At 57.0% G+C, this 57,671-nt stretch carries 51 protein-coding genes and 1 tRNA gene (2 of these 52 running past the window's edge); 13 read left to right on the top strand and 39 right to left on the bottom strand.

Annotation, left to right across the window (positions count from 1 at the left end; translation table 11 throughout):
* A protein-coding gene (locus OIS53_RS10115) for a glycosyltransferase family 4 protein (protein ID WP_264678451.1) crosses the window boundary here: on the top strand, positions 1–884 show its 3' portion. 394 nt of this gene lie to the left of the window's left edge; the window shows 884 of its 1,278 coding nt (coding positions 395–1,278); the start codon falls outside the window, past its left edge; the stop codon is at positions 882–884.
* A 303-nt stretch (positions 885–1,187) separates the two neighbouring features.
* Positions 1,188–2,483, top strand: a complete 1,296-nt coding sequence (locus OIS53_RS10120) for an acyltransferase family protein (protein WP_264678452.1) — start codon at positions 1,188–1,190, stop codon at positions 2,481–2,483.
* Positions 2,484–2,839: 356 nt separating this feature from the next.
* Here the strand turns inward: OIS53_RS10120 and OIS53_RS10125 are convergent, their stop codons facing one another.
* The 19 genes from OIS53_RS10125 to asnB all read right to left on the bottom strand — a co-directional run bounded on the left by OIS53_RS10125 (position 2,840) and on the right by asnB (position 21,534).
* Complete coding sequence (locus OIS53_RS10125; protein WP_264678453.1) at positions 2,840–3,253, bottom strand: hypothetical protein; 414 nt, start codon at positions 3,251–3,253, stop codon at positions 2,840–2,842.
* Positions 3,254–3,321: 68 nt separating this feature from the next.
* The gene (locus OIS53_RS20485; RefSeq protein ID WP_413775157.1) at positions 3,322–3,924 is read right to left on the bottom strand and encodes a helix-turn-helix domain-containing protein; all 603 of its coding nucleotides are present in this window, start codon (positions 3,922–3,924) and stop codon (positions 3,322–3,324) included.
* 59 nt (positions 3,925–3,983) lie between these two features.
* On the bottom strand, positions 3,984–4,430 hold the full coding sequence (locus OIS53_RS20490; protein WP_413775194.1) for an IS1 family transposase: 447 nt from the start codon (positions 4,428–4,430) through the stop codon (positions 3,984–3,986).
* Positions 4,381–4,692 (bottom strand): IS1/IS1595 family N-terminal zinc-binding domain-containing protein, encoded by a 312-nt coding sequence (locus OIS53_RS10130; protein ID WP_264678454.1) that lies wholly within the window; start codon positions 4,690–4,692, stop codon positions 4,381–4,383. Before OIS53_RS10130 ends, OIS53_RS20490 begins: the two co-directional genes overlap by 50 nt.
* Before the next feature lie 377 nt (positions 4,693–5,069).
* Positions 5,070–6,227 (bottom strand): glycosyltransferase family 4 protein, encoded by a 1,158-nt coding sequence (locus OIS53_RS10135; protein WP_264678455.1) that lies wholly within the window; start codon positions 6,225–6,227, stop codon positions 5,070–5,072.
* A 59-nt stretch (positions 6,228–6,286) separates the two neighbouring features.
* Entirely contained in the window at positions 6,287–7,171 is an 885-nt protein-coding gene (locus tag OIS53_RS10140; RefSeq protein WP_264678456.1) for a glycosyltransferase family protein, read from the bottom strand.
* A complete protein-coding gene (locus OIS53_RS10145) occupies positions 7,171–8,187 on the bottom strand; it encodes a glycosyltransferase (protein ID WP_264678457.1) in 1,017 nt (338 codons plus the stop codon). The genes OIS53_RS10140 and OIS53_RS10145 overlap by 1 nt, the downstream gene beginning before the upstream one ends.
* A gap of 18 nt (positions 8,188–8,205) precedes the next feature.
* Entirely contained in the window at positions 8,206–9,363 is a 1,158-nt protein-coding gene (locus OIS53_RS10150; RefSeq protein WP_264678458.1) for a glycosyltransferase family 4 protein, read from the bottom strand.
* Between the two features lie 50 nt (positions 9,364–9,413).
* A complete protein-coding gene (locus OIS53_RS10155; RefSeq protein ID WP_264678459.1) occupies positions 9,414–10,424 on the bottom strand; it encodes a glycosyltransferase family 2 protein in 1,011 nt (336 codons plus the stop codon).
* 1 nt (position 10,425) lies between these two features.
* The gene (locus tag OIS53_RS10160) at positions 10,426–11,277 is read right to left on the bottom strand and encodes a class I SAM-dependent methyltransferase (RefSeq protein ID WP_264678460.1); all 852 of its coding nucleotides are present in this window, start codon (positions 11,275–11,277) and stop codon (positions 10,426–10,428) included.
* A gap of 11 nt (positions 11,278–11,288) precedes the next feature.
* The gene (locus tag OIS53_RS10165) at positions 11,289–12,557 is read right to left on the bottom strand and encodes an ABC transporter ATP-binding protein (RefSeq protein ID WP_264678461.1); all 1,269 of its coding nucleotides are present in this window, start codon (positions 12,555–12,557) and stop codon (positions 11,289–11,291) included.
* A gap of 52 nt (positions 12,558–12,609) precedes the next feature.
* Positions 12,610–13,515: an ABC transporter permease gene (locus OIS53_RS10170; RefSeq protein ID WP_319805452.1), complete on the bottom strand. Its 906-nt coding sequence runs from the start codon at positions 13,513–13,515 to the stop codon at positions 12,610–12,612.
* A 163-nt stretch (positions 13,516–13,678) separates the two neighbouring features.
* Complete coding sequence (locus OIS53_RS10175) at positions 13,679–14,797, bottom strand: DegT/DnrJ/EryC1/StrS family aminotransferase (protein WP_319805453.1); 1,119 nt, start codon at positions 14,795–14,797, stop codon at positions 13,679–13,681.
* Positions 14,798–14,808: 11 nt separating this feature from the next.
* Positions 14,809–15,756, bottom strand: coding sequence for a glycosyltransferase family 2 protein (locus OIS53_RS10180; RefSeq protein WP_264678462.1), 948 nt, complete (start codon positions 15,754–15,756; stop codon positions 14,809–14,811).
* Between the two features lie 72 nt (positions 15,757–15,828).
* The gene (locus tag OIS53_RS10185) at positions 15,829–16,755 is read right to left on the bottom strand and encodes a hypothetical protein (RefSeq protein WP_264678463.1); all 927 of its coding nucleotides are present in this window, start codon (positions 16,753–16,755) and stop codon (positions 15,829–15,831) included.
* Entirely contained in the window at positions 16,734–17,147 is a 414-nt protein-coding gene (locus OIS53_RS10190; RefSeq protein ID WP_264678464.1) for a sugar 3,4-ketoisomerase, read from the bottom strand. Before OIS53_RS10190 ends, OIS53_RS10185 begins: the two co-directional genes overlap by 22 nt.
* A 6-nt stretch (positions 17,148–17,153) precedes the next feature.
* A complete protein-coding gene (locus OIS53_RS10195) occupies positions 17,154–18,098 on the bottom strand; it encodes a UDP-glucuronic acid decarboxylase family protein (RefSeq protein WP_264678465.1) in 945 nt (314 codons plus the stop codon).
* Between the two features lie 54 nt (positions 18,099–18,152).
* The gene (locus tag OIS53_RS10200) at positions 18,153–19,526 is read right to left on the bottom strand and encodes a UDP-glucose dehydrogenase family protein (RefSeq protein WP_264678466.1); all 1,374 of its coding nucleotides are present in this window, start codon (positions 19,524–19,526) and stop codon (positions 18,153–18,155) included.
* Between the two features lie 103 nt (positions 19,527–19,629).
* Entirely contained in the window at positions 19,630–21,534 is a 1,905-nt protein-coding gene (gene asnB / locus OIS53_RS10205; protein ID WP_264678467.1) for an asparagine synthase (glutamine-hydrolyzing), read from the bottom strand.
* A 128-nt stretch (positions 21,535–21,662) separates the two neighbouring features.
* On the opposite strand from asnB, the gene OIS53_RS10210 reads away from it, so the two are divergent.
* Positions 21,663–22,193, top strand: a complete 531-nt coding sequence (locus OIS53_RS10210) for an acyl-CoA-binding protein (RefSeq protein WP_264678468.1) — start codon at positions 21,663–21,665, stop codon at positions 22,191–22,193.
* A 175-nt stretch (positions 22,194–22,368) separates the two neighbouring features.
* On the opposite strand, the gene OIS53_RS10215 is transcribed toward OIS53_RS10210, so the two are convergent.
* The gene (locus tag OIS53_RS10215; RefSeq protein WP_264678469.1) at positions 22,369–23,778 is read right to left on the bottom strand and encodes an FAD-binding oxidoreductase; all 1,410 of its coding nucleotides are present in this window, start codon (positions 23,776–23,778) and stop codon (positions 22,369–22,371) included.
* Between the two features lie 201 nt (positions 23,779–23,979).
* Here OIS53_RS10215 and OIS53_RS10220 point away from each other — a divergent pair, with 201 nt between their 5' ends.
* From OIS53_RS10220 to OIS53_RS10230, 3 genes are all read left to right on the top strand, one after another.
* Positions 23,980–24,504, top strand: a complete 525-nt coding sequence (locus OIS53_RS10220; protein WP_264678470.1) for a C40 family peptidase — start codon at positions 23,980–23,982, stop codon at positions 24,502–24,504.
* 150 nt (positions 24,505–24,654) lie between these two features.
* The gene (locus OIS53_RS10225; protein ID WP_264678471.1) at positions 24,655–28,146 is read left to right on the top strand and encodes a TonB-dependent receptor; all 3,492 of its coding nucleotides are present in this window, start codon (positions 24,655–24,657) and stop codon (positions 28,144–28,146) included.
* A 169-nt stretch (positions 28,147–28,315) separates the two neighbouring features.
* Positions 28,316–28,389 (top strand) — tRNA-Ala (locus OIS53_RS10230).
* A 204-nt stretch (positions 28,390–28,593) separates the two neighbouring features.
* Here OIS53_RS10230 and cysK read toward each other — a convergent pair.
* Both cysK and OIS53_RS10240 read right to left on the bottom strand, forming a co-directional pair.
* Entirely contained in the window at positions 28,594–29,514 is a 921-nt protein-coding gene (gene cysK / locus OIS53_RS10235) for a cysteine synthase A (protein WP_264678472.1), read from the bottom strand.
* A 114-nt stretch (positions 29,515–29,628) separates the two neighbouring features.
* Positions 29,629–30,459 carry a serine O-acetyltransferase gene (locus OIS53_RS10240; protein WP_264678473.1) on the bottom strand — a complete coding sequence of 277 codons (831 nt, stop codon included), beginning with the start codon at positions 30,457–30,459 and terminating at the stop codon, positions 29,629–29,631.
* 184 nt (positions 30,460–30,643) lie between these two features.
* Between OIS53_RS10240 and OIS53_RS10245 the strand changes: the two genes are divergently transcribed.
* Entirely contained in the window at positions 30,644–30,985 is a 342-nt protein-coding gene (locus tag OIS53_RS10245) for a cupin domain-containing protein (protein ID WP_264678474.1), read from the top strand.
* A 64-nt stretch (positions 30,986–31,049) separates the two neighbouring features.
* Here the strand turns inward: OIS53_RS10245 and OIS53_RS10250 are convergent, their stop codons facing one another.
* The 3 genes from OIS53_RS10250 to OIS53_RS10260 all read right to left on the bottom strand — a co-directional run bounded on the left by OIS53_RS10250 (position 31,050) and on the right by OIS53_RS10260 (position 35,572).
* A complete protein-coding gene (locus OIS53_RS10250) occupies positions 31,050–33,035 on the bottom strand; it encodes a peptidylprolyl isomerase (RefSeq protein WP_264678475.1) in 1,986 nt (661 codons plus the stop codon).
* A gap of 233 nt (positions 33,036–33,268) precedes the next feature.
* Positions 33,269–34,324, bottom strand: coding sequence for an MJ1255/VC2487 family glycosyltransferase (locus OIS53_RS10255; protein ID WP_264678476.1), 1,056 nt, complete (start codon positions 34,322–34,324; stop codon positions 33,269–33,271).
* A gap of 309 nt (positions 34,325–34,633) precedes the next feature.
* Entirely contained in the window at positions 34,634–35,572 is a 939-nt protein-coding gene (locus tag OIS53_RS10260; RefSeq protein WP_264678477.1) for a hypothetical protein, read from the bottom strand.
* Positions 35,573–35,876: 304 nt separating this feature from the next.
* Here OIS53_RS10260 and OIS53_RS10265 point away from each other — a divergent pair, with 304 nt between their 5' ends.
* The gene (locus OIS53_RS10265) at positions 35,877–36,386 is read left to right on the top strand and encodes a redoxin domain-containing protein (RefSeq protein WP_264678478.1); all 510 of its coding nucleotides are present in this window, start codon (positions 35,877–35,879) and stop codon (positions 36,384–36,386) included.
* A 56-nt stretch (positions 36,387–36,442) separates the two neighbouring features.
* On the opposite strand, the gene OIS53_RS10270 is transcribed toward OIS53_RS10265, so the two are convergent.
* The 5 genes from OIS53_RS10270 to OIS53_RS10290 form a co-directional block, all read right to left on the bottom strand.
* Positions 36,443–37,051 carry a DUF4136 domain-containing protein gene (locus OIS53_RS10270; RefSeq protein ID WP_264678479.1) on the bottom strand — a complete coding sequence of 203 codons (609 nt, stop codon included), beginning with the start codon at positions 37,049–37,051 and terminating at the stop codon, positions 36,443–36,445.
* 199 nt (positions 37,052–37,250) lie between these two features.
* Positions 37,251–37,727 (bottom strand): GNAT family N-acetyltransferase, encoded by a 477-nt coding sequence (locus tag OIS53_RS10275; RefSeq protein ID WP_264678480.1) that lies wholly within the window; start codon positions 37,725–37,727, stop codon positions 37,251–37,253.
* Between the two features lie 31 nt (positions 37,728–37,758).
* The gene (locus OIS53_RS10280) at positions 37,759–38,112 is read right to left on the bottom strand and encodes a DUF5615 family PIN-like protein (RefSeq protein WP_264678481.1); all 354 of its coding nucleotides are present in this window, start codon (positions 38,110–38,112) and stop codon (positions 37,759–37,761) included.
* The gene (locus OIS53_RS10285; RefSeq protein WP_264678482.1) at positions 38,109–38,336 is read right to left on the bottom strand and encodes a DUF433 domain-containing protein; all 228 of its coding nucleotides are present in this window, start codon (positions 38,334–38,336) and stop codon (positions 38,109–38,111) included. The genes OIS53_RS10280 and OIS53_RS10285 overlap by 4 nt, the downstream gene beginning before the upstream one ends.
* A gap of 38 nt (positions 38,337–38,374) precedes the next feature.
* A complete protein-coding gene (locus tag OIS53_RS10290; RefSeq protein ID WP_264678483.1) occupies positions 38,375–40,255 on the bottom strand; it encodes an ABC transporter ATP-binding protein in 1,881 nt (626 codons plus the stop codon).
* A gap of 426 nt (positions 40,256–40,681) precedes the next feature.
* On the opposite strand from OIS53_RS10290, the gene OIS53_RS10295 reads away from it, so the two are divergent.
* Positions 40,682–42,220, top strand: a complete 1,539-nt coding sequence (locus OIS53_RS10295) for a hypothetical protein (RefSeq protein ID WP_264678484.1) — start codon at positions 40,682–40,684, stop codon at positions 42,218–42,220.
* 108 nt (positions 42,221–42,328) lie between these two features.
* Here the strand turns inward: OIS53_RS10295 and OIS53_RS10300 are convergent, their stop codons facing one another.
* The 4 genes from OIS53_RS10300 to OIS53_RS10315 all read right to left on the bottom strand — a co-directional run bounded on the left by OIS53_RS10300 (position 42,329) and on the right by OIS53_RS10315 (position 46,218).
* Positions 42,329–43,558: a PQQ-dependent sugar dehydrogenase gene (locus OIS53_RS10300; protein WP_264678485.1), complete on the bottom strand. Its 1,230-nt coding sequence runs from the start codon at positions 43,556–43,558 to the stop codon at positions 42,329–42,331.
* 145 nt (positions 43,559–43,703) lie between these two features.
* Positions 43,704–43,964: a hypothetical protein gene (locus OIS53_RS10305; protein WP_264678486.1), complete on the bottom strand. Its 261-nt coding sequence runs from the start codon at positions 43,962–43,964 to the stop codon at positions 43,704–43,706.
* Between the two features lie 60 nt (positions 43,965–44,024).
* Positions 44,025–44,261: an oxidoreductase gene (locus tag OIS53_RS10310; RefSeq protein ID WP_264678487.1), complete on the bottom strand. Its 237-nt coding sequence runs from the start codon at positions 44,259–44,261 to the stop codon at positions 44,025–44,027.
* Positions 44,262–44,463: 202 nt separating this feature from the next.
* Positions 44,464–46,218 carry a catalase gene (locus OIS53_RS10315; RefSeq protein ID WP_264678488.1) on the bottom strand — a complete coding sequence of 585 codons (1,755 nt, stop codon included), beginning with the start codon at positions 46,216–46,218 and terminating at the stop codon, positions 44,464–44,466.
* A 276-nt stretch (positions 46,219–46,494) separates the two neighbouring features.
* Here OIS53_RS10315 and OIS53_RS10320 point away from each other — a divergent pair, with 276 nt between their 5' ends.
* Complete coding sequence (locus OIS53_RS10320) at positions 46,495–47,688, top strand: MFS transporter (protein ID WP_264678489.1); 1,194 nt, start codon at positions 46,495–46,497, stop codon at positions 47,686–47,688.
* 293 nt (positions 47,689–47,981) lie between these two features.
* On the opposite strand, the gene OIS53_RS10325 is transcribed toward OIS53_RS10320, so the two are convergent.
* The 5 genes from OIS53_RS10325 to tssD all read right to left on the bottom strand — a co-directional run bounded on the left by OIS53_RS10325 (position 47,982) and on the right by tssD (position 51,853).
* On the bottom strand, positions 47,982–48,473 hold the full coding sequence (locus tag OIS53_RS10325; protein ID WP_264678490.1) for a hypothetical protein: 492 nt from the start codon (positions 48,471–48,473) through the stop codon (positions 47,982–47,984).
* Between the two features lie 503 nt (positions 48,474–48,976).
* Positions 48,977–49,471 carry a hypothetical protein gene (locus tag OIS53_RS10330; protein WP_264678491.1) on the bottom strand — a complete coding sequence of 165 codons (495 nt, stop codon included), beginning with the start codon at positions 49,469–49,471 and terminating at the stop codon, positions 48,977–48,979.
* A gap of 5 nt (positions 49,472–49,476) precedes the next feature.
* Positions 49,477–50,223, bottom strand: coding sequence for a hypothetical protein (locus tag OIS53_RS10335; RefSeq protein ID WP_264678492.1), 747 nt, complete (start codon positions 50,221–50,223; stop codon positions 49,477–49,479).
* On the bottom strand, positions 50,223–50,714 hold the full coding sequence (locus OIS53_RS10340) for an SMI1/KNR4 family protein (RefSeq protein ID WP_264678493.1): 492 nt from the start codon (positions 50,712–50,714) through the stop codon (positions 50,223–50,225). Before OIS53_RS10340 ends, OIS53_RS10335 begins: the two co-directional genes overlap by 1 nt.
* 5 nt (positions 50,715–50,719) lie before the next feature.
* Positions 50,720–51,853 carry a type VI secretion system tube protein TssD gene (tssD, locus tag OIS53_RS10345; protein ID WP_264678494.1) on the bottom strand — a complete coding sequence of 378 codons (1,134 nt, stop codon included), beginning with the start codon at positions 51,851–51,853 and terminating at the stop codon, positions 50,720–50,722.
* Between the two features lie 143 nt (positions 51,854–51,996).
* On the opposite strand from tssD, the gene OIS53_RS10350 reads away from it, so the two are divergent.
* The 3 genes from OIS53_RS10350 to OIS53_RS10360 form a co-directional block, all read left to right on the top strand.
* Positions 51,997–54,051: a DUF3857 and transglutaminase domain-containing protein gene (locus tag OIS53_RS10350; RefSeq protein ID WP_264678495.1), complete on the top strand. Its 2,055-nt coding sequence runs from the start codon at positions 51,997–51,999 to the stop codon at positions 54,049–54,051.
* Positions 54,048–55,994, top strand: a complete 1,947-nt coding sequence (locus tag OIS53_RS10355; protein WP_264678496.1) for a DUF3857 domain-containing protein — start codon at positions 54,048–54,050, stop codon at positions 55,992–55,994. Before OIS53_RS10350 ends, OIS53_RS10355 begins: the two co-directional genes overlap by 4 nt.
* Positions 55,995–56,525: 531 nt before the next feature.
* Positions 56,526–57,671, top strand: partial view of a reprolysin-like metallopeptidase gene (locus OIS53_RS10360; RefSeq protein ID WP_264678497.1) — the 5' portion only. The gene runs 2,349 nt beyond the window's last position; the window shows 1,146 of its 3,495 coding nt (coding positions 1–1,146); its start codon is at positions 56,526–56,528; the stop codon falls past the right edge of the window.

Consider the following 57,671-nt stretch of genomic DNA (forward strand, 5'->3'; position numbering starts at 1 on the left):
CAATGCACGGAACACATGAAGGTTTTCTATATAATTATATACACAATACCGGCTGGATCATTCCAAACTACGTTGAAAAATTAAATAAATGCTTGGATGGGCTAGATAGTATTATCTATTCGACTGACAGAAATATAGCATTTTTGAAAGAACCGATAATTAATAAATACTTGTCTGATCATATCATCACAGAGAGAATATATAATGGTTTCACTCAACACGCTGTTCGTCATACCATTACGCGAAGCTCACTGGGTATTCAAGATTCTGATATCGTATTTGGATTTGCTGCCAGAGGTGTTCCAGCTAAAGGATGGCCTGTTGTATTAGAGGCCTTCAAAAAGATTTCCTCTACCGGCGCACATCTTATTCTTATTGGTGATAGTCCTTACGTTCAGGAGCTTAAAGCAGAATACAGTCAGCACTCCAATATTCATTTTGTTGGGTTTCAGATTGAGCTCAACGAATGGATTGCTATTACTAATGTCGGCTTATTACCTTCCACTTTTGGTGAGAGCCTACCTACTGTTATTATGGAGTTTTTAGCTCAGAGCAAGCCAATGATTGTTTCTGATGTAGCCGAGTGCGCCAACATGATTGAAACAGAGGGTGAATATGCGGGCTATGTAATTAACGTACCAAAAAACATTGACGGTTTCGTAGATGAAAAGTATAGAATTGATGTCAATGAATTAGCGCATTACATGCAATCTTATATTACTAGCAGTAATACTCTTGCCAGTCATAGTTCTTTAGCGCTCAAAGCATTTCAAAAGTTCTCTATGCAAACCTGCGTTGACCTTCACCTAAAAGTTTATAAGCAAGCTATAGCGCATTCAATGACAACTCATCAACATGATAAAAGTGTTTTAGAAACCTTTTAAGTGCATCAAACAAAGCGAGTGTAGTAGAAAAGTGCGAAGAAACTGATAAAAAAGCTAGTAAGTTGTTGCTCGGGTCGTTGGACTTTCACTGGCATGTGTATGATGTATCTGTAGCCTCTTTTGACTTACGCTGACAAGCTATAACATCAAATGGCACAACCCGCCTTGCGCACGTGACTTAGCAACTGACCGAATTTGAGTTTTAAGCATGCCTTCGCTTAGCCTTGTATAATTTTAGATGTTAATCTGCATTAGCTCGAAACCTAGCAATTAACTTGGTTCCATTATTAATTCAATCCAGCTTTGCAGCTCATTAAGCTATTGCCTCGATCGAACGGCAAGACCAGCTTACCATCCGAGAAAGCTACGGTTAGATCTAGGTTTAACCCCAACCTTGAAGCCTTGCGGGCAGTGGCGGCCCTGGTGGTGGTGTGGCACCATGCCATTATTCATGAATTCCAGCTTGATCCAGCTTATAAACCTAATGGCATAGCAGGATTTAATCCTCCTGGCCACTTCTCGGTACTTATCTTCTTTGTGCTTTCGGGCTATGTAATTAGCCTAGCTCACAAAAAAGCTCTTACTTGGGCTACAGTTGGTACGTACCTACGCAAACGCTTTACGCGCATCTATCCAATATACGTATTGAGCTTGTCTGGTGCCCTTATTGTCGCAGGTTTCGCGTATTCATTGTATACTGTTATTGCACACCTCTTATTTGGTCAGATGGTGCTGGCTCCTCTCATATCTGAGAACAACCCCCTTTGGTCTTTGCAGTATGAGATATTTTTTTATCTGCTTTTTGTGCCGTTATCCATGCTACGCGTTCAACCTATCATGGTGGCTATCGTGACAACTCTGCTTTCCTTCGTAGCACTATATTTAGGAACTAAAGGAATTGGAGGAAGTACTTACTCGTACTTGATTGGCTTTTCCTTTTGGGCTTTGGGCTGGAGCTTTGGCTCGCTTCGAAATACCCGCGCGGTAAACTACACCTTGCTGCTGAGTACGATTTTCTTCCTTTTAGCTATTGATGCACGTTTCAATGTTTTGCAGATCATTTATAACCGATTACTCAAATTTGCTACCAGCGACTCAACATTAGGTATAGATCTTGTCTACTGGCCAGAAGCATTTATTTACCACGTTGACTTTGCTTCTTTGCCGTTTGCCGCATTTATTATTTTGCAGTTTATCGGCTATGACCACAAAAATTGGAAATGGATTAGCTTATTATTTCAGATTCTACCAGCTTATACGCTGGTATACATAGCACGCCACTATTCTGAAGGCTCCACCGTTACAGCAATAATGCCTGCCATTTTTTATCTGTTGAGCACATTTCTTTTTTTCATACGAACGGAAGCTATTGAACGAGTAAGTAAATGGATAATAGTCCGGCTAATTCCACTTGGTGGTATCTCTTATGGACTGTACGTGATTCACTTTCCTATTCTATCCGCCTTTCACCGTATTCATTTGTTTAGTGGCAACGGTTACACCTTTGCTGCTCGGTTTGTATTCTATGTGCTTATGAGTTTGAGCGTAGCGTACTGGTTGGAAAAACAATTCCAACCTTGGATAAAAAAATATTTATAACTTACGTCGATCTCCTGCGTTCGTACGCGACTTCTTTCAATGGCTAGCTGTTGCAGCTAAAATTCGAAGGAAGCTTTCTTTATTATTTTTAGTTCTAGTTTGACCGTCTAAGTCGTAGCCGAAACGATTGACTATCAGTTAATGTAATTTTTTATCGGGTGCACACGAGTGTGGCCTGACGTTACTTTTCCAAACGGTTCGGGGCCCTAGAACCTGATTGCATCCCTTCCGAAGGCTTACGCTACTGTCTTACTTTCTCCGTTGACTAACACCAGTAGCAAAATTCTACTCGCACAACAAAGTAACAGCCCGCTCCGGTATGTCGGAGCGGGCTGTTACTTCATTAGCCGTTCGTTTTATAATGCTGCCTTACGCGCCGTAACCGCCGTTACAAAAGCAGTGATTTCGGCAATCCGGGCTTCTGTTTCAGCTAGGCTTCGCTCACGGGTGAGCAAAGCTACCGGGCCGCGGGCATCCAGTCGGTCGGCCAAGTTAGCGCGGCGGTACGTGGCCTCGCGCAGGTCCAATTCGCTGTTTTTACGCGCTTTGGTGCCTTCGGCTAGTGTAGGAATTACTGTGGTAAGGGCTTGAATTTCGGCGTCGAGGCCTGCCAGGGTAGCCTGAGCTTCTGTGGCGCTTTCGCTGGTCGTGTCACGGGCGTAGTCGAGATTGTCGGAGCGGTGCCGCAATGCCCTCAAGTCATCTTCCGCTTTTCCCAACAGCTTGTCGCAGTCGGCCGTGGTGGTTAGTGCATTTACTGAGTAAGCCATACATACTTAAGTTAAAAGTTAAAAACTAACTACTGCTACCTGAACGCTAGTAACTTTTATTATATTGCTCATCTCATATTCTCAGCCTCAAGATTTTTCTCATCAGTAACCTGAACCGCTAGTATCTCCCTTAGCGCGGCAGCTTCTGCTTCGAGGTATTTAATGCGCAGTTTCAGTAGCACCCGCTCTGCCATTGCATCCGGGTTCAAAGCTGCCGCCGCGGTGGCGGCCCACTCTTCCAGAAACCGGTGCTGGCGAGCGGTATGAGCCTCGGCGGACTGGGATGGCTGCCCAGCCCGCCACTTGACAAGCAACTGTTCCCAACGCCGAGCTTGGGCGGCACAAGCCTCCAGTTGTGTCAACTCCACGCGGAGGCTAGCAGCCCGCCGCGCACACTGGACCTGCCGGCGACGTAATCGGACTGGGGCAGGTACCGCAGGCAGTGCTTGCACTACTGACGGTTCAGCAGAATGATCAGTATCTGGCAGCAGTTGAGCCAACTCACGCAGACGCTGGCTGGCTTCCCCCCGCAACAACCGCCGTCCTGCTTCTACGTGGGCTATCTGTCCCCTCGTAAGCCCTAGGTAAACGGCCAACTGCACCTGAGACAAACCTAGATATTCCCGTACAGCAGCGGCCAGAGTAGTGGAAGGAATGGCTTTTTGGGGCATGCCATTCTAACGAACGGCTTGCGGCCGTAGCATTCATAAGAGAAATATTCGGCGGTGGTCTAAGTGGTGGTGCAACGTCGATTATGCTCGTCAATAACGAGTTGAATTCGGACATGATGCATGGCCAGCGAGCGACTGAAGGAGCAAGACTTGCGCACGAGCACAGCACACTTTTGAGGCAGGGAGCAATTGACAGCCTCTACAATGCTGGTCTGGCCGCTGCCTTTCGGATGGGCGCGGTGGGCGCGCTCGGGCAGCACGCCGCGGTAGGCCTCCCATGCGTCCGTGTGGTACCAGGTACCCGTACGATACGGGCCCGGTAGCGCCCGCCATAGGCGCCGAGCCGTGGCGCGGCCGCGCGAGCCTAACACCCAGGCCCCGATGCGCCGCGTGTGCCGTTCGACGGCTAGCCACAGCCACTTCTTGCGGCGTTTGCGGCCGATAAACGTCCACAACTCATCTAGCTCCAGTTCTTTCGGCCGGTGCGGCAGCGGGCTGCTGGCCAGGCGTGTCTGCGCTTTTTTTTGCCAGCTTCGCCACCGGCATGCGCGCCACCCCGGTCAGGCGCACGATGGCTCGCTGCGAAACCCGCTCCAGCAGGAGCTTTTCCACTTGCGCATACTGGGCGGCTTTGCGCGGGGCGGCCGGCGCGAAAGCCGCCTGGTGGCGGCAGTTGAGGCACCGGTACTTCGCCTGTCCGTGGCTATGACCATTTTTGCGCAAGGCGGTGCTGCCGCATTTGGCGCAGGTAAGAGTTGTCTGCCGCATACCACAAGATAGTAAAACCACGCTTTAGACCACCGCCAAATATTCTTGAATGCTACAATCTCATTGTAGCATTCAGCGGCCAAAAGGTTGTGAATGCTACAGAAGCAGCTATAGTAAATACAGTACCGGGACAGGCTTCTTTAGACTCTAATTTACCTACAGGGCAGGCCGCCAGAACAATTAGTTCTATCATCGTATTAATTAAAGTACCACTCGCAGTCTTTAGGATAAACTAGGAATACAAAAGCAAAACGCTAGAGCTAGTCAACTACCACCTCAAGTACTTCCGTTGAGGATTCGGATGCAGATTGGGAGCAGACCCAAGCATTACACTTAGTTAAAAGAATGACACAGACGAAATACTCTACCTAACTAATCTAGCTTATCAAAGTGGCTTCACTGATCTTACGCATTTTTTGTTCTTGTTGGGCGAGTTGTGTGATAAGCTTTAAAAATGTGGCCGGGGCTTGAGGGTCTAAGTGCTTACGCGCAGCTTGGTGAGCTAGACACCCCATTTCGGGCCATAGATGCTGAGACACCCATGCTGCTTCAAGCGCCTCACCAAAAAGAGTAACAGTAGGGGCTGGGGCTATGAATCCTTGCTGCCCTGATGTCACCCATTCGGGTACGGTGCCAACGGCTGTAGCTACTACCGGACGGCCGCACAGCATAGCTTCCATCACAGCCAGGGGAGCCGCTTCCAGTCGTGAAGGGAGCAATAGCAAATGGTTCTGCTGCCAGACTCGCTCTATATCGGTTACATTGCCGTGCAGGGTTACCCTTTCGTTCAAACCATACAAAGCCACTAGCTCCTGAATGTAGGCCCGGTCTGGGCCTTCGCCGTACAGGTTTAAGTGCCAGGGCCGGTAGTGCCAAGCCGGTTGGCTCAACGCTTCCAGCACAACATCGTGCCCCTTGCGGTTTACGTCCAAGCTGGCCACCATTGCTAGCTGCGGAACTGAGTCTTCGGGCCATGGATGCAGCACTGTATTTGCTAAATTCACGGGGTTCTTGACTACCACACAATGATCAAACGCCTGAGCCAGCTGGCGCTGCGTGACATGTGCTTGCTCGTGCGAGACGAAGAACACGCGTTTAGCTTTCCCAAAAATTGCTATGCCATGCCGCCTAGCTTCATCCGATGGCAGCACACCCGGGTTGAAATTATGACACAAGATGCCCAGTGGAACATTAGATTGGAGCAAGTACTCTCGCAACCAATGCATCTCAGTTAAATCGAAGTTCCCACCTTGGTTAACGCAGATAACATCGGGGCGAAACGTGTCCAGCGTTCTTTCTAAGGATTCAATAAACCCCAGCTTGCTCAGCAACCGGCGACGAATCCGTACGAGTAAGTCAGGAGAATACAGAAGACGCAGGTGTAGCCTTGCCCCTTGTTCGCGGAGCCGAATCAGTTCAGGAGCTAGGGTATCCCATTTCATTACGCTGCAATACACCTCATGTCCCTGCTGAAGCGCTTCTAATGCTGTGCGCGTCCACAGTTCCTCACTCCCCCCCCAAGGTGCAGCGGCCATTGTCGAGATGAATGCTATCCTCATAAGCTGGTTGGGTTTACTTATTCTGCGCCTTCCCGCTATATCATGCGGCCCGATTTCTCTCGGCTGCTATGCACCCACAACTTAGCAAGCCATAGGGTATCTCGGTTTAAAGGTTGATAACGTAAGCAGCGTGCAAGGTATTGTAGCACTATTTGGGCCGGGAAACGTTCCCGGATTAGCCGGCCAGTAAACTCCTGTAACGCTCGAAGCTCCATGTAGTTATGTTGAGCTTGCGTAGGCTTTACCACACCGAATGGTAATTGCCGCCGACGTTTCTCTTGATATTTCAGCGCGTTACGTACCCAGGATTTATTAACCGAGCCACGCGAGTGATGCTCAATCAGCACCTCAAACGTGACGCACACGCGTAAGCCGTGCAGAAAAATTTCGGTACAGTAATCAATATCGTAAAAGTGGAACTCCGTGAACGTTTGGGAATCAAAGGGGTATTGCTGCCACACTTCCTTGCGTGAACACATCCACAAGCCATCCACTACGGCTACATCCGTTAGCTTGGCTCCTTCCGGGTTGCGCAGGTCCAGTTCGGTGTGCCCATCTTCGAAGAGATTAAGTACATTTTCTCGACATAGGTCGAGGCCACAGCCCCACCAAGCCGCCGGAGCTGCTACCTGATACTGCCCCCCCGTAACGCCAAGCACCCCAACCGTAGGATCTTGCAAGATGTCGGTCACGATGCGTCCCCACCCGGGGGTGTGAAACCGGATGTCTTCGTGCATAAAGCACAGCAGCTCATATTGCGCCCTGGTTGCCCCTACATTGTAGGCCTCGCAAATGCCGTATTGCCCCTGGCTGTTGTCTACGGCCACTATTTCGTGGGGCACGCCAATAGTAGCAGTTGCGCTTTGGCTAACCGCCTGCAGGGCCACCGGGTCGCGGGTACAGATGATGAGGGAGAGCATCAGGATGACAAGCGGTTTCTCAGCGGATACAACAGTTTATCACCAATCAGCATTCGGATGCCACTCAGCTTATTGCCTAGCAAAAAATGCCAGAATGCTTTCTTGAACTGCCTGGCAAACTCGGGATCCAGCGCCACCATGTTCCGGTAGATGGCCCGGTGCGTCTGCACTGGCACCTTATAGTAGACCAAAGAATGAAACCAGACGGCTAGCAGAAGCTCTATGGACTTCTGATAGAAATGGGCTTCGGGAGGACCATACTGGCGCATGGCCGCCAGCATCTGCGTAGTTTCTAGCAAAGCCGTACCATTCTCCAGCGTTTTGCTGCGCACGTTGTTGCGATGAGTGCGGAAATAATTGAGGGGCTGGGCAACAAACACCACCTCACCAGCCGCCAGAATCCGAGCCCAGAATAGCCAGTCGCCCAGCACCTTAAAGTTCTCATTGGCGGGCCCAACCTGCTGGAGCGTGGCCCGGCGCAGCAGCACGGCACTAGCATTGGGAATGATATTCCGATAGGACATGAACCGCCGCACCAGCTCTATCCCGGGCCGCACGAAGTCCTGTTTCCACAGAGCCGGGTCCAGCTCCGCTAGGAAGGGCTCCCAGGTAGCTATGGGCATCAATTTGTTGTGCTCATCAACACTGTAGGAATCACAATACGCCAAGCCAGCAGCAGGAAGAGCATCAAGGTGGACCGCTAGGGTAGCTAGCAATTTCGGGTCGGCGTAATCATCACTTTCCGCCAGCCACACGTACTCGCCTTGAGCCAGCGCAATGCCTTTGTTCCACTGCTTAAAGGTGCTGCCGCTGTTGTGCTCATTCAGCACTACCCGAATCCGGGCGTCCTGGGCGGCGTAGTGGGCAATGATATCCCGACTGTTATCCAAGGAGCAATCATCCAGCAGTAATACTTCCATATCCCGCAACGTTTGACTCAGCACACTTTCAATGCGCTGCGGCAGGTAGCGGGCGTGGTTGTAATTGGGGATGATGACGGAAACCTTCGGGGGCATACGCAAACTAGTTTTTTATCATGCGGTAAAGGCCTCAATTACTTCCTCAATGCGAGCGGTTACGCCCGAAATGTTGTAGTTAGTCCGTACAGCTTCGCGTGCGCGCTTCCCCTTATCACGGCGCTCCTCATCGTTGCGTAGTAGCTCCTCTACCGCATCCGCCATTTTTTCAATCTGCCCGTAGGGAACAACCACTCCGTACTCCGTACCTACAAATTCTGGACTACCTCCTGCGTCGGCAAAACATACAGTAGGCTTGCCTGCTACCGCTGCTTCCAGAACCACTAAAGGAAACGTATCCTCCCGCGAGGGTAGGATCAGCATTTCTGCTACAGCCAGATACTTCAGGTACTCCGGTGTGGTTGGGATAATATGGAAATTATCAACCAGCCCATACCGCTCTACGTCATGCACCAGCTGTAAATACTCCATTGTATTGGGGGTCGCTCCCACCCAGGCAAAGTGTATATCAGACCTGCGCTTTGATACTACATCAGCTAGTTGAACAAATAAATCACTACCCTTCCGCCAACTGGCCGTTCCTACTGCTACCAGTAGGCGAGCGTTAATTGGTAAGCCTAACTCGGCTCGCACTTTTTCAATAGTGTACGTTTGCAACTGTGCTTCAATGGCCTCAAAAGGAATACTTGAATAAATAACTTCTATCTTGTTAGGATCAACTCCTTGCAAAACGAGGTGCCTTGTTACGGCCTTTGAGCCAGCCAGAAAAAAACTAGTATTAGAAAGCGCTGTATCAATCCCTCCATGATACAATTGCTGCATTCGCATGATAAATGATAGCTCATGAACATAGGTTATAATTGGGACATGAGCATCTCGAAATTTTTTAACTAGATCTGCGTTTACAATTGTATTCGAAAAAATAAGCTTTATATTTTTACCACGTAAAACTCTTCTAAACCTATTTAACTGATACTTATCTATAGTATCACTCCTGCGTAAAAGGGCAGCTACTACACGGGAGGAAGGAGTAACATTATATAGTATTACCTTGGCTACTTTCTCAAAATCCTGCCGTAGCGGCCCATCTTTCGCCAGCACTACTACCAAATCATATTTTGCTTGAAGTCCAAGCCAAGTGACAATATTTAACAATAAAATAGGTGCACCAGTGAGAGTAGCTTCGTGCGATACAAAAACAATGGTTTTTTTCATTACTCAGGTTTTTCAAGCACCTATCTAATCCCACTCACAGAGCTGTTTAGCTACTTTCTTAAACTAGGAAATACTTTGTACAAATACTTATCACCTAATATCATCCGTATGCCACTTAGTTTATTTCCCAATAGAAATCTGATCCATTCTCTTTTTACAGTTTTGCCATTATCATCCAACAGTTTATTTATGTTACTATATAATATTCTGTGTCTAAATCCAGGAATGTCTCCGTATACAAAACCTTGAATCCAACGTTTTAGCAGAGCTAAGACAATCTGTTTCTGCTGCGCATTTACACCAACTATTGCTTTTATTTTTAATAAAACCTGACTAGTTTCTACCAGCAACACTCCATTAGTAGTTGTCTGGCTGCGTACATTGTTATTGTGTGTACGAAAATAGTTAAGCGAACGAGATATATAACTAATACCTGAGTATTTCAAGATCGAGACCCAATACAGCCAATCACCGGCTAACCGGGTGTTCTCATCAGCCGGACCAGCAGCCGTTAACGCGCTTCTTCTGAGTAATACTGCACTAGCATTAGGAATAGAATTACCAAATGTCATATACTTACTTATGAAATCCGGACCGTCCATATCAAAATCCTGCATCCACAAGGTGGTTTGAAGGGCCTCACAAAATGTGTACTTCCACTCCTGAAGCCTTGTGTCATTTTCATCTATTGTGATTGAATCGCAGTATACTAAACCAACTCGTGGCTTTTCTTCTAAACACTTAACGAGAGTCGTTAAGAAGTTTACATCAGCCAGATCATCACTTTCTGCCAACCAAATATATTCACCTTTGGTATGGGCAATTCCTTTATTCCATTGTTTGAAAGTACTTCCACTATTTTGCTCGTTATACAGAATTCGTATTCGTTTATCAAGTGCAGCATACTTCTCAATAATATCTCGACTATTATCTGGCGAGCAATCATCCATAATTAACAATTCAAAATCGGTGAACGTTTGGTTCAACACCGACTCTATACGCTGCGGCAAGTACCGGGCGTGATTGTAATTTGGAATAATAACGCTTACTTTTGCCGTCATATTATAGATGCTCACTTACAGGCACTTGCCTATTCTTTTTGTAGAAAACTACTATAGAGTCAAAGAACCTAATCTCATTTATAATAGAGGTGAACTTAGGTACGCTAAAAGACCTCACTCTTGATTTGGAACCAAGCCTAAACTCTGGTTCCGATTGCCCTATAGTATAATGATAATGCATTAAATCTACTAAATCTTTAGAAAAATCAACAAAAGAATATACCCTATCCCTGTGTGTTATCCAATAATTAGAATGAGTATCTTCAACAAAGTAAATACCTTCGTCTTTCAATCCTTCATCAAATAGATAGTTAAAACTATCAATCATATGGGAAACTACATGACTGCCATCATCTATGATTAGATCAAACTTACCAAATTCTTGTATAATATTTTTTAAAAAAACCTCATCCTGTTGACTGCCAATCCTAATATGCACGTTTCTATTTGGATTAGCATGTTCTTTACACATTTCGTTTATGTCCACTCCTACTAACAGAGAATCTTCATGAAAATACTCTTTCCACATTCTTACTGACGCTCCTTTGTAAACACCTATTTCTAATATTTTAATGGGACCACTCTGAAGAAAACTAAATATTTTCTCGTAAATAGGAAAATAGTGATGCCACTTATGTGCACCAGGTATCTGATGCCATATATTATACAGCTCACCTTGTGGTAGATCAATATTATCGGAAACATTCCACAAAAAACTATCCCTCATTAGCTTTGATAAAATGCTATTTATCTTTATTGAATATGAAAACTGCTTCCGTAAATTATAGGGATTTTCTGACAACATACCCACCTTTTTGAGCAATGCCCTTATCTTCGTTTTTGGACTTTCCATGAGATGAAGATTTATATGCTGTTTATACCATTAAACCAATTTGCTCTGATTATGGAATTATACTCCGTGGAATTTTCCACAAAATACTTGTTTCCATATTCACCATTCGGCAATACATCTATTAATAAATTAATAGAATCCGAGTTTATTTTCCTTATAAAAGGAATAGCTACATCAAATTGAATATAATAACTGCCAGTCGCCAAGGACAATTTTGGTATTAGAAATTTTAATATATAATCTCCCGCTTTCAAACCAATCATGTTATTATGATCATTAAATGAAGCTCTTGCTATTGGATAACCAAACTCAGAAATGATATTAAATCCAATAACGATATCATTTATATCTTTTTTAACACTTATGCAAATATTTATGTTTATGTCTTGATCATTGTATATATTACCATCTTCTATAGTAGAAACTTCAGTTGAAGTTACCTGAACAAACTCATCTCCGTCTATCCCGACCCACTTCTTTTTATTAACTAACAACCCTTGATAATCCCTTATTATTTTATCGGACCTACCGATACTCTTAACGGTCCCAAACTCGAGAAACACACATGAATCACATAAATTTTGAACCGCAGCCATATTATGACTAACAAACAACACCGTGCGGCCATCATTTACGCTCACATCCTTCATGCGGCCCAGGCACTTCTTTTGAAACTCGGCGTCGCCCACGGCCAGCACCTCATCCACAATTAGAATCTCGGGTTCCAGAAAGGCCGCCACCGCAAACGCCAGGCGCACGTACATGCCGCTGCTGTAGCGTTTTACTGGCGTGTCGACATACCGTTCCACGCCGGAGAAATCCACGATTTCATCGAATTTACCCCGAATTTCGGATTTGCTCATGCCCAGGATGGCGCCGTTGAGAAAGATGTTCTCGCGCCCAGTCAGTTCGGGGTGGAAACCGGTGCCTACTTCAAGCAGGGAGGCAATGCGGCCTTTGATCTTTACCCGGCCGGTGGTGGGGGCAGTTACCTTGGACAAGATTTTGAGCAGGGTAGATTTGCCGGCGCCGTTGCGGCCGATGATACCGAGCACTTCGCCCTGATTTACTTCGAAATTGACATCTTTCAGGGACCAGACAAAGTCGCTCTGGCCTTTGATGGTGCGGTCGTTGGTTTCGCCGATTTTAGCGAACGGGTCTTCTTTGCCCCGCAGCCGGGCCCACCAACGGTTGAGGTCGTGGCTGAGGGTGCCCGTCCCAATCTCGCCCAGGCGATACAGCTTGCCCAAGTTTTCTACTTGTATGGCGATGTTGCTCATGGCGGTGGCTTACAAAGGAAGAGGTCCGGGGGCGACCCGCCGGAATGCCGGCTTATACCGTATCGGTAAAGCTTTTCTCCACCTTGTTGAAGATAATCGTCCCGGTGAGCAGGACGAGCAAGGTAATCAACACACTATACCCCAGCATTCCCCAGCTAAACGTACCGGCCCCAAGAAACCCGTACCGAAACGCTTCGACAATGGAGCTGAGCGGGTTGGCCATGATCAGCCATTTGTACTTGGGCGACAGGCTGGACAAGGGGTAAATAACCGGCGTAGCGTACATGAGCAGCTGCACCCCGAAGGTAAGCAGCATGGCCAAATCGCGGTACTTGGTGGTCAGCGAGCTGAAGATCATACCCAAGCCCAAGGACAGCAGCCCCATCAGCGCTACCAGCACTGGAGTCAGTAGCAGGAAAGCATTGGGCTTTACTACGTCTGAAGTAGCCAGATAGTATGCCCAGCACCCCAGAAACAGCGCAAACTGAATCCCGAAGCGGATCAGGTTGGATAGCACAATGGACAAGGGCATGGTGAGGCGAGGGAAGTACACCTTGCCGAAAATGTGGGCGTTGGCCGTGAATACCGTGGAGGTGGTAGTCAGCGTCTGAGCGAAATAATTCCAGATGGTGATGCCCGCCAGGTAGAACAGCAGTTGGGGCAAACCGTCGGTGGAGAGCTTGGCTACGTTGCCGAAGATGATAACGTAGGTGATGGTGGTGAGCAGGGGCTGGATAAAAAACCAGATGGGCCCTAGCACGGTCTGCTTGTAGGTCGAGACAAAGTCGCGCCGTACGAACAGCATCACCAGGTCGCGGTAGCGCCACACGTCGCGCAGGCCAAGATCGAGCAGACCGGTCCGGGGCTGGATTACTTCGGTCCACGTGTCGGCAGCGCCCGAAGCGGAGAAACTGCTCGTGTGAGAACCTACTTCTTGCGGAGCTTCGATTGTCTGCACGGATCAGTGATTATTCGGAAGATCAGTAAGCCATTCCGGCTTCTGTTTTACTCCATGGCAAGGAAAAGAAAAGCCTGTTTGACGGACAAAGATAGCCAAAAGGATTTTAGACACGGGCTGCGCTCCGCTACTCAGGGTACAAGCTCAAGCGGTGGAAAAGACCTCAAACTGCACCAAAACCCATGTAAAAGGCCTTAATAAGCGCACTAACCGTAGCCACCTGAGACTCCGTCATGCCAGGCCACAGGGGCAGGCTCAAGCACGTTTGCGACAGTTCTTCGGCCAATGGAAACTGTCCTTGGCGGAAGGAAAGGGTATGGTATGCCTGCTGTAGATGCGGCGGAACAGGATAGTGCACCATAGTTCCTATTCCCTGACCAGCGAGAAAATCCTGCAGCGCTCGGCGTCGCTTGGTACGTACTACATACAGATGGTAGACATGCGTTGCTTGCGGCGCTACAACAGGCAATTGCAGATCGGGCACGTCGTGCAAATGCTGCTCGTATAAAGCCGCAATCTGCTGGCGCTGCCGGTTCCATTCCGCTAGCTTTTGAAGTTTCACTGATAGTATAGCTGCCTGCAGCTCATCCAGGCGGGAGTTATAGCCAATGATGTTGTTGTAGTACTTCTGCGTCGACCCGTAGTTGCGCAGCGCTGCCACACGCTGAGCTAATTCTGGATCATGTGTGGTTATGGCTCCCGCGTCGCCCAAGGCACCTAGATTTTTGCTGGGGTAAAAGCTTGTGGCGTTCAAGTGGCCGAAGCTTCCGGTACGCTTATCAGCGTAGGTAGCTCCTTGAGCTTGCGCATTGTCTTCGATTATGAAGAGGTGATGACGGGCGGCAAGCGCCATGAGCGGGTTCATCTCGCAGGCCTGGCCGTACAGATGCACTGGCATAATAGCCTTGGTTCTGGGCGTTATGGCCTCTTCTACTCGTCGAACGTCAAGGTTGTAGGTATCAGGGTTCGGCTCCACAGGAACGATGGTAGCTCCAACCTGAGAAATGGCTAGCCACGTGGCGATGTACGTATTGCTGGGCACGATTACTTCATCACCGACACCCACCTCAAGCGCGCGTAGTGCTAAATGCAACGCATCCAACCCGTTGCCAACGCCAATGCAGTGCCCTACCTGATTGAAGGTCGCGTACTGGGCTTCAAATTCCTCTACTTCTTTTCCCAATACATACCAGTAGCTGTCATACACGCGGGTCATGGCGGCCAGTATCTCGGCCCGCATGGCACTGTGCTGGTCATCAAAGGAGAGGAATGGTATTTCCACAACTCCGGAAATTAAGTGGTTGGAGATTGACTGGCCGACACCTTCTTCGCTGTGTATAGCGGCCTATTACGAGCCGCGTCCAGGCCACGCCATACGTATTCCCCTATTACGCCCAGGGCCAACATCTGGAAGGCTGAGACAAACAGAACCACCACCATTAAGGAAGACCACCCAGCTGGCTCCTGCGTACCTAGCAGTCGTAGACCAATGATGTACACCCCATATAGCAGAGCTAAGAATCCCAGCACGAAGCCAGTGGCAGAAATAAGACGGATAGGCAGGAACGAGAAAGAGACAAACGAGTCAATAAATAGCTTTACTTTCTTGGCTACTGTCCAGCGCGAGTGCCCAATCTGCCGGGGCCGGCGAACATAGGGTAGGTTTACGTATGGATACCCCAGCCACAGCATCAGATAAAAAACGTTGCTGTTTCGTTCCGGCAATTGCACAACCTGCTGGCTGATGCGCCGGTCGAACAGCACGTAATCAAACTCCCCAGCTGGCACATTGGGTAAAGCGAAGCGCCGCATAAGGAAGTGAAACGTGCGGGCCAGCAGCCGCGCCACTCCCCGTTCAGGGCGCTCCTGCCGGTTGCCAACTACCAGCCAGATGCTCTGCTGCCAGTATGCGTACATCTGAGCTAATAAGGCCGGCGGGTCCTGCAGGTCAGCTGTCAGCAGGGCTTGGCAGTCACCGGTGGCCTGCTCCATTCCTGCCACAATAGCGTTGTACGACCCCACATTAGCTACCAGCTCAACCACCCGGACCCGATCAGGATACTGCTCGCGCAGTTGATGCAAGGCGGCTATCGTACCATCCGTTGAGCCGTCGTCTACGAATACATACTCAAACTCGACATCCGGTGGAAACAGCGCTTCATTGGCTATCAACTCGGAACCGGTTACCGGAATGTTAGCCTCGTTGAAATAACACGGGACAATGATGGACAGCTTGGGCATATAGCGGCAAAAATAACAACTGCGCAGCACCCTATTCTGGATGAGCCATATGAAAATCCGAATCAGCACAGCTTAAGCTACCTGGCTCCAGCTAACGATATGCGTGATGCTGCCCAGCTTAAAGCCAGTTGTTTCGCAGTTGTGGATGACGGCCCGATTGGTAGCCTGAGTTGTCAGCAATACCAGCTGCCCACCCCTCTCCTGCGTATGCCACAAGGTTTCGTCAATTAGGTGCCGATGCCAGCCCCGGTTTGCCGGACCTACGGCCGTTAGCACCACTCGTCCTAGCGGCATTCCCAGTAAGTGAGCATCAGCCGGCAGATACCCTACTGCAAGAAAGCTGGCGACTGGCTCGTGCTGAGGCACAAAGGTGATACTGCACAACCCCTTTACCGCAGCGGCGGCATATTCACCCAAAAAGGCGTCTGCTTCTGCTTGCGTAAAGAAAGGGTCAGCGTGGAATCGGTCATGCGGGTTGCGGTTATGGGCCGCAACTTGCCGAATGGTTTCAACATCCTGAAGAGTTGCTGGCCGAACAGCTGCACGGGTTGCTGGCAACTGGTGCAGGGTGTGATAATAGTGCAGGCGGGTTTCAACTGTAGCCCAGCCAGCACACCCCAAGGCAGTAAGTACGCTGTTGTCAACAGCCCCTACTTCAGCGTAGCAGTGCTGGATATGCGCTTCCCTTAGATGGCGCGAAAACTGCTCAATAGCCTGTACCAGGTTCGTAACCAGTATCTGTTCGGGGTCAAACAGGACGGCTCGCACCCTCGCCATAGGTCGCTGAAAATAGGCTGAATCCCAAAGTAACTGCTCGTAAAAAAACAGTACTCCCTGAGCTTCCCATATTTTCTCCTCTGCCCGAACCCCAAAAGACAGCAGGCGCTGCCGCACAAAATGCTGGAAAACAACCTGAACATCCAGCCCCGGCACCGCGGCGTACGGTATTACGCTGAGCAGGTGGGCACGGCGGGCGGCTAGGGCTGCTTCGAGGCCCATACCTTTTTAAACTCAGTGTACTCCCTGATGTAGTCAGCCTCTTCATAAGGCGTCGCAACAAAAGCCAACTGCACGGCGGCCTCCGAGTATTGCATGGTGTGCCACACGTGCGGCGGGATGTACAGTCCGAGGTGGGGTGAGTCGAGCACGTACACCTGTAGCTCGCCGCTGGGCATCTCGGTGGTAACTAAAATGCGGCCGGCCGCCGCTACCAGCACCTGCTCAGTGCGGTAGTGGGCGTGCCGGCCGCGCACAATAGTTTCGGGAGTATAATAGGTCCAGAATACTCGCTCTATCCGAAAGGGCAGCAATTGTGCCTGCTCCGCTACGGATAGGTAACCTATGTCGGGGCCACCCAAGCGCGGAAACTCTATCAGGTAAGGCTTGGTCACGAAAACTTATTTTACGTGCTCCTTGAAGTACTCCAGCGTGCGACGCAGGCCTTCGGCCCGGTCTACCTTCGGCTCCCAACCCAGGATTTCTTTAGCCTTAGTAATGTCGGGGCGACGCTTCATGGGGTCGTTTTCGGGCAGAGGGCGGTAGTCGGGCTTGAACTCTACGCCGGTGAGGCGGGCAATTTCTTCGCCGAACTCCTTAATGGTGATTTCCTGAGGGTTGCCGATGTTGATGGGCAGGTGGCAGTCGGACAGCAGCAGCCGGTAAATACCCTCAATCAGGTCGTCGACGTAGCAGAAAGAGCGGGTCTGGGAACCGTCGCCGAACACGGTCAGGTTCTCGCCGCGCAGGGCCTGAGACAGGAAGGCCGGCAGCACACGTCCGTCGTTGAGGCGCATACGGGGGCCGTAGGTGTTGAAGATGCGAACAATGCGGGTTTCCAGGCCGTGGTGGTTATGGTAGGCCATGGTGATGGCTTCCTGGAAACGCTTGGCTTCGTCGTAGCAGCCGCGCGGGCCCACGGGGTTTACGTTGCCGTAGTACTCCTCCACCTGCGGATGCACCTCCGGGTCGCCGTACACTTCCGAGGTGCTAGCAATGAGCATGCGGGCACCTTTTACCCGGGCTAGGCCTAATAGGTTATGGGTGCCTAGCGAGCCTACTTTTAGAGTTTGAATAGGAATCTTAAGGTAGTCGATGGGCGAAGCCGGCGAGGCAAAATGCAGGATGTAGTCCAGCTTGCCCGGCACGAAGACAAACTTCGAGACATCATGGTGATGGAATTCAAAGTCTTCCTTGCTAAACAGGTGCTCGATGTTTTTGAGGTCCCCAGTTACTAGGTTGTCCATGGCTACTACGTGGTAGCCCTCCGCCAAAAACCGGTCGCAGAGATGGGAGCCCAGAAAGCCCGCTCCGCCAGTAATGAGTACGCGTTTTTTTTCAGCCATATTTTTTAAGCTGCTAGCTTTAAGCCGCAAGCTACAAGGGGTAACGAATCAATTCTAGAGGTTTGAGGCTTGTTGCCTAACACTTGCCTCTTCAACCGGCTCTTGGTGAGCAGTACGCACCCCAATGCAGTGGTAGGCAAAGCCGGCTTCCTGCATTTCCTGAGCGTCGTAAATGTTGCGGCCGTCAAAAATTACTTTCTGCTTCAGCAAGCGGCCTACCACGTCAAAGTTAGGCGACCGGAATTCGGGCCACTCGGTTACAACAAGCAGGGCATCAGCGTCAATCAGCGCGTCGAACTGGTCTTTGGCGTACGTGATACGGTCGCCGAGGGTATGCTTGGCTTCCTTCATCGCCACGGGGTCGTAGGCTGATACCGTGCAGCCTTCGGCCAGTAGCTTCTCAATGATGACTAATGAGGGCGCCTCCCGCATGTCGTCGGTTTTGGGCTTAAACGACAGGCCCCACACGGCCAGCTTCTTGCCTTGCAGGTCGCCCCCGAAGTGGTTCTTCACTTTATTGAACAGCACCTCTTTCTGAGCCTCGTTCACGCTCTCAACAGCTTGCAGTACCTGCATCTGGTAGCCGTTTTCGGCGGCGGTTTTGATGAGAGCCTTGACATCCTTGGGGAAGCACGAACCGCCGTAGCCGATGCCGGGGTAGATGAACTTGGTGCCGATGCGGGCGTCAGAGCCAATGCCCAAGCGCACTTTGTTCACGTCGGCGCCCATGATTTCGCACAGGTTGGCAATGTCGTTCATAAACGAAATTTTGGTGGCCAGCATAGAATTGGCCGCATATTTCGTCATTTCCGCCGACGGAATATCCATGAAGATGATGGGGTGCCCGTTGAGCAGGAAAGGCTTGTAGAGCTTGCGCATCACCTCCTCAGCCCGCTCCGACGATACCCCTACCACAATCCGGTCGGGCTTGAGAAAGTCGTCGATGGCGGCGCCTTCTTTCAGGAACTCGGGGTTGGAGGCTACGTCAAACTCGATGTTCTCACCACGCTTGGTCAGAGCATCTTCAATTTCCTTGCGCACCTTGGCCGCTGTGCCTACGGGTACTGTGCTTTTTGTTACAATTACCCCATAGCTGGTCATGTTTTCGCCAATGCCACGGGCTACGGCCAGCACGTACTTGAGGTCAGCGGAGCCGTCTTCGCCGGGAGGGGTACCCACGGCAATAAATGCTACGTCGCATTCCCTAATAGCCTCGCTCAGATTAGTCGAGAAATGCAGGCGGCTGGCCGCCACGTTGCGCGAAACCATTTCCTCCAGGCCTGGCTCGTAAATTGGCAAAATGCCTTGGCGCAGGTTATCGATTTTCTTTTGGTCGATATCAATGCAGGTAACATCAATACCAACCTCCGCAAAGCACGTTCCCGTTACCAACCCCACGTAGCCGGTGCCTACTACTGCTATTTTCATTTGTAAGACAATTAAAAATATGAGTTAAAAATGAGGTGGCTGGAAATGTCGTGTCATATTTTTCATGATGGACATTCTTTGATTCCTCACTTTTAATTTTCAGTTAACTCATGTGCCGCTTCCACCACCACTGAAACACGATGAGGGCCCAGATGCGGGCGTGTACGTCGCCGGGGCTGCGCGAGAAAAGCTGGGTTTTCAGGGCGCGGATGGCCTGCACGTCGAAAACACCCTGAGCTTCAATGAAGGCGTCGGAGAGCAGGTCGTCTTCAATCAACGGGCGAAGCTCCCCGCGAAACCACTTCAGCAGAGGCACCTCGAAGCCGTGCTTGGGACGCTTGTACAGCTCCTCCGGGAGCATGGGCCGGAAAGCGTCCTGCACAATCTTCTTCTTCATGTTTGCGTCGATTTTGCTCGACACGGGCAGGGAGAAGGCAAAGCGCACCACGTTGGGGTCGAGGAAGGGCGGGCGCACTTCCAGGGAGCAGGCCATGCTCATCAGGTCCACTTTGGTGAGCATGTCGTAGGGCAGCACCAGCTTGGTGTCGGTTAGGAGCACCTCGTTCAGGTCGCCGTCGGCGTGGAGGTCGGCCAGGATGTCGCGGCGGCGCTTCTCGGCCAGCTTCTTGCCTACTTTGCGGCGGGCGGCGGGGCTGAGCAGAGCGCGGGCGTCTTTCTCTGAGGCAAATGAGGCCCAGTCCCAATACCGGTCTTTGGGCCCACTGAGCATGCCACGCGAGAAGCGCTGAAACTGCCGCACCTTGTTGCCAAAGAAGGAGTTGCGCGACTTTGGCAGCACGTCCCACAGCAGGTTCAGGCCCGTCACGGCTTCGGCCTTGAAGCCACCCTGGCGCACCTGAAACTCGCCCATGTGCTTGTTGTAGCCGGCAAACAGCTCGTCGGCGCCGTCGCCCGACAGGGCTACGGTGGCTTTTTCGCGGGTGCGCTTGCTGAGAATATACACGGCCAGCGCCGATGAATCAGCAAAAGGCTCGTCGATGTAGTCCAGCACCTCAAAAATGTGGTCGTAGAGGTCCTGGTTGGTCAGGGAAAAGACTGTATGGTTGGTTTTGTACCGGTCGGCGACGAGCTTGGCGTACTTGGTTTCGTCGAAGAAAGGCTCGTCGCGGTAGCCGATGCTGAACGTGTTCAGGTGCGGGGTGTGGCGCGAGGCCAAGGCCACAATCACCGACGAGTCGATGCCGCCGCTCAGGAAGGCGCCCACGGGCACATCGGCCACGAGGCGGCGGGCGGTGGCTTCGTCCAGGATATCGACCAGCTTCTTCTGCTGCTGCTCGTAGGTGAGCTTGTTTTTCTCGACCTTCTTGGGGTCGTACGGAATCTTGTACCACCGCTTGCGCACCACCTTCTTGCCTTTAAGATAGAGGTAGTGGCCGGGCAGCACTTTCTTTACGCCCTTGAAAATGGTGGCCGGACCCGGAATGTAGTTGAGCTGCAAATAGTGGCTCAGGGCCACGTAGTCGAGCTTGCGCGGTACGCCCAGGGCCAGCAGCGCCTTCATCTCGGAGGCAAACAGAAACTTGTCTTCGTCGCGGTATACGAGCAGGGGCTTCTCCCCCATCCGGTCGCGGGCCAGAAACATGGAGTCCTCTTCCCGGTCGTAAATGGCGAAGTCGAAGAAGCCGTTCAGTTTCTTGAGGAAGTTGCGGCCCTCGGCCATGTACAGGTGCAGCACCACCTCCGTGTCGGTTTGGGAGTGGAAGCGGTGGCCGCGGTTAATGAGCTTCTGGCGCAGCTCCTTATAGTTGAAGATTTCGCCGTTGAAGACGATGGTGTAGCGCCCCGACTCGTCGGTCATGGGCTGGTTGCCGTCGGCGGTCAGGTCCAGAATGGCCAGGCGCCGAAAGCCCAGTCCGCACCGGTCAAATACAAAATGCCCCTGGGAGTCGGGGCCCCGGCTGATAATGGCGTCGGTTGAGGCGCGCAGAAAGGCCAGCGAATCGCGGCCTGCGTCGGTAAAAGCGAATACTCCGGAAATTCCACACATACGGCCGGCAAAAGTACGAACTATCAGGACTTGGATTCCTAAAAACTCGGGGCCGCGCCCGCAACCAAAGCCGTGCCACGTTAGTACAACCGGGAGAAACTTTTCATTCTGCCCCTACTCTCTGCCTTATGAATCTGCAAGACCAAATGAACCTACAACAGGAATTTGAAGCCGCTGTGGCCCGCGTCGACAACCTGCCCGGCGACAAAGCCGCGGCCCACATGACGGAGCTGTACGGCCTCTACAAGCAGGCCACCGAGGGCGACCATGACACCGAAAAAGACGTGGTTGGCGACGACTCACCCTCCAACCCCAGCGGCTACGCCGGCATGTCGCAGGCCCAGTGGGACTCGTGGAGCAAGTTTAAAGGTGTGAGCGAGGACGATGCCAAGCGCCAGTACATTCAGAAGGTAAATGAACTAACCGGCCCCGTGGGTGAGCAGCCCACCATCATCACCGGCAACGGCCAGCCAGCCACGGCCTCGCAGGTGGGCGGCGCCGATGCTGCCTCCGGGCCGGAAGTGCAGGCCGATGACAACACCACTCTTTCACAACAACCCGGTACGCAACCCGGCGTGTCGCAGGGTGGTCTGCGGGGTGATATTACGGCCGGCGCCCCCTACGGCGGCGAGGACAAACTGAAGGGCGACCAAAGCTAAACCGCGGATTTAACGGATTTAGATGAATTTATCGGGTTTTACGGATTCGTCTATCTAGGCAGATTCGTCAACAGTAAAGGCCACTTCCCGCGGGAAGTGGCCTTTACTGTTGATGGTTGTTGAAGGGAAGCTAAACTGCATCCGTGCAGTCCATATAATCTTCATAATCTGTGATTTAAAAGATCTTGCCCGGATTCATAATACCGTGCGGGTCGAACACGCGCTTGATGCCCCGCATCAGTTGGAGTTGAGTTTCGCCCAAGGCAATGCCGATGTAGGGCTTTTGCACCAGCCCAATGCCGTGCTCCCCGCTGATAGTGCCGCCCAGCTGCACGCACAGCCGGAACAGCTCTTTGATGGGTTCTTGCAAGCCGCGGTGCCACATATCGTCGTCCAGGTCGCCGCGGATAATGTTGACGTGCAGGTTGCCGTCGCCGGCGTGGCCGTAGCACACGCTCTTGAAGCCATACTGCCGGCCCAGGGCTTTCACGCCCTGCAGCAAAGTAGGTAGCTCGGCGCGGGGAACCACGGTATCCTCTTCTTTGTACACTGAGTTGTAGCGGACGGCATTGCCGATGTTGCGCCGGATTTTCCACAGCTCGTCTTTCTGCGCCGCGGTGTCGGCCAGCAGTATTTCGCCCACATCATAGCCTTCCAGCACGGCGTACACCTGCTCGGCTTCTTTGTAGAGTTGGTCGAGGTCCTGGCCGTCGAGTTCAATGAGCAGGTGGGCCTGAATGTCGTCGGGCAGGGTGAGCGGAATGTTGAGGTAGTCCGACGACCACACAATGGCCTCACGCTCCATGAACTCCATACCTGAGGGCACCACGCCCGCCCGGAACACCGCCGATACGGCCTCGGCGGCCTGGTCTTCGCGCCGGAAGGGCACGAGCATCAGGATGTTCTGCTGCGGATACGGCAGCAGGCGGAACACCACTTTGGTGATAATGCCCAATGTCCCCTCCGAGCCTACCATGAGCTGGGTGAGGTTGTAGCCGGTGGAGTTCTTCAGGGTGTTGGCGGCGGTCCAGATGATGTCGCCGGTGGGCAGCACCACCTCCAGATTCAGCACGTAGTCACGGGTGGTGCCGTATTTCACGGCTTTGGGGCCGCCGCTGCTGTGGGCCAGGTTGCCACCCAGGAAGCAGCTGCCCTTGCTGGCCGGGTCGGGCGGGTAAAACAGGCCTACTTCCTTCACTGCATTCTGAAACACCTCATTTACCACGCCGGGCTCCACGGTGGCCTGCAAATTGCGCGTGTCGATGTTCAGAATCCGGTTGAGACGCTCGGTGCTCAGTACCACGCCCTGGTGCATGGGCAGCGCGCCCCCCGACAGGCCCGTGCCGGCTCCCCGCGGCGTGATGGGAATACGGTGCTCGTGGCACAGGCGCACAATCCGGCTGATTTCCTCGGCGTTGGCGGGGCGTACCACTACGTCGGGGGCGAAGTGCAGGTCCTCGGTATGGTCGCGGCCGTAGCCGGCGTACACGTCGGCTTCGGCGTGCTGAGCCGTGAGTACGTGCGCCGGGCCGACGATGGCTTCAAAAGCCGCCACCACCTCAGGAGTTACCACTTGAAAGTCCATATATAGATGAGGGAAATAGCTGAGCTGTTTATCTTTGTTCCGATGCGGGAACATAGTACGAAGGTACGGCATTCGGCGCAGTGGGGCCGGCTGGGGCTGCTGCTGCTGGTTGCTATGCTGGGGTGGCTGTCGTCATGCGGCAGCACCCGAAAAGTCAACTACCGAAACGGCCGGTACCACTCGGCCCGGGACATAGCGCGCATGAAAGCTGCCGACCGCCGGGGCGGCACCGTGGCCCGCACCAAGGCCAAAAGTAAGCTGGCTACTTCGGCAGGCAAAAGCAAGGTAGTTACCAAGCGCCCGGCAGCGGCGCGCCGCCCCTTGCCGGCGGGCACGCCCGCTAGCGTAGCCATGGTAATCGAGGCGGCCCGCTCTTTCGAGGGCACGCCCTACAAGTTTGGCGGTACTACCCGCCTGGGCATGGACTGCTCCGGCTTGTTACAACAATCTTTTGCGGCAGTCAACATCAGCATTCCGCGCTCCAGCAACGAGCAGGCAGCCTGGGGAGAGCCGGTGCGCCCCCAGGATTTACGCCCCGGTGATTTGGTATTTTTCGGGGCCTCGCCCGGCAGCTCCACGATTACGCACGTGGGGCTCATAACGGAAGCTACGCCGGAGAGCGTGCAGTTCATCCACTCTTCTAGCTCGTTAGGAGTGGTGGAGAATGCCTTGGAAACCGACTATTATTTAAGTCGATTCATCAAAGCAGTACGCCCAAGATTGTGAATTTCCCCCTTACCTTTGCGGCCGAAAACAGCCGCAAGGTGGTCAATTTCATAACATAAGCATAATACAGACCCGGTAGGACGGGCTGTAATTTTGCGCCGCTTTTTCGCAAACCCTTTTGCAACCTTTTTTCACCAATCCCCCCACTTTATGAGACGCAGTTTTTACGCTTCAGTGGCTCTAGTGCCCGTGGCGGCCTTGTCAGCCCAGCTCAGCTGGGCGCAGGGTACTACAACCTCGGCTATGAACGGTATTATTACCGACAAGTCGGGGGAAGGGTTGCCTGGAGCAACTGTAATTGCCGTGCATAACCCCACGAACACCCAGTACGTGGCGCCGACCAACTCGGAAGGCCGTTTCAACATCCAGAACATGCGCGTGGGTGGGCCTTATACCATTCGCGTTACGTTCGTAGGCTACCAGGAAGCCGTTCGGGAAAACATCTTCCTGACTCTGGGCCAGAACCAGCGGGTAGACATCAACCTGAGCGAAGCTACTACAGAACTGGCCGGCGTAACCGTTACGGGCCGCCAGGACCCGATTATCAACTCCGGCCGTACGGGGGCGGCTACTACGGTACAACGTGAGCAAATCGAGCGCCTGCCCACGCTGAACCGCTCTTTTGCTGACTTCACGCGTTTAACACCGCAGGCCAATGGTCTAAACATCGGCGGCCGTAGCGCCAGCTTCAACAACTTCACCGTTGATGGTGCCGTCTTCAACAACGCCTTTGGCTTGTCAGGCTCGGTAGGGGGCCAAACGAATGCCCAGCCTATTTCCATCGACGCTATTGAGCAAATTCAGGTAAGCCTGGCCCCGTACGACGTGCGTCAGGGCTCCTTCACCGGGGCTGGCATCAATGCTATTACCCGTGCCGGTTCGAACCAGGTAACTGGCTCAGTGTATTTTTTCAACCGTAACCAGCGGGAGTTTTTCCTCGGCCGCAGAGTGGGCGACCAGGAAGTGGCAATTACCGACTTTCGCCTGCAGAACTACGGTTTCCGCGTCGGCGGTCCAGTCATCAAGGATAAAGTATTCTTCTTCCTGAACGGGGAGCGGGAGCGTCGCACCGACCCGCCGTCCGGCAACTTCATAGCCAGCCGCACCGACCTGCCGGCCAACGGCACCAGCGTTTCGCAGGTAAGCGAGGCTCAGTTGAATACCCTCAGCAACTTCCTGCAAATGCAGTTTAACTACAATCCGGGCCCCTACCAGGGCTACAGCCAGCGCCAAAATAGCGACAAGGTTACCGCCCGTATCGACTGGAACATCAGCCAGAACCACCGGCTAAACGTGAAGTACAACCTGCTCCGCTCGCTGGCTGATGTGCCGCCGAGCAACAGTGGCGCCATCACCTCACGCTCAGGCACGCAGTTTGGCCTGCCCTTTCAATCGGCTTACTACGAAATCAACAACAACCTTGACTCGTACATTGCTGAGCTGAACAGCACCTTCGGCACGCGCTTCTCGAACAACCTGACCGTAGGCTACACAGCTTTCCGTGACTTCCGCGTTGCCGCTTCGCCTTCCATTTTTCCCTTCGTGGAAATCGGCAACGGGGCGCCCGGTCAGAACGTGAACCAGACGCTAACTTCGTTTGGCTTCGAGCCTTTCACGGCCGGCAACCTGCTGGACACCGATGTGTATCAGTTCGGTGACAACTTCACGGCCTTTTTGGGTAAGCACAACGTAACCGTGGGCACTTATAACGAGCACTACCGTTTCCGCAACGGTTTTGCGCCCAACTACAACGGCCTGTTCCGCTTCAACTCGCTGGAGGACTTCTACAGCGCCAACGGTTTTGCCTACGACCGCACAACCAACGCCTTGACGCCGCTGGGGGCCGGTACTGCCCGTGCTCTGCCTTCGCAGTTTCAGCTACAATACGCCGCCAATGCGGACGGTGAGTTCCCCTACGCCCGCATCGAGGCCACCCAGCTGGGCTTGTACGTTCAGGACGAATATACGCCCTTCAGCAACCTGCGCGTGACCGTAGGCGTGCGCGGCGACTTACCCATCATCTCGTCGGATGTGGAGCAAAACCAGAATGCCGCTAACCTGACCTTCCGGGATGGGGTGCGCATCAACACGGGCCAGCTACCCAACTCTCGCGTGCTTTTCTCGCCCCGTGTTGGCTTCAATTGGGACGTGAACGATGACAAGAAAACGCAGCTGCGTGGTGGTACCGGGGTCTTTACCGGCCGTGTGCCTTTTGTGTGGATTTCCAACCAGGCTAGCAACAACGGGGTGCTGTTCGGCAGCATTTTCGCCAACAACGCTGCGACAGGTATTGGCAATTATCCGTTCCGCACAGACGTGAGTGCTTATGTTCCGGCCAGCCGCGCTGCCAACACGCAGTATAACCTGGCAGTAACCGACCGGGACTTCAAGTTCCCGCAGGTATGGCGCACCAACCTGGCTGTAGACCAGGAGTTGCCCGGTGGTATTGTTGCTACCTTGGAAGGCTTCTACACCCGCGACCTGAACGCTGTATACCTGCAAAACGTGAACCTGCCGGGTAGCGAGTCCGCTCCGTTTGCTCGGGCTAACGGCCCGGACAACCGCCCGATCTTCTACACCTTCGGCGCTCTTAATACAACCGGCAACAACGCTGGTCTGTACACGGTAGCTCCCGTGGGCACTGGTGCTAACGCTCGCCAAAGCCTGATTTCCAATAACCGCATCTATAGCGGTCAGGGTGGCGCTACGGCTGCCAACCCCAACATCACAGATGCTATTCTGCTGAAGAACACCAACAAGGGCTACTCCTACGCCGTAACCGGCCAGCTACAGAAAAGCTTTGACAGTGGCCTGTTCGCTAGCTTGGCGTACACCTACACTGATGCCCGTACTGTAAACGATGGCGGCTCAATTGCCCAGTCGCAGTGGCGCGACCGTCCGGTATCGGGCGACCCCAACGCCAACGTGCTAAGCTACGCCAACTTCCTGCAGCGTCACCGGATAGTAACCGTAGGCTCTTACCGCCGTGAGTACTTCAATCACCTGGGCACGACGCTGTCGGTGTTCTACACGGGTGCTCCGCAGGGCCGCTTCAGCTACCTCTACGGTGGCGACGTGAACGGCGACGGGGCCGGTGGCAACAACGACCTGATCTACATTCCGCGCAACCGGGGCGAGATTATTCTGCGCGACCTCACCTTCTTCGCGGGCACACCCCAACAATACACGTACACGGCCGACCAGCAGTACGCCGACTTGGATGCCTATATCAATCAAGACGAGTATCTGCGTAACCGTCGCGGTGAGTATGCTGAGCGCAATGGTGGTGAGTTTCCCTGGCTGCACCAAGTGGACCTGAAGCTGATTCAGGACATCTTCTACAACGAGACAAACCGCCACACGCTGCAGCTGAGCCTCGACATCTTCAACGTGGGCAACTTGCTGAACTCGGAATGGGGTACCATCCAGGCTACCAACCGTAACAGCGGTGTCCTCAACTTCAGCGGCTACACTGCTCAAGGCCAGCCTGCTTTCACCTTCCCCTACCTGACCAACCCCACCCGCGCTACCGACGGCACCGTAACGCCGGCCGTGCCGCTAAGCCGCACCTTCCGCGACAACGTGACCACCATTGGTTCGCGTTGGCAGGCTCAGGTTGGGGTGCGCTACATCTTCAACTAAGCCAACGGTTTATCTTTCGAAAAGTGGGCTGGCAGTAGTGCCAGCCCACTTTTTTTGGTTTACCGAATCGAAAAAACTTACGTTATTTTCGCCTTTCTACTTGCAGATTCAAAAACACGCCGTACTTTTGTCACACTCAAACGCAGCCGGCGAATGAGAACTACAACCTGGGGGATTAGCTCAGCTGGCTAGAGCGCTTGCATGGCATGCAAGAGGTCATCGGTTCGACTCCGATATTCTCCACTACAAAGCCCAACCACATGGTTGGGCTTTTCTTTTTTCCGGTTATACGCCCATGCGCTTTTACCACAGAGGCCCAAGCTGCGAAGCAGAAGTATAATGGAAGTACTAGCCCATCAGAAAACGAGCTTGCCCTGGAGCAAGCTCGTTTTCTGTTAATCGGCCACAAAATCCGTGTAATCCGGTAAATCCGCCTCAATCCGCGGTTCAGACGAACAAGCCTTCTACCGACAAGTACCGCTCGCCGGTGTCGTAGCAGAAGGTGAGGATGCGGCTTCCTTCCGGCACCTCGGGGAGCTTGCGGGCCACGGCGGCCAGGGAAGCGCCGGATGAGACGCCGATGAACAAGCCTTCCTCGCGGGCGGCGCGGCGGGCCATGTCGAAGGCTTCCTGCTGGCTGATCTGGATAACGCCGTCGAGGACTTCACGATGCAGGTTGTCGGGGACGAAGCCGGCGCCGATGCCCTGGATGGGGTGCGGGCCGGGGGCGCCGCCGCTGATGACCGGAGACAGTTCGGGCTCCACGGCAAAGGTTTTCATGTCGGGAAAAAGGGGCTTGAGCACTTCCGTAACGGCCGTGATGTGGCCGCCGGTGCCCACGCCCGTGATGTGGAAGTCGAAGCCCTCGGGAGCGTCGCGCAGGATTTCCTGGGCGGTGGTTTCGGCGTGCACCTTGATATTGGCGGGGTTGCTGAACTGCATGGGCATCCAGGCACCGGGCGTGTCGCGCACGATTTCGTGAGCTTTTTCGATGGCGCCTTTCATGCCTTTCTCGCGGGGCGTCAGCTCCAGGTTGGCGCCGTAGGCGGCCATGAGACGGCGGCGCTCAATGCTCATGCTCTCGGGCATGACCAGCGTGAGCCGGTAGCCTTTTACGGCCGCTACCATGGCCAGGCCCACGCCGGTGTTGCCGGAGGTAGGCTCCACAATCAGGCTGTCGGGGCCAAGGATGCCGTCCTGCTCGGCCTGCTCAATCATGCTTAGGGCAATCCGGTCCTTGATGCTGCCGCCGGGGTTGGCGCGCTCCAGCTTCACCCACACCTCCACGTCGGGGCGGTGGGCAAACAGGCGGTTGAGGCGCAGCAGCGGGGTGTTGCCGATGGTGTCCAGAATGGTGGTGGCTTTCATGTGCTTGGGGTCTTAGGGTCTTGGGGGTTTAGAGACTTAGTGAATGTGCGAAGGTTGTTGAGGCGCAATTGTCAACTCAAAAGTCTCACTTCTCACTGTCTCACTGTCTCACTTCTAAATAGAGAACATAATATCCTCAGCGGGGTCTTCGGAGCGGGTGACGTGGATGTGGGCGCGGTGGTAGACGCGGGAGTGGGACGGGACGCTTTCCGTGAGCCACACGTTGCCCCCGATGATGCTGTGGCTGCCCACGGTGGTGCTGCCACCCAAAATAGTAGCGCCAGCGTAAATCACCACGTGGTCTTCGATGGTGGGGTGGCGCTTGATGCCCTGCAGGTGCTTGGCTACGCTGAGTGCGCCGAGCGTTACGCCTTGAAAAATCTTGACGTGGGCCCCAATTACGCAGGTTTCGCCGATAACCAGGCCCGTGCCGTGGTCGATGCAGAACGAGGGTCCGATACGGGCGCCGGGGTGGATGTCGATGCCGGTGCGCTGGTGGGCGTACTCGCTCAGCATGCGGGGCACGCGGGGCACACCGCGCTGGTGCAGGCCGTGGGCGAAGCGGTGCAAGGCAATGGCGTAGAAGCCAGGGTAGGTGCTTACTACTTCGGCCAGGCCCTGGGCGGCCGGGTCGGCGGCCACAATGGCGGCGGCATCCTGGAGCAGAAGCTGGCGCAGGTCGGGCAGGGCATCCCACAGTTCGGCGGCTACATCGGCGGCGGGGCGCGACAGAGGCACGAGGCGCAGCAGCGCGGTGAGGTCGTCCTCAAGCTGGCGCAGCGTGGCGGCTACGGCGTCGGCGTCGCGCAAAGGACGCTCGGCCCGCTCGGGAAACAGCAGGTCCAGGAGCTGCTCGGCCAAGTGGCAGAAGGCTGCTGCGGGCAGGGGAGCCGCCGTGGAGCGGTGGGCCTGGGTGAGGTCGTGCAGAAAATCGGCAGAAGACATAGCAATGGCAACTAGCAGGACAGCCCGCGGCCGGAAGATACAGCCGATGCAGTTTTTCCAAACCACGCCGGCGCCCGAAGGTTTGGCGGAGAACGGCAAAGTAACCCCTCCCCTCTTCCCACCGTTAGGCAACTCGGCGGCTTTGGCTGCCTGCATTCTTTCCACCTAACCTTCTCTCTGCCCCATGGCCGACACCACCGTTACCAAAATCGACTCCCGCAACTCGCCCAAAGGCCCCGAGGGCGAAAAATACCTGGCTTCCGGCATCCACGTCTCGATGCGCCTCTGGGAGAATGAGCAGCCCAGCGAGGCTAAAGAGCCTTCGGCCCGTCCGTATGAAACGGTGGGCTACGTAATTCAGGGCCGCGCCGAGCTGCACATCGAAGGGCAGATGGTGCTGCTGGAACCCGGCAACTCCTGGGTGGTGCCCAAAGGCGCCAGCCATACGTACAAAATCCTGGAGTCATTCACGGCGGTAGAAGCCACTACTCCCCCGGCCCAGGTGCACGGCCGCTCCGAGAACTAGGCTTCCATACGCCGTTAATGCTAACCCGTGCCATTCCTCCCGGCGGTCGGAATGGCACGGGTATTTATTTTACCAGCTCTATCCGCTCAATTTTGTCACCGATGCCGAGGCGGCTGACGACGTCCATGCCTTCGACTACCTGGGCGAAAATGGTGTAGCGGCCGTCGAGGTGGGGTGTGGGGGCGTGGGTGATAAACCACTGGCAGCTCTCGGTGTCTTTGCCAGCCGAGGCCAGGCCCACGGCCCCTTCGGTGTAGCGCAGGTCGGCGAATTCGGAGCGCAGGTTGTAGTCGGAGCTGCCCCAGCCGTCGCCACGGGGGCAGCCGCCCTGGGCCACGAAGTTGGGCACGACGCGGTGGAAGTTCTTGCCGTTGTAAAAGCCCTGGCGCGTCAGCTCCACGAAGCTAGCCACTGAGCCGGGAGCCTGCTCCACCAGCAGATGCAGGATGATGCGCCCCTTGCTGGTCTGAATGACGGCGCGCTGCCCGGCCGGGATGCTGGTCACCATGTCCCAGTTGATGGGGTGCGTGGCCGCTTGGGCAACGGGCGCGGGGGTGGCCGGGCGGTTTTGCAGGAAGTCGATGGTTTGCTGTAAGGACTGCCAGGCCTCCACGTCGCGAGGCAAGGTGAGCTGGTCGCGGGCCCGCACCAGGAAATCGGGGTTGGGCAGCAGGCGGCGCAGGTCGAGCTTGGGGTCCCGGATGGCTTCGGCGGCAATGCCCATCTTGGCTACGTCGCCGCTGAGCACGCCCCGCCGCAGGGCCAGCGCCACATCGGGGTAGCGGCTTTCCGGAAAGTCTTTCTGCTGGCGCATCGTCACCAGGGCTTCCATGCCGTAGGTGCCTACCACCACGCTCTGCTGGGGCGCGAAGGTGGTTTGCAGGACAAATTCAAAGGCGTCTGGGTCTTCGGCCAGGGCTTTCAATAAGTAGCCCCGCTCGTACACGTCGGGAATGGCGGCGTACCGCTCCTGGATGGCCTGCCGGATGGCGGCCCGCTCGGGACCAGGCTGGCGCAGGGCAGCGGCCAGCAGCGTAGCCCGCACCCGCCACGGCACCAGCTTGTTGGCTTTTTCCAGAAACAGCGTGCCCGGCTCGTTGGTGGCGTGAGCCAGGAAGAACTCGGCGGCGGCCAGCGCAACCTGGTCGTGGGCATCGGTAAGGGCCGCCCAGGCGGCTTCCTTCACCGGGGCGTACATGGCGGCATTCATGGCGCGCAAGGCACTCACCCGTACTCGATAGTCGGCGTCGCGGCGGGCCAGGGTGGCTAGCACGGCCGGCACTGCTGGTGCTTCGGCTGCTTTGCCGAGGGCGCCGGCCGCCGCACTGCGCACGGTGTATGAGGCATCGGACTGAGCGGCGCTGCTCACGGCGGCGGCGTAAGGCGCCAGGTTGAGGCCGCGGGTGCGGGCCAAGGCGTTGGCAGCGGCCAGCCGGGCACTGATGGGGTTGGCCGGAGCCAGCAGCTGCACCAGCCGGCTTACCGCAGCTTCCGAGGTCAGGCCCCGCAGGCCAGCGCGGTACAGGCCCCAGGCCTGGCCGCTGAGGGCGGCCGTGTCGGCGGCCAGGGCAGCAGGCAGGCGCACCAGCGTGCCCAGGCCGGCGCGGGAGGTGCAGCGGCCCAGGGCTTCCAGCACGTAGCGGCGCACCACGGCGTCAGGTTCGGTTGCAACGCGTTGTTGCAGGGCCGCTTCGGCGGTGGAGTCGGCGGTTTGGCCCAGGGCGTAGGCGGCAGCCCGGCGCACGGCGGCATCAGCATCGGGCAGGCGCGCGGCCAGGGCTGGCGTGGCGGTTTTGTCCTGCACCGAGGCCAGGGCTTCGGCGGCGGCGCGGCGGTACGTGCCCTCGGGCCGGCTCAGGTAGGGCAGCAGAGCGGCGGTGCGGCGCTCGTCCTGCACCGTGGCAATGCGGCGCAGAACAGAGTCGGTGGCAAAGACATTGGAAGCCGGCGCTACCGTGGAAGCCACCGGGCGCGAAGCACAGGCTCCCAGCCCCGCACACCCCACTACGGCCGCCACCGTCGCCGCGCGGTACAAAGCGTGGTTGGTCATGGTTGCCCTAAGTTAGGCACTATGGGAATGTGGTTGAATGGGCGAGAATGTGAGAAATGTGAGTAGCTGAGGAAATGTGTTACTCTGAGTGCAACGCAGGACCGTGCTACTGCAAAATGACTGGCACCTGAAATGCCTATCCTGCCATCTCGTTTTCACGTGAGCAGGTCCCGCGTTGTACTCACAACGACACATTTTTCACATTCTCGCACATTCAACCACATTCTTCCCATTTACCCTATCCCCGCCAACACGCTACCCAGCGCAGCAAACAGCTCTTCGTTGCCGGCTTGCTGGTAGGTGGTGAGGGCCTGGTCGAAGCCGGAAAGGTCGTAGAGGAAGGCTTTGAGGTGGTCGGGGGTAAGGGCGCTGAAGTGGCGGCCGTAGCCCAGCTTCTCGACTTCGGCGGCATTCAGAAACTGCTCGAACTGAGCCGGAATAGGCACGGCGCAGATGGGCTTGTGCAGGTACACGGCCTCGCTGATCAGGGAAAAGCCACCGTTGGTGACGACGGCCTGGGCACTGGCCAGGTCCTGGATGAAGCCTTGCTCACTGAAGGCCCGCAGCTGCACGTTGCCGTGGTCCTCTTCGCGGTTGAAGCCGTACACCCGAAACTCCTGCCCCGGCAGCTGCTGCAGCAGCGCCACCAGGTCCTTTTGCGTGGTGGCCGACTGGTACACGAGCACGTGCTGGCCGCGGGTGGGCGTCTGGGCCAGAATTTCGGGACGAATAATGGGCGGCACCAGGGTGGTGCGCTCCTTGAGCAAGGGCAGCCGGAAGAAGGTGGTAACCAGGTAATGGTGGCTGCCGGGCAGCTTGGCGCGCACAATCTGGCGGGCCAGGCTAAGGTTGCCGCGTTCCTGGGGCGGCACGGCCACATCGAGCTGGGCCCGGCTGAGTATCTGCATGTTGTCGATGCTGATGACGGGCAGCCTTTTCAGCTTGGCAAACAAAAAGCTGAACGATTCAAAGTCGGAAATCACTGCGTCGGGCGCGAAGCTGCCGAGCAGCTCCCGGTACTTGCGGAAGTTGACTTGCAGGTTTTCCGGGGCCGTGCGCAGGGTAAGGGCCGCCGTGCGCGACTTCGACACGGTAAGCTGCTTATATGCCAGGTGAAACCCGCGAATCTCGTGCACCCGCCCCGGAAAGTTGGCCGCCAGCAGCTGGTAGGCCCGGGAGCTGCTGACCACCTGCACGTTGTGCCCCTGGCTGAGCAGGTGGCCGATAACGACTTTGCTGCGGGTAGCGTGCCCCAGCCCTTCGCCGGGTACTCCGTAGAGGATGTTCATCTGGGTGAATGAATAAATGAGTGAATGAGTGGATGAGTGAATGAGTGGATGGGTGCAGATATAGCCTCGGAGGGGCGACATATCGATAGCAAAGGTCGAGGTAAAAGAACCGAAAGCCCCAGCAGGGCGACACCCATCGTTGAACGGTTGTGTCGCCCTGCTGGGGCTTTGAACATACAGTACCTGCTGATTTCTACCGATATGTCGCCCTCCGGGGCTATGTCTGCACCCATCCACTCATTCACTCATTTACTCATTTACTCATTTACTCATTTACTCATTTACTCATTCACTCATTCACTCATTCATCTACCGCCGCGCGGTGGGGATGCGGAATTGCAGGCCTAGGCTGGGAATGAAGGTGAGGCCGCTGAGCTTAGCGGTTTTGTTGTTCAGGAGTTGATACTCCCCGTAGTTTTGGTAGTACACCGATAGGGCGGGAATGAAGTAGGCGTAGCGGTAGCCCAGCTTGGCATTAAAGAAAGCGCCGAACGAGCTGAAGTTCTGGCGGGTGGTGCCCAGCTCCGGCACCCGGTCGTTGACGAAGCCGCTACCGGGGCCGTTGTAGAGGTTGCGGGGCTGGAACCCGTAGCGCAAAAAGCTGTGCGCGTACACCACTCCGTAAGAAATGGCCCCGATTTCCTCCTCCGCCCCCAGCGACTGGCTGAACACCAGCGGCACGAGCAAATCGTGGCGGCTGGCCCGGAAGCCCAGCACGCTGTTCACGTCATCCAGAAACGGAATATTGGGCAGCTTGGCCCGCTGCGTAGCGTATTGCAGGCCGATGCTGCCGTAGGTGGCACCGGGCTGGCCGCCGGGGTTTTCGGGCGTGCCGGTAGGACCCAGAAACTGGTACATGGCATCGAACACGTGCGAGCCAAACGCATACTTGTAGCCCACGTCGAGCCGGTTGATGACCCCGTAGCGGATGTACAGGTCGGAGGCCGGCCGCACGGGGTCGAGGGCGTAGGCCAGGGCGGCCGTTTGCAGCCGCTCGATGGTTTGGTTATAGCGGACGGTGTCCTTGTTGGCGGCTTCCTCAGCCGCTTTCAGCAGGGCCGAGCCTGTTTTGCCGATGGTTTCGGTGGGCAGGTTGAAGGCCAGGTTGCCGCCGGCTCGAAACTCGCCGCGGGGCGTCACTTTGCCCGTGCTCACAATGGCGCGCGGAGCGGTGCAAGAGGCAGCGGTAAGTAAAGCCGCCGCAGCCGTCAGGCGCACCGCAGCACGAAAAAAGGAAAGCAGGAGCATAACAAAACGAGAAGAAGACGGAAGGCGGTGGGCCAAAACCGGGCCGAAAGTACGGAAAGTAGCCGCGCGGCCTGCCGGCGGCCGGGCTTCCGGGGAGTGAGCTGCCTTACCTTGACTTCCTGTTGAGGACGAATTTTCCGCAGAACACGCAGGAGCCGGCGCGGAGGGCGCCGGGACTTTCATGCCTTGGCGCTGCGCGCAAACGTTTTGCTCGAAGGCTCTGTTCAGGTGGCGGATGCTCAGGCAGGAGCCGTACCTTGCCTGAGGCAACCCGTAGTGCTCTGCGGTGCCTGTTTTGCTGCCTATGTTGCGTTTTCTTTGTTTGCTGACGCTGGCCTTACTGCTGAGCGCGGCAGCCCACCTACCGGCTGGGGCTGCCAAGGCTACGGTGTACATATTTCTATCCGACACCTGCCCCATCTGCCAGGCCGCCACGCCGACGCTGCGTCAGCTGCACGCCTCCTTCGCGACGCGGGGCGTGGAGTTTGTGGGCGTGTTTCCGGAAGAGCAGCTGCGCCCGGCCGACCTGGTGCTGTTTCAGAAGCATTACCCCCTGCCCTTCCCACTTCGCCTCGACCAGCGCCAGCAGCTGGTCCGCCGCTTTGGGGCGCGCATTACGCCGGAAGTGGTGGTAACGGCCCCCGATGGCCGCGTGCTGTACCAGGGCCGCATCGACGACAGCTACGCCCGCCTGGGCCAGCGCCGCACCGTGGTGCAGCACCACGAGCTGCGCGACGCCCTGACCGCCGTGCTGGCCGGCCAGCCCGTAGCCCAGCCCCGCACCGAGGCGGTGGGCTGCTACATCAACCTATAGAGCACGCCCTGACGCCACAACGAGGCCAGCGGCCGGGCAACCACTCACTACAAGGCTCAGCGTTCCACGGCCTCGCCGGAGCCGCCTTGCAGGTAGCCTTCCGTAAACACGTGGTACTGGTCGAAGATGGAGCGCACGGAGCGCCGCAAGATGATTTCAGCCTGGTTGCCTTGCGGAATGCTCACGCCCGAAGCGTAGCCGTTCCACACGGCCCGGTTGGTTTTGCTGTCGATGAGAGTGATAAGCAGCGTGCCTTCGGTGAGCAGCATCCGGACGGGCTCGTAGCCTTGGCGGGCTTCCTTTGGCGTTTCGTCGTCCTCGGCGTAGCCATTGTTTACCCACTTGGTGAAGTCCTGCTGCATGTAGCCGCGGAAGCGCATGTCGCCCTCAAATAGCCGGAAGTTCACGAGCAGGTCGGGGTTGCGGCGGGCCGGGCGGTAGCCCTGGACTTTCAGGCGGGTGCGGATGGCGTCGCGCACGGCTTCGCCTAGGCGGCTGGTGTCGGCTGTCAGTCCCTGGCCGGTCACAAACTCATAGGTGCGGTAGCGCCGAAACTGCCCAGCATAGCTGTAATCGGACTCGACACGGGCCTCACGCGCGGCGAAACAGCCGCATAACGACAAAGCCAGCGCATAGCCGGCCAGGTGGGTAACACTCAGTTTCATTGGCACTCGGGTTTGGCGTACCTCCTAAAATACGAAACCCCCAAGGCTTATCGGCTGCTACCTACCTTAAAAAATTATAATCTTTACTTTCCTTATATATATAGGAATTTTCCTCTTATCAGTAAAATCTGCGTTACAGCTACTCTACGAGTGGTCTGCTGCTTTCGGAAGCGTAACCAGCTGCACGAAGCGCGCATGTCTATTTTTCTTTCACCGCATCGGGCGGTAGTTCTTTCTCCAGTACGATAGTCAGGCCGCGCGGGCTTTGCATCGTCCCGATAATGTCGAAGCCGTGGCGGAGGTTGAGCAGGAGCATGGCCCGCCAGCGGTTGAACGTGTGGGTGCGGATGCGCTGGTAGCCCTGCTGCCGGCACCAGGCGTGTTGCCGGCGCATCAGCTCAGCGGCAATGCCCCGCCCCTGAAAGTCGGGATGCACCCCACCCAGCCAGCTGTAGTAGTGGCCCGGCTGCCGCTCGTAGCCCAGCTTGCAGCCCACCACCTGCCCCTCAGCCACGGCCAGCCACGCCTGCACCGGCTGACGCTGCTGCTGGTAGCGCAGGTCCTGGGCCACGTCGGCGGCGGAAGTTTCCAGGGCCGCGGCCAGCAGCTCGACTACTGGCTGCCAGGTAGGGACATCGGGCGAGAGTTGTTTTTGAAACAAATATTCCTGAATCATACGCTACCAAAGCCAAGGGCTTTCCTGACAATTATTCCCGAGGAATAAGCAGGTGCTGGTTCAACTCAACCAAGTTGTGTTCTGCAAACAACTCTACAATAGCCGGTAGTCGTTCGGTGAGCAGTTGCAACAATTCCGTGTTGCCGATATTACCGGTTGTAATCAGCAGCAAACGGCTCGGCTGTCGGCTTACCAGGTAGCTGTGCAGGAAGTCAGCATCTTTTGTGATGATGATGCGCCCGGTTGCGACAGCTAACTGGCGTAGCTCCGTATCAGTTGTCCTGTCACGCTGCGGCAAGTCGTCGGTATGCAGGCAGTCCAGCCCCTTGTACCGCAGCAGATGCGCCACCCGAGCTGGCAGCTGGGCATCGACGAGGAACTTCACGAAGCGGCGTAGGGCAGGGTTTTCAGGTCGCTCAACCGGGCACCATACGCCAGGCAGGCACGAATATCAGCCTCTTCCAGAGCCGGATAATCGGCCAGAATTTCGGCGTGACTCATGCCAGCGGCCAATAAATCCAGAATCAACGACACCGGGTAGCGCATCCCGCGAATGCAGGGCTTGCCGTGGCAAATGTCGGACTGAACGGTAATGCGGGCAGAATCCATGGCAGGAGGATACTAAAGCGTCAGCGAAAAATACGAAACTACCGGTACCCGGCGGCTTGCAACTGGAACAGCTCGGCGTAGCGGCCGCCGCGGGCCAGCAGCTCCTCGTGGCTGCCGATTTCCACGAATTGGCCGTTCTCAATCACCAGAATCCGGTCGGCCATGCGCACGGTGCTGAAGCGGTGGCTGATGAGGATGGCGGTTTTGCCTTGAGTGAGGTCCTTGAAGCGCTGGAACACCTCGTACTCGGCGCGGGCGTCGAGGGCGGCGGTGGGCTCGTCGAGGATGAGCAGCTGGGCGTCGCGCATGTAGGCGCGGCCCAGGGCAATTTTCTGCCACTCGCCCCCGCTCAGGTCCACGCCCCCGTTGAAGCGGCGGCCAATCATCTGGCTGTAGCCCTCGGGCAGCTTGGCAATGACGGAATCGGCGAGGCTCAGGGCGGCGGCTTGTTCGATGCGGGGCTGGTTTTCCTTTTCCTCAATGCGGCCCACGGCCAGGTTGTGGCCGGCCGGCAGCTGAAAGCGCACGAAGTCCTGAAAAATCACCCCGATTTCCTGGCGCAGCTCGGCCGGGTCGTACTCGCGCAGGTCGTGGCCGTCGAGCAGGATGCGGCCCTCGGTGGGGTCGTAGAGGCGGGCCAGCAGCTTGACCAGGGTGGTTTTGCCGGCGCCGTTTTCGCCTACCAGGGCCAGCTTTTCGCCGGCTTGCAGCGTGAAGTTGAGGTGGCGCAGGGCCCACTTGCCGGCGTTGCGATACTGAAAGCCTACGTTTTCAAACGTAAAGCCCTGCCGGATGGGCCGCGGAAACGGCCGCACTGCCCGCCCCGCCGCCGGCCGCACAATGCGGGGCTGGAGGTGGAAGAAATCAAAGAAGTCCTGCAAGTACAAAGCGCCCTCGGCCACCGAGCTGAAGCGGCTCAGAATGCCTTCGAGCAAGCCGCGCATGCGGGCAAAGGAGCCGGCCAGAAACGTGAGCTGACCAATGGAAATCTGCCCGCGCACGGCTTGGCTGATGATATAGACGTAGGCCGCGTAGTAGCCCGCTGCCCCTACGGCCGCGAAAAACGTGCCCCAGCCCGCCCGCCGAATCACCAGGTCTTTGTTTTTCTGGTAGAACTCGTCAGATAAGGTGCGGAACCGCTCAATCAAAAAGCCCGACAGCCCGAAAATCTTCACTTCCTTGGCCGTTTCGTCGGAGGCACCGGTTTGGCGGAGGTAGTCCAGCTCCCGCCGCTCGGGCGTCCAGCCGTGCACCAGCGAGTAGCTGCGTTCATTGAAGTGCGACTCGCCCAGGAAGGCCGGCACCACCGCCACCAGCAGCAGCCCCAGCAGCCAGGGGTTGAAGGCGGCCAGGCCCACGGCCAGAAACACCATCGTAATCGTGTCCTGGGCTTGGCTGAGCACCTGGGCCATGAGCACCGTGCGCGAGAGGGTCTGGCGGCGGGCCCGCTCCAGCTTGTCGTAAAAGGCCGAGTCCTCGAACTGGTCGAGGTCCAGCTCGGCGGCGTGCTGCATGAGGCGCACCGAAGTTTGGTTGGCAAACAAGTCGCCGAGCAGCGAGTCGAGCAGGGCCACGCCGCGGCCCAGGGCATCAGAGAGGATGGCCAGGCCGAACTCCAGGGCTACCAAGGTCAGCACCGGCGTCAGCTCCCGTGCTTCGGCCGGCTGCCGGCTTAGCGCCAGCACCGAGTCCAGGATAAGCTGGGCCACGTAGAGCATGGCCACCGGCAGGGCCGCCCGCAGCAGGCGCAGGGCTACGTTGCCCAAGGTCAGGGCCGGGCTGGTCTGCCAAATGAGGCGCAGAAACTCCGGCAGGTTACGCAGAGCCGAAAACCGCTCCTTCACCGTCAGGGCTGGTTTGCCGTCGGGCCGGGGCCGCTTGGCCGATATTGTTGAGAAAAATGAGTCAGAACGAGCCATAGGCCAGCTATACGGCACACTTCGCGCCGGAGTACGCAGGCAGCCGTTTTGGCAGGGAGCTGAGTGAATGAGTGAATGAGTGAATGAGTGAATGAGTAGATGCGTGAATGGGTGAAGGTGGATGGTCAGCCCCGGCGGGGCGGCATATCGGTAGAAATCAGCGGGTACTGTATGTTCAGAGCCCTAGCGGGGCGACACTTGACGTCTGCACACCGATGTGTCGCCCCGCTGGGGCTTCATATACACAACTATGTTGGCTTGCTACCGATATGCCGCCCCTCCGGGGCTGTGCATCCACCTTCACCCACTCACTCATTCACGCATTCACTCACTTATCACTCACTCATTCACGCATTCACTCACTTATTCACGCATCACCTTTCAACTCGTACTTTTACCTAGTTTGCTTTCGTTTTCAGCTTCGTTATGCTGTCCAGTATTCTCCAGGCCCCATTTCCCGACGCTTCCCGGCAAGCTCACTACGAGGCGGTGCATGCTACGCTGGCGGCGGCTGGCACGGAGGGCCTGCTGCTGGGCAACCTGGAAGTGGCCGGCGAAACCCTTGACGCGGTGGTAGTGCTGCCGCACGGCGTTACGGTGCTGCTGCTGGTGGCCGGCGGTGGGCAGCTCACGGTTCCGCGCCTGACCACCGACCCGTGGCTGCTCGACGGCCAGCCCCTCCCCGGCTTTGGTCCTGCCAACGACAACCCGTTGCAGCGGTGGCAGCGGCAACGGGAGGCGCTGGTGGCCTGGCTGGCCTGGCAGCCGGAGGTGGCGCCCATCCCGGCAGCTGCCATTACGGGCCTGGTGGTGTTCGGGCAACCCGTCACGTTCGGGGCCGAGGTGGAAAAGCACCTGCGCGTACACCCGGCCGCCGACGATTTGCAGCTGCTGGCTCACTTGCCGCAGCTGCCGCGCCGCTTGCAGCACGTGGAGGGACAGGTAGCTTTTGGCTCCGAAGACCTGCGCCGCTGGGCGGTCCGCTTGCAGCAAGAACTCAACGCGGGGGCCGCCTCTTCGGAAGAGCCAGCGCCCGGCACCGCGCAAGGCTTCTGGGCCCACAAAGCGCAGCAGGTGTGGCGCTGGCTCGGCGCCGAAGATGTACCCGCCGACCCACCTTACGACTCCTATACCTCGGCCCCCGATGCTGTAGCCGCCAGCCAGCAGGAAAAGCAGCGCCTGGAGCAGATGCGCCAGCAGGTGCGCACCGAAGTCAGCCAGCAAACCCAGGCTATGGAAGCCCGCGAGGCCGAGCGTGACCACACCATTGCCCAGCTGCGGCAGCAGCTGGCCGCCGCCTCGGCCGCGGCCCCCGAAACGGCCCGCCTGCAAGCTCAACTGGCCCGCGAAGCCCGCGAAAAGGTGGCGCTGGAAGAAGCCATCCGGGCGGCGCGGGCCGAGTCGGCGGCGCGCAACCGGGAGCTGGACGCCCGTATTCAGCAGCTGGGGCAGCTGATTGAACAGCTGCAGGCGCGGCCCGCCCCACCGGTCCCGGAGCCGCAGGCAGGTTCCGCGCCGGTTCGGACGGCTCCACGTTTGCGTCAATCTGCGCCAGTGCTCCAGCAGCGGCCAACCGCGCAACCGTGGCGGCTGCGGTGGGTCCGGCTGGCGGCGGTGGTGGCCGTAGCCGGCGGATTGGGTGCCCTTGGCACGTGGGGCCTGAGCCGGCTGCCACTAGCGCGGCGCCCAGTGGCTGAGAAAGTGGCCCGGCCCGCGACTAGAGCGGTTACTGAAAATGAAAACCTGGAAACCGCCGCTCCTACCCTATTCGACATTCAACCCGACACCGTCCACCTGTCTTCCGGCGAAACGCAACAGTCGGATTCTGAAGTAACAGAGCCCGCCGAGCCCGAAAGCACGGAGCCGGTTCCTGTTCAGGCGCCGCCCGCAGCTGAACAGGACGAGGTTATGGATCCGGTAGAGGCCCCGGACGATGACGAGAACAGCGAAAATGACGACGTGTAAGCCGATGTTCATTCTCCTGGTTCAGCGTAAGCCAGCAACCAAAACCGGCCAGCAAAAACGCGCTGTACGTTTCTGCTGGCCGGTTGCCGTGGTAGAAACCAGTCGGGTTTAGCGGTACGCCACCCGGTAGATTACGCCATTGGTGTCGTCCGACACAAGTAGGGCCCCGTCGCGGTTTACGGCTACTCCCACCAGGCGGGCAAACTGGGAGCGGTTGTTGTTCACCAGAAAGCCCGTCAGGAAGTCATCGAAGCGGGTAGGCTGGCCGTTTTCAAAATGCACCCGCACCACCTTGTAGCCCGAGGGCGTGCTGCGGTTCCAGGAGCCGCGCATGGCTACGAAGGCGTCGTTGCGGTACTCCTGCGGAAACTGGGTGGCCGTGTAGAAGGCCATGGCCATGGGCGCCGCGTGGGCCTGGTAGGTGAGCGTGGGCAGGGTGGTAAGCTTGAGGTACTGCGCGTAGGTGGTGTCGCCTTTGGGCCGGTCGGAGGGGTTGTACTTGCCTTCGCCGTAGATGTAAGGCCAGCCGTAGTTGGCGCCGGCCGTAATCTTGTTCAGCTCCTCTTTCTGCTCGTCGTCGCCCAGCCAGTCGATGCCGTGGTCCATGCCCCACAGCTCGTTGGTGGTCGGGTGCCAGCCAAAGCCGATGGTGTTGCGCAGGCCCTTGGCAAATATCCGCCGGTTGGTGCCATCGGCGTCGGCAATCAGGATGGTGGCGTTTTCCTTGTTGGGCTCGGGGCAGGAATTACAGGTGCTGCCCACCGTGATGTAGAGCTTGCCGTCGGGCCCGAAGGCTATGGTGCGGTTGGGGTGCTGCCCACCGTCCGGGAGGTTATTGAGCAGCTGACGGGGCGTTTGCAGCGTGCCGTCCATGTTGATGCCGGCCACGTACAGCTCGCGCACCGCCACAATGTAGAGGTTGCCATTGTGGATGGTCAGGCCGTGGGCCTGGCGGATGTTGGCCACCACCTGCTTGCGGTCCGAAACACCATCGGCGTTGGTATCCTGGAGCAGTGTCACCGTGCCGGCTTCCCGGTCGGAGTAGTACACGTGGCCGGCGCTGCTCACGGCTAAAATGCGCGGCTTACCCAGCCCCTCGGCGAATTTGTTGACCGCAAAGCCGGCGGGCACGCGCAGCTGCTGCACGTTTTCGGCGGAGGGCGGCGCCAGAGCCGGCCGGAACACGAAGCCCTGCACTCCGGCGGTGGTAGGCTCCTTGTCGGTTTCAGGAATCATGGATTCCCAGACGTCTTCGTCTTCGTCGTCATCCTTGCTGCACCCCGTGACAAGGCCGGTGGAGACGGTAAGGGCTACAGCTAGTTTCAGCCAGGTTTTCATAGCGGAGAAGGTTAGGTGAAGTAGTGCGTTTACGGGCTTGCTCCGCGTTCAGTTCAGCTACTTCAGCCTAACCATGCTATTTTATCAGAGCTGCTCTCCAGGCCGCCGACCGACACACTACCACACCCTTTCGGGTGCCGTGTTTCTACGCATTTTTGATTTTGCCTTGGTTGTCCCAGTGGCTGTGCTTGACGTGCAGGGTGCCCGGCTCCCGCTTGATGGTGCGGGTGTACCGCTCCCCCACGATTTTGCCGTCGGGGCGGCGCTTGCCGAAGAACAGTGTCACCGGCTCACCGTGCTCATTGGTCAGGAAGGTGATGTCGTAGCCTTTGAACACGTCGTTGATACTGGACTTGGGCTCGTAGATTTTGCTTAGCTTTTTTTCTAGCTCGGAGTGCAGGGGCATACTACTGGCAGGGTAAAAGGTATTTCTTACGTAATGGGGGCAAGTTTCGTCCTTGCCGGGCTAGGGCTCGAATACCACGCGCATCACGTTGTCGGTTTTGTCTTTGAGCATCTGGTAGCCCTCGGCGCCGTACTCCAGGGGCATCCGGTGGGTGAGCAGGTAGACCGAGTTTACGTTGCCGCGCTGCACGTGTTCCAGCAGGCGCAGAAGGTAGCGACGGGCGGGCAGCTGACCCATCCGGAAGGTGAGGCCCTTATGCACGGCCGTACCCGTGGGCAGCTTGCCCCTAAAACGCAACAGGGAGCCCCATGTGAGGCTCCCTGTTGGGTAAATCTTCGATACAGAAAAGCGTGCCTTATAAGGGCGAAACTTGGCTGTATCTTCTTTCTGCTCCGCTTCAGCGCACGAACAGAGTCAGAAGTATCTGGAATGGCGCCATATGAATCTGACACCCAATACCTGCTTTGCTCGTGCGCTGGGTGAAACGCAGCGGTACTGCTTAGTACGGCTTGGCGTCGTGGGCCATTTCCTCGGCTTGCTGCACGGCGGCGTTGGCGCCGGGCTGGCCGTGCAGGCCGTTGGCGCTGCCGTTCTGGCCATTCTGGCCGTTCTGGCCCAGGCGGCGGCCCATGTAGCGGCGAGAAGCGGCGCTGGGGTTCTTGGCGGCTTTGTCGAGGCTTTCGCGCAGGCGGCGGCCGTACTCCTCGTCGCACTTGCCGAACAGGGCTACCATGCGGTTCTGGACTTCCTCGGTGGCGGCGCTCAGAGCATCGGTCAGGTTGTTGATGAGGTCTTCCTTCTCGATGTCGTTGTGCAGGCGCCACCGCTCCCCGGCTTGCTTGAAGTCGACGTCGCCGTGGCGGTCAATCTTCTGGCGCACGAGGCGGGCGTTGTAGTGGGGCTCGTGCTCCTTGCCGGCACGGGGGCTTTCGGTGAGGCCGTTCAGGGAGCTGGGCTCGTAGTTGACGTGGGGGTTCTGGTTCGGGGCCGTGTCCACGTGGTAGGCCATCTGGCCGTCGCGCTGGTTGGTGGCCACGTGCTTCTTGGGCGCGTTGATGGGCAGCTGCAAGTAGTTGGTGCCCACGCGGTAACGCTGGGTGTCGGAGTACGAGAAGGTGCGGCCTTGCAGCATCTTGTCGTCCGAGAAATCGAGGCCATCCACCAGCACACCCGTACCGAAGGCTACTTGCTCTACCTCGGCAAAGTAGTTTTCGGGGTTGCGGTTCAGCGTCATCATGCCCACGGGCAGGTGCGGAAATTGGTCTTCGGGCCAGAGCTTGGTGTCGTCGAGCGGGTCGAAATCCAGCTCGGGGTGCTCCCCATCTTCCATAATCTGCACGCGCAGTTCCCACTTCGGGTAGTTGCCGCGCTCAATGGCTTCGTACAGGTCCTGGGTAGCGTGGTTGAAGTTCTTGGCCTGGATGGCTTCGGCTTCGGGCTGGGTTAGGTTTTTGATGCCTTGCAGGGGCTCCCAGTGGTATTTCACTAGCACGCCCACACCCTCTTTATTCACCCACTTGTAGGTGTTCACGCCTGAGCCCTGCATTTGGCGGTAGTTGGCCGGAATGCCCCAGGGCGAGAACAGGAAGGTGAGCATGTGCACCGACTCCGGCGTGTTGCTCATGAAGTCAAAGATGCGGCCCCCGTCCTGGAGGTTGGTTACCGGATCGGGCTTAAGGCAGTGCACCATATCCGGGAACTTCAGGGCGTCGCGGATAAAGAACACCTTGAGGTTGTTGCCCACCAGGTCCCAGTTGCCGTCTTCGGTGTAGAACTTCACCGCAAAGCCGCGCGGGTCGCGCAGGGTTTCGGGCGAGTGGCCGCCGTGGATTACCGACGAGAAGCGCACGAACACCGGCGTCTGCTTACCGGCCGTGTTAAACAGCTTGGCTCGGGTGTACTTCTCGATAGGCTCGTCGCCCACTTTGCCGTAGGCCTCGAACACGCCGTGGGCCCCAGCGCCGCGGGCGTGTACCACCCGCTCCGGAGTCCGTTCCCGGTCGAAGTGGCTCATTTTTTCGAGGAACTGGTAGTTCTCCAGCGTCACGGGGCCGCGGTTGCCCACGGTGCGCACGTTCTGGTTGTCGTACACGGGATGGCCCTGGCGGGTGGTCAGGGTCTGGGCGTTTTCGCCCTGAGCCGTGCGCTGGTCGTGCGCAGTGCCTGCCCCCGTTACGGCCGTGCCCGTGCCGTCGCCGGAAACGGCGTGGCCGTTTTGGGCTTGGTTTTCGTTGGAATTTTGGTTGGCGCTCATGATGAATCAGGTAAGATGATACTGCAAGTATACAATGCGTCATAAGTCATTGTTCGCCCTAGCGGAGAATAATTCTCCACTGGACTGACCTTGAAGGCCCAAAAAATTTTGTCCTGAGGCTGGTGCGGGGGTGAGGGGTGAGTTTCTCGCCGAGGTTCGCGGAGGGTTGCGCGGAGGTTCGCGGAGGTCGTCCACTGCGAACCTCAGCGTCAGCCTCCGCGAACCTCGGCGAGAAACCTACTCTGCCCTGCCCGGAGCGCCGTACCTTTGCCGGCAATGCCTCCTATTGCTACCGCTGCCCCGCGTACGTATACCCTTGGCTTCTGGCTGATGTGCCTGTCGTCGCTCCTGTTTTTCATGAGCTTCAACATGCTGCTGCCCGAGCTGCCCGACTACCTCACGCGCCTGGGCGGGGCCGACTACAAGGGCTACATTATTGCTCTGTTTACGCTTACCGCGGGCATCTCGCGGCCATTCAGCGGCAAGTTGGCCGATACGGTGGGGCGTATTCCGGTGATGGTGTTCGGGTCGTTGGTGTGCTTTGTGTGCGGGTTCTTTTACCCCTGGACTACTACCGTGGCGGCGTTTCTGGGGCTGCGCCTGCTGCACGGGTTCAGCACCGGCTTCAAGCCCACCGGCACGGCCGCCTTCATTGCCGACATCATTCCGCTGGCCCGGCGCGGGGAGGCCATGGGCCTGCTGGGCGTGGCCGGCTCGGTGGGCATGGCCGCCGGCCCCATGCTGGGCTCCTGGATAGCCGAGTCATTTTCCCTGAACACCTTGTTTTATTGTTCGTCGGTGCTGGCGTTGCTGAGCCTCGTGGTGCAGGGCACCATGACCGAAACCTTGCCCCGCGAGCAGCGCCAGCCGTTTCGGTGGAGCCTGCTGCGCCTGGAGTGGGCCGAGGTGCTGGAGCCCCAGGTGCTGCGCCCGGCCCTCGTGACGCTGCTGTGTTTGTTTCCGTTCGGGGCGGTGCTCACCGTCATCCCCGACCAGAGCCGCCTGCTGGGCCTCACCCACGGCAGCAAGGGCTTGTTTTACACCTGCTTCACGGGCGCCTCGCTGGTGGTGCGCCTGCTGGCCGGCCGCGCCTCCGATACCTACGGCCGCGTGCCGGTGCTGCGCCTGTCGGCGGCCCTGCTGGCGGTGTCGCTGGGCCTGCTGGCCCTGGCCGACTCGGTACCATTGTTTTTGGGGTCGGCGGTGCTGTTTGGGCTGGCTACGGGCCTCAACTCGCCAGCCCTCTACGCCTGGACCGTAGACCTGAGCCACCCCGAGCGGCGCGGCCGGGCCGTAGCCACCATGTACATTGCCCTGGAGGCCGGTATCGGGCTGGGTGCCTTGCTGGCCGGCTGGCTCTACGCCAACGAGCCGGCCCGCCTGCCCCTGGTGCACGCCCTCAGCGCCCTGTGCGTGCTGGCGGCGCTGGGGTATCTGCTGGTGGTGCCCAAGCAGCCGACAAAGAAGTAGCCGCCGCTTGGCTGAAAGCGTGTTTGGATGAAGATCATCCACGCCTGATTGAAAATCATCGGGCTCCGCACCAGAATGGCGGGCCGGCGCATAAGTATTATCCGAAGCCGCATGATATTCATGCACCGACCGATTTCTGACATGCACAGACGCATGAAATTCATGCGACACTGGATGAATTTCATTCAGCTCCGGTATTCAGAATACCGAGCGACCTATAAAAAAACGCGGCAGCGAATGAATTTCATCCGCTGCCGCGTTTTTTGCACGGCTAGTTAGTTGGTTTTGCTTTTTTAGATGGCGGACGTTTTACCCAAGGCCTTCTTTGCCTCTTTGCTTTTCTCAAACCGGGCTTTCAATACATCAGCAACTGGCTGGGCTCCGCTTACAGCTTGCTTAACGGCTTGCTGTACGGAGTTGTAGTACGCCAACGAGGTAACGTATGCTTCGCTGCCTAGCTTTACCGTAGTGCTGTTTAGGTCGCTGGTAATAGGCTGCAATCGACGCTGCACATTTAGGAGTTGCTTCCAGGCCGCTAGGTCTTGCCGCAGACCGGGCACATCCACGTAGCCGGGGGCAAACTGGGGCTGCTGTTCGGCCAGGTCCAAAGCCTGCTCAATAAACGGCAGAGTCCCGTCGCTGGCTTTCGGCAGGCGCTGAATGTCTTTGCCGGTCAGTGAAATCAGCAGGGGTTTCAGCAGCTGGTCGAGCGTATCAATAGCGGCATTAATCTTCTGCATGTCGGCATCGGAGATGGTGATTTGCAGATTGTCGGAAGTGGACATAAAAGGGAGAGAAGGGTTAAAGTGAAACTCGGCTGTAAGCTAGGAATTTCTTTGGTGATTTTACTGCCCTCTTTTCTTTAGAAAGGCTCGTACTCACACACTATAGCAACTTCACAAAGAGAGTAGTTGTAAATCTTCTCCTTTACTGTTACCACCGTATCATTAAGTTCAATATTCAGAGATTCATAGTCAGAGCTACGCAGTGCAATTCTATCACCCAGATTGGGTATCCAGTTTTTTTGATTAAAGAACTCGCTTGTAGCAGGTGCGTGTAACCAACTCTTGCTAGTACCTTTGTGAACAAAAATCCCTACTATTTCCATGTTCCGAGAATGTTGAGTTGTTGAAAAATTTATGATTTAAAACTAAGTTTTTGTAACAACTTAATCTTAACAAGTAAGATTTTAGATGTTAAGAAGCCCGTTCTTCTCAAATAACTTCTACTAACCCGTCCATAAACGCCGTGAGGGAGTGAGCTAGAAAGTGAACACCCCATAGGCACATTAAGTCTCATCATCTGTCATTTCATCTAACCAGCTAAAATCCTCTTCCTCGTCCTTAACCCAATTCTCTATGTAGGTTTTCAAACCTTCAGGAATTCGACGTAATATCAGGCTTACAATTACGTCACGCGGTACTATATATAACTCTGGTTTTTTCTCCAATAGTTTATCTATTGCGAACATACCTGAGTGAGCAGTTCCATCTTCTACTACAATCCAATTTGTTTTATACTTACGATTAATTACTTTACCAAGATAAATATAGCAGGCGGTAAATTGCCATATGGCATCTTCATCTCCGCTGCTTGTATGAATTATATTCTCATTTAGTACATATCTTTCTAAATCATTTAGCGATTCCCAATTATATTTCTCACTCAAGCCAGTATAACCTTTCTCGTTGGCAGCATGGATAAATAAATCCAGACCAATATTCGACCAATAAAAAAGGTCTTCGTCTTCATCTTCCAAGTCAAAGTTAGGCTCAAAGTTCATTTCAGTTAGATTTTAGGGCCAATAGTAATTTTAGCGCCGATTCGTTTCAAAGCTTCCAATAGTGGCTTACTGCCTCCTTGTTCTAAAATATACTCTACTTCATACCGCTCTTTAATCAACCATCTATCTTTTCGCAAATCTATTTTCTCTTGTTTTCCCAAATATAACTTGCCAGTTTTCAACTGTCCGCAGTATTTTTGGTCACTTATATAAATATCAATTTGACGTTGTGTGTATGCTGTTTTAAGCATCTTACTTACGCCCCCAAACGCTTCTTGATATTTATGCTCTTTGCTATAACCACGTTTGTTATTGTTGATGACAGTATAATAGCTCTTTTCCCATTTTTCGTAAGGCATAGGTTCTTTACCCTGCTCCTTTTTCTCAGCTAAATATTGTTCACGTCTAGCGGCTTTGTGCGCATCTGAGCCAGGTCCGAAACCTTCCTCTTTGCTGACGCTCTTTCGAGTTGGCTGCTGCAAAGCCGGCACTCCGCTATAGGCATACTCCCTAGGCAGGGGCGGTACCCATGTCTCCCCCGTGCCGCTTTCCCGGCCCATGTCTTCGGGCCAGATGCACAAAAACAGGCGCAGGGCGGCCTCGTCGGAGGTGCCGCGGCTGTCGAAGTGCTCGACATGGTTGGTGCAGAAGGCGCGGGTGAACCACACGTGCCAGCCGATACCCGGCGCATCGAGATGCTGGAAGACCAGGCACAACGAAAACGCCTTGACCGGAGCCAAGGCGTTTGTCATTATGCTTCCTTGGGAGCCTCAACTAGCCCTTCTAGGAAAGCGGTGAATGATGGGGCCAGAAGATAGACGCCTTGGCCGTAGTCGCGGGGCTGGGCTTCTAGTTCTTCATCTTCCAAAAAGGCGGGCGGGACATAGGATTCATGGCTGATGTAATACACGTTGCCGTAATCTTCTGGGCCTAACGACAGGCAAAATTGGTCACCGCCTGGATCGTTAGCAAAGGGTACTAAGTCTGGGTGCAGTTGGTCGGATAAGGATTCTAAGCCTCGTTCAAACGAACCTTTTCCGCCACCCACAGGCTTGAATTTATTTACTATGTATCGCCTGCCGTCTTCTCCAAGGAATATATTTCGGTTAGGAAAGCCGCCGTTATGATGCAAGATGTGCGCTTTGTAATCGTCGGGTAAGATAAATCCATATTGTTCTTCAATGGCCTGAAGAATTACCAGTGTGGCTGGCTCTGCGCTTCGAACAAACTGTATCTCATTCATAGAAGTTAGGTGTAAATAGGTTGACCGACGTGTTTGTTGACTTGGTCACAGGAACCAAAATGTACAAAGGTATCAGCGTGGGCATCTTCGTCAACTAATTCCATTGTGCAAGTACCATAAGGCGGGTGTGGAGGTGGAGATGGGTGATAATCGGCACGATGATGCCATGTGTAGCCATCTGGAGCTTGGTTATTTTTCAGTCCTTGAGTTTTCACTATATCGAGTAAGCCTGCTTCTTGATTGGCTCGTAAAAAATCTGCCTCTCGGCTGCCCTGCATCTGAATAACCACTACATTCTTTTGATTACCTGTAACTGGGTACATACAAGGTGTTCCCACGAAAGTTGGCTCCCCATTTAAAGTGAGCGGAATGCGTGTCAGTCCTTTGCGCGTACCGGTGACATTGTAGCTTTTCTGTTCTCGCGCATCATACACCGCAACGACTTTGCCTTCCCCATCCGTGCGGTAGGTGAATGGGTCACCCTCCACATGAAATTCAGTCATATGGTGTTCCTGCAAGAATTTAAACTTTTTGTTCTTCGCACTTTTTGACCGGTCCCACCGTCCCTTAATTACGTCCTGCCACTCCTGGGCCGATAAATGCACCTGCTTATGGTCGGGTGAAGGATTGGGAACGGGCGCGGGCAAGTGCGGCGGAATGTCAGGATTGACAAGCGGCGCGGCCGGTGCGGCAACCGCCGTAGGCCGGCCCGTATAGGCATACTCCCGCGCTGCTGGCGGGGTCCACTCTTCGCCCAGGCCGCTTTCCCGGCCCATGTCTTCGGGCCAGATGCACAAAAACAGGCGCAGGGCGGCCTCGTCGGAGGTGCCGCGGCTGTCGAAGTGCTCGACATGGTTGGTGCAGAAGGCGCGGGTAAACCACACGTGCCAGGCCGTGGCCTGGGCATCCGGGCGCTGAAAGACTAGGTGGCCAGAAAACGTTTTGGTGGAAGAAGCGGCCCAGTCGCGCAGCTCGGAGAAGTCAGCATCGGTGACGAGCACCTCTACCAGGATAGGGCCTTTCGTGACTTTGGCCACCGGGCGGCCCCGATAACCCAGGCGCTGATGAAACCGATACTGACACCAGACCACCACGTACACGCGCCCGTCTACGTGCAGAAAAGCGGAAAAAGAAGCCATAAGAAGCTAATGAAGATGGAAGGACGGAATAGGTAGCGGTAGTAGAGCGGTTCAAGATAGAAATCTTCCCCTATAAAGCACAGCCGTTTTTAACTGTCGCGCTTTTCCGCCTACTTGCCATATCCAAACCTTCATATCTTCTTATGACTTCACCTCTACTCCACCGCTTGGTGCTGGCCGGAGCCCTGAGCAGCCTGACTGCCACCTCCGCCCTGGCCCAGGCCGACCCTATCAAGTTTGGTAAGATTGACGAGCGGGACCTGACCCCGGCGGGCTTCGCGACCGACTCAGCGGCGCCGGCCGTGGTGCTCTGCGACTTCGGCCGCTCCCGCTTCGACTACAACGACGGGCAGTTCCGGGTGATTTTTGAGCGGGTGGCCCGCATCAAGATTCTCAAGAAGTCGGGCTACGAGTACGGCACTGTGCAGGTGCCGCTTTACCACAAAAACACCTCCGAAGAAAAGCTGGTGAGCTTGCGCGGCTTCACCTACAACCTGGTGAACGGACAGGTGGTCAAGGAAAAGCTGAACTCGGAATCTACCTTCCGGGAAGAGGCCACGCCCAACATCACCATCCGCAAGTTTACGCTGCCCAACGTGCGGGTGGGCTCGGTGGTGGAGTTTGCCTACACCGTGGCTTCGGAGTTCACCTTCAACTTCCAGGACTGGACCTTTCAGCGCGACATTCCCGTGCGCTGGAGCGAGTACCGGGCGGCCATTCCGGAGTATTTCGACTACAAGATGGTGCTGCAAGGCTACGAGCCCCTGGCCGAGCAGCAGCGCGAAGAAGGCGTGACGCAGTACACCATCCGCTGGTCGTCGACGCTGACACCGGGCGTGGGTGGGGGGCGCGAGTCGGGCGGCTCCGAAACCATTACGCCCCGCGTCACCAACTACCGCTGGGCCATGAAGAACGTGCCCGCTCTGCGCGAGGAGCCCTACATGACCACGACTAATGACTACGTGGCCCGCCTCGACTTCGAGCTGGCCGGGGTGAAGTGGCCCGACCAGCCCTACAAGCCCGTGGCCAACACCTGGGAGAAAATAGACGAGGAATTGCTGCGCGACGAGTCCTTTGGCGTGCAGCTCAGCCGGGCCAGCTTTCTGAAAGACCAGCTGACGCCCTTGGTGGCCCAGCACAAGGACCCGGCCGCCCGCGTGGCCGCCGTGCACGCCTTGGTGTGCCGCTCTGTAAAGCACAACGGCCGCTCGGCCCTCTACGCCAGCGGCCCGCTGCGCCGCGCCTACGACCAGAAGTCGGGCACGGCCGCCGATGTGAACCTGCTGCTGATTGCGGCCCTGCGCGAGGCTGGCGTGCCAGCCAACCCGGTGGCCTTGAGTACCCGCAGCCACGGCCGCCTCAGCACCAACCTGGTGCCCCTGCTCAGCCGCTTCAACTACGTGGTGGCCCACGTGGCTTTGCCCGAAGGCAAGGAAATGCTGGTAGATGCCACCGAGCCCCTGGCGCCCTGCGGCATGCTGCCTTACAACTGCCTCAACGGCCAGGGCCGCCTGATTTTGTCGGCCAAGGAAGGCGGCTCGCGGTGGCTGGATTTGAAGCCGGCTGACCGCCTGCTCACCTACCGCGCCGTGCAGCTGACCCTGGACGAAAAGGGCGCCCTGCGCGGCAAGGTGCACCAGGAGCACGGCGGCTACCTGGCCCTGGCTCAGCGCGAAAAGCTGCAGAAAGTGGGTGAGAAAAAGTACGTGGAGGAGCTGACCGCCGGCCACGACGGCTGGACCATTCCCACCTTCGCCTTCAAGGAGCGGGAAGCCCTGCACCGCCCGCTGGCCCTCGACTACGAGTTTACGAGCAGCGGCGCCGACGCCCCCGCCGGTACCCTCTACCTGAACCCGCTGCGCGACTTCGGCACCGAGAAAAACCCCTTCCTGCACGAAGACCGGCGCTTTCCGGTGGACCTGGGCGCCCCGCTCGACGAAACCATCATGATAACCGTGAGCCTGCCCGCCGGCTACGCGCTGGAGGAGCAGCCCAAAGGCCTGGTGGTAGAATTGCCGGAGGGCGGGGGCCGCTTCACCTACGCCGTGCAGCCCGGCAACGGCACCGTGCAGATTGTAAGCCGCATGAGTCTGGCCCGGCCCTTCTATTCGGCCGAGGAGTACGCCAACCTGCGCGAGTTTTTCGCCCGCCTCATGGCCAAGCAGGGCGAGCAGCTGGTAATCAAGAAGAAATCATGAAAAGCGGCTTTGCGCTACTAGGCACCCTGCTGCTGGCGGGGCCCGCGGCACTGGCGGCCCCTGGCCCCGCGCCCAAGTACCCCGTGGCCGAGGTGCCCGCCGCCCTGCTCGAAAACGCCCACGCCGTGGTGCGCCGCCACGACGAAACCCTGGTGGTGAAGTCGGTGGGGCGCACCCAGGAAACCGTGCGCCGGGCCGTGACGGTGCTCGACGAGGCCGGGGCGCACTGGGCCACCGAGCTGGTATACTACAGCCAGCTCAACACCATCAGCTACCTGCGCGGGGCCGTGTACGACGCCCAGGGCAAGGTGGTGCGTCAGCTCAAAACCCAGGACGTGCAGGACATCAGCCTGTCCGACGGCTTCAGCCTGGCCACCGACGCCCGCGGCCGGGCCGCCGACCTGCGCCAGCCCACCTACCCCTACACCGTGGAGTTTGAGTATGAAGTGGTATCGGCCAACCCGTTGTTCTACTCCACCTGGCGGCCCCAGCCCACCGAGCAACTAAGCGTGGAGCAGGCTTCGTTTCGGGTGCTGATGCCGGCCGGGCTGGCCCTGCGCTACCAGGAGCGGCGCCTGCCGGCGGGCAGCGCCGTGCAGCGCAGCCAGCAGTCGGGCCAGGAGGTGTACGCTTGGGAAGTGAAAAACCTGCCGGCCCTGGAGGAAGAGCCCGACGCCCCACCCGTGGCCGAGCTGACGCCCACCGTGCGCACCGCGCCTACCGAGTTTGAGGTGGAAGGCCACGCCGGCCGGCTCACGTCCTGGGCCGAGCTGAGCCGCTGGACCTACGAGCTGAACGCCGGCCGCAGTGAGTTGCCGCCCGCCTTACAGCTGGGCATGAAGGCCCTGGTGCAGGGCGAGAAAGACGAGCGGGCCCGCATTCAGAAGGTGTACGAGTACTTGCAGGCCACCACGCGCTACGTGTCCATTCAACTGGGCTTGGGCGGGTGGCAGACGTTTCCGGCCGCCTCAGTGGCCAGCAACGGCTACGGCGACTGTAAGGCCCTAACCAACTACTGCCAGGCCCTGCTGGGCGCGGCCGGCATCCGGGCCCACGCGGCCCTGGTGCGCGCCGGCCGCGACGAGCACGACATCCGCACCGATTTTCCCAGCTCCCAGTTCAACCACGTGGTGCTGTGCGTGCCCCTCACCCAGAGCCCCCGCCCCGATACCGTGTGGCTGGAGTGCACCAGCCAAACCAACCCCTTCGGCTACATGGGCGGCTTCACGGGCAACCGCCACGCTCTGCTGCTGCTGCCCGAAGGCGGCCGGCTGGTAGCCACGCCCCGCTACGGCGCCGCCGAAAACCGCCGCAGCCGCCGCGCCGAGGTGCGCCTCGACGCCCAGGGCAACGCCACGGCCACCCTGCGCACCCTGCGCACCGGCCTGGAGTACGACGCCGTATCGGGCCTGCCGGGCCTGCCGGCTGCCGAGCAGAAAAAGCACATCGGCGACCGGCTGAGTTTACCCAACTTCACCCTGACCAAAGTGGGCTTCCGGCCCCTGCCCGAAACCGCCCCGGTGCCGGGCCTGGTCGAGACGCTGGAGCTGGCCCTGCCCGGCCTGGCCCCGCCCAGCGGCCGGCGCATGTTCTTGACGCCCAACCTGCTCAGCCGCCAGCCCTCCCCACGGGCGGCCGTGGGCGAGCGGCAAGCCGACATCTGGCTCGACCACGCCTACTCTCACGCCGACACCGTGCGCCTGCACGTGCCGGCCGGCTTCCGGCCCGAGCAGCTGCCGGCCCCGGTGCAGCTTAGCACGGCCTTTGGCACCTACAGCAGCCAGCTCCGCGCCCTGCCCGATGGCACCCTGGAGTACGTGCGCCAGCTCACCCTGCCCCGCACCCGCTTCGCCCGCGCCGAGTACCCGGCCTACCTGGAGTTCCGCCGCAAAATCAGCGCCGCCGACAAAGCCCAGCTGGTGCTGGTGCGGTCTGACTCGTGAGGTAGCGCTCAGCTTGCGCACGAGCGAAGCGAGTGGCTACGCGGCTGACGAATAGTGGCACTGACGACGGGAACTGGCGCAACTGGCGCGAGTTTAGCGCAGCGTAACTCGTGCCTGAGCATGAGGTGGAGGCTGCGCCTCCACTGCCGCGCAGCGGCAAGCAGAAACCGGGCCGTGCTGGCGAGTATCGTTCTAACGTGGGGAGGCGCAGCCTCCCGTCATTCTTGGCACGAGTTACGCTGCGCTAAACTCGCGCCAGTACCCGGTAACCTTGTACTGGTAACAGAAAAACAAATCTTAAAAAAAGCTTCTGCCGCTGTAGTGCGGTGGGGGCTTTTTCGTTTGTAGAAGGGCTCTTGCTGCTTGGCAGCACCTGAGTACGCGCGAGTCGCAGTACCTTGGGCACCAACAACCACCGCGCCGGTTTTGCCGGCGTTCCGGCTAGCTGATATCTGCTTTTCTATGCTCTCGTCTTCTACTTGCCTGCTTCGATGTGCCGGGCGCTTTGCGCTGGCGGGGATGTTGTTGTTGATGGCCGGCCGAACCCAGGCCCAGCAGGTGCTGTGGGCCGATGCCCCGCGCCTGCCCCAGGCTGCCCGGCCGGCCGCGCAACCGTTGTCGTTTTACCGGGCGGTGGATTTCCGACTGGATGCCCTACGTCAGACCTTACAGGCGGCTCCGCCCGCCGATGCGGCCCGGCGCGGAGTCAGTCTGGTGGTCGTGTCGCTGCCCCTGCCCGATGGTACTTCCCAGCGCTTCCGGGTGGAGGCGGCGGCGGTGATGCACCCGCAGCTGGCCGCCCGCTACCCCGCCATCCAGACCTACGCCGCCCAGGGCCTCGACGACCCCACGGCCACGGCCCGCCTCGATATAACCCCTGCCGGCTTCCACGCCCAGATTCTGGCCGCCGACAAAACCGTGTACATCGACCCGGTGGCGGGCAGCCCGGAAACTCATCGGGTATTTGAGCGCCGCGCTATGGCGGCCAGGCCCTTCGGGTGCGCCACGCCGGCTGGTGCGGCCGCCGCGGACCGCTCCCGGACGGCGGCCCGGCCCAACGGGGCCCAGCTGCGCACTTTCCGGCTGGCCCTGGCTTGCACCGGCGAGTACGCCACCTACCACGGCGGCACCAAGCAGAGCGCCCTGGCGGCCATGGTCACGTCCATCAACCGCGTCAATGGCATTTATGAGCGGGAGCTGGCCGTGCGGATGGTGCTGGTGCCCAACACGGATGAGCTGATTTACTTGAACGGCACCACCGACCCCTACACCAACACCAACGGCTCGGCCATGCTGGACCAGAACCAGACCACCGTGGACCAGCGCATCGGGGCGGGCAGCTACGACGTGGGGCACGTGTTTAGCACCGGGGGCGGAGGCATTGCCCGCGTGGCTTCGGTGTGCGAGGCCGGTGATAAAGCACGCGGCGTAACCGGCTTCGCCACGCCCGAAACCGACGCCTTCGACGTGGATTTCGTGGCCCACGAAATCGGCCACCAGTTCGGCGCCGACCACACGTTCAACAGCGACAAAGAAGCCTGCTCGGGCGTCAACCGCACGCCGGAGTCGGCCTACGAGCCGGGCTCGGGCTCCACCATCATGGCCTACGCCGGCATCTGCGGCACCGACAACCTCCAGCCCAACTCCGACCCCTACTTCCATTCCCGCAGCTACGAC

Origin of the sequence: Hymenobacter sp. YIM 151500-1, from assembly GCF_025979885.1 — a bacterium.
GTDB lineage: Bacteria > Bacteroidota > Bacteroidia > Cytophagales > Hymenobacteraceae > Hymenobacter.

Coding starts and splice junctions, on each gene's coding strand:
- OIS53_RS10320 (WP_264678489.1), top strand. CDS start 46,495: ATGCCTCCTATTGCTACCGCTGCCCCGCGTACGTATACCCTTGGCTTC.
- OIS53_RS10245 (WP_264678474.1), top strand. CDS start 30,644: ATGGCCGACACCACCGTTACCAAAATCGACTCCCGCAACTCGCCCAAA.
- OIS53_RS10340 (WP_264678493.1), bottom strand. CDS start 50,714: ATGAATGAGATACAGTTTGTTCGAAGCGCAGAGCCAGCCACACTGGTA.
- OIS53_RS10135 (WP_264678455.1), bottom strand. CDS start 6,227: ATGGCCGCTGCACCTTGGGGGGGGAGTGAGGAACTGTGGACGCGCACA.
- OIS53_RS10325 (WP_264678490.1), bottom strand. CDS start 48,473: ATGTCCACTTCCGACAATCTGCAAATCACCATCTCCGATGCCGACATG.
- OIS53_RS10165 (WP_264678461.1), bottom strand. CDS start 12,557: ATGAGCAACATCGCCATACAAGTAGAAAACTTGGGCAAGCTGTATCGC.
- OIS53_RS10270 (WP_264678479.1), bottom strand. CDS start 37,051: ATGAAACTGAGTGTTACCCACCTGGCCGGCTATGCGCTGGCTTTGTCG.
- OIS53_RS10285 (WP_264678482.1), bottom strand. CDS start 38,336: ATGGATTCTGCCCGCATTACCGTTCAGTCCGACATTTGCCACGGCAAG.
- OIS53_RS10295 (WP_264678484.1), top strand. CDS start 40,682: ATGCTGTCCAGTATTCTCCAGGCCCCATTTCCCGACGCTTCCCGGCAA.
- OIS53_RS10300 (WP_264678485.1), bottom strand. CDS start 43,558: ATGAAAACCTGGCTGAAACTAGCTGTAGCCCTTACCGTCTCCACCGGC.
- cysK (WP_264678472.1), bottom strand. CDS start 29,514: ATGAAAGCCACCACCATTCTGGACACCATCGGCAACACCCCGCTGCTG.
- OIS53_RS10225 (WP_264678471.1), top strand. CDS start 24,655: ATGAGACGCAGTTTTTACGCTTCAGTGGCTCTAGTGCCCGTGGCGGCC.
- OIS53_RS10160 (WP_264678460.1), bottom strand. CDS start 11,277: ATGGAAAGTCCAAAAACGAAGATAAGGGCATTGCTCAAAAAGGTGGGT.
- OIS53_RS10330 (WP_264678491.1), bottom strand. CDS start 49,471: ATGAACTTTGAGCCTAACTTTGACTTGGAAGATGAAGACGAAGACCTT.
- OIS53_RS10250 (WP_264678475.1), bottom strand. CDS start 33,035: ATGACCAACCACGCTTTGTACCGCGCGGCGACGGTGGCGGCCGTAGTG.
- OIS53_RS10255 (WP_264678476.1), bottom strand. CDS start 34,324: ATGAACATCCTCTACGGAGTACCCGGCGAAGGGCTGGGGCACGCTACC.
- OIS53_RS10305 (WP_264678486.1), bottom strand. CDS start 43,964: ATGCCCCTGCACTCCGAGCTAGAAAAAAAGCTAAGCAAAATCTACGAG.
- OIS53_RS10335 (WP_264678492.1), bottom strand. CDS start 50,223: ATGACAAACGCCTTGGCTCCGGTCAAGGCGTTTTCGTTGTGCCTGGTC.
- OIS53_RS10315 (WP_264678488.1), bottom strand. CDS start 46,218: ATGAGCGCCAACCAAAATTCCAACGAAAACCAAGCCCAAAACGGCCAC.
- OIS53_RS10180 (WP_264678462.1), bottom strand. CDS start 15,756: ATGCCCAAGCTGTCCATCATTGTCCCGTGTTATTTCAACGAGGCTAAC.
- OIS53_RS10350 (WP_264678495.1), top strand. CDS start 51,997: ATGACTTCACCTCTACTCCACCGCTTGGTGCTGGCCGGAGCCCTGAGC.
- OIS53_RS10130 (WP_264678454.1), bottom strand. CDS start 4,692: ATGCGGCAGACAACTCTTACCTGCGCCAAATGCGGCAGCACCGCCTTG.
- OIS53_RS10240 (WP_264678473.1), bottom strand. CDS start 30,459: ATGTCTTCTGCCGATTTTCTGCACGACCTCACCCAGGCCCACCGCTCC.
- OIS53_RS10140 (WP_264678456.1), bottom strand. CDS start 7,171: ATGCTCTCCCTCATCATCTGTACCCGCGACCCGGTGGCCCTGCAGGCG.
- tssD (WP_264678494.1), bottom strand. CDS start 51,853: ATGGCTTCTTTTTCCGCTTTTCTGCACGTAGACGGGCGCGTGTACGTG.
- OIS53_RS10185 (WP_264678463.1), bottom strand. CDS start 16,755: ATGGGCCTCGAAGCAGCCCTAGCCGCCCGCCGTGCCCACCTGCTCAGC.
- OIS53_RS10260 (WP_264678477.1), bottom strand. CDS start 35,572: ATGCTCCTGCTTTCCTTTTTTCGTGCTGCGGTGCGCCTGACGGCTGCG.
- OIS53_RS10195 (WP_264678465.1), bottom strand. CDS start 18,098: ATGGCTGAAAAAAAACGCGTACTCATTACTGGCGGAGCGGGCTTTCTG.
- asnB (WP_264678467.1), bottom strand. CDS start 21,534: ATGTGTGGAATTTCCGGAGTATTCGCTTTTACCGACGCAGGCCGCGAT.
- OIS53_RS10220 (WP_264678470.1), top strand. CDS start 23,980: ATGAAAGCTGCCGACCGCCGGGGCGGCACCGTGGCCCGCACCAAGGCC.
- OIS53_RS10355 (WP_264678496.1), top strand. CDS start 54,048: ATGAAAAGCGGCTTTGCGCTACTAGGCACCCTGCTGCTGGCGGGGCCC.
- OIS53_RS10150 (WP_264678458.1), bottom strand. CDS start 9,363: ATGAAAAAAACCATTGTTTTTGTATCGCACGAAGCTACTCTCACTGGT.
- OIS53_RS10145 (WP_264678457.1), bottom strand. CDS start 8,187: ATGCCCCCGAAGGTTTCCGTCATCATCCCCAATTACAACCACGCCCGC.
- OIS53_RS10275 (WP_264678480.1), bottom strand. CDS start 37,727: ATGATTCAGGAATATTTGTTTCAAAAACAACTCTCGCCCGATGTCCCT.
- OIS53_RS10265 (WP_264678478.1), top strand. CDS start 35,877: ATGTTGCGTTTTCTTTGTTTGCTGACGCTGGCCTTACTGCTGAGCGCG.
- OIS53_RS10215 (WP_264678469.1), bottom strand. CDS start 23,778: ATGGACTTTCAAGTGGTAACTCCTGAGGTGGTGGCGGCTTTTGAAGCC.
- OIS53_RS10155 (WP_264678459.1), bottom strand. CDS start 10,424: ATGACGGCAAAAGTAAGCGTTATTATTCCAAATTACAATCACGCCCGG.
- OIS53_RS10125 (WP_264678453.1), bottom strand. CDS start 3,253: ATGGCTTACTCAGTAAATGCACTAACCACCACGGCCGACTGCGACAAG.
- OIS53_RS10290 (WP_264678483.1), bottom strand. CDS start 40,255: ATGGCTCGTTCTGACTCATTTTTCTCAACAATATCGGCCAAGCGGCCC.
- OIS53_RS10200 (WP_264678466.1), bottom strand. CDS start 19,526: ATGAAAATAGCAGTAGTAGGCACCGGCTACGTGGGGTTGGTAACGGGA.
- OIS53_RS10210 (WP_264678468.1), top strand. CDS start 21,663: ATGAATCTGCAAGACCAAATGAACCTACAACAGGAATTTGAAGCCGCT.
- OIS53_RS20485 (WP_413775157.1), bottom strand. CDS start 3,924: ATGCCCCAAAAAGCCATTCCTTCCACTACTCTGGCCGCTGCTGTACGG.